This window comes from Altericroceibacterium xinjiangense (genome assembly GCF_003958635.1).
Lineage (GTDB): Bacteria > Pseudomonadota > Alphaproteobacteria > Sphingomonadales > Sphingomonadaceae > Altericroceibacterium_A > Altericroceibacterium_A xinjiangense.
In genome coordinates this window covers 54,789-108,158 of record NZ_RSEK01000001.1, presented here as the reverse complement: position 1 = coordinate 108,158, position 53,370 = coordinate 54,789, and the positions used below count along the sequence as shown (strand labels likewise).

The 53,370-nt window shown below is 65.2% G+C and carries 62 protein-coding genes and 1 tRNA gene (2 of these 63 running past the window's edge); 33 read left to right on the top strand and 30 right to left on the bottom strand.

The genetic code is table 11. The features are described from left to right. The 11 genes from ELY13_RS00600 to pal form a co-directional block, all read left to right on the top strand. Window positions 1-371, top strand: partial view of a glycoside hydrolase family 130 protein gene (locus ELY13_RS00600; RefSeq protein ID WP_126171949.1) — the end only. 766 nt of this gene lie to the left of the window's left edge; only the last 371 of its 1,137 coding nucleotides appear in the window; its start codon lies off the left edge, out of view; its stop codon occupies window positions 369-371. Window positions 372-391: 20 nt separating this feature from the next. Then, window positions 392-1,129, top strand: a complete 738-nt coding sequence (gene hisA, locus ELY13_RS00595) for a 1-(5-phosphoribosyl)-5-[(5-phosphoribosylamino)methylideneamino]imidazole-4-carboxamide isomerase (RefSeq protein WP_126171948.1) — start codon at window positions 392-394, stop codon at window positions 1,127-1,129. Further along, window positions 1,126-1,884, top strand: coding sequence for an imidazole glycerol phosphate synthase subunit HisF (gene hisF / locus ELY13_RS00590; protein WP_126171947.1), 759 nt, complete (start codon window positions 1,126-1,128; stop codon window positions 1,882-1,884). Before hisA ends, hisF begins: the two co-directional genes overlap by 4 nt. A 42-nt stretch (window positions 1,885-1,926) precedes the next feature. After that, entirely contained in the window at window positions 1,927-2,256 is a 330-nt protein-coding gene (locus tag ELY13_RS00585; protein WP_126171946.1) for a phosphoribosyl-ATP diphosphatase, read from the top strand. Then, window positions 2,256-2,633, top strand: a complete 378-nt coding sequence (locus ELY13_RS00580) for a histidine triad nucleotide-binding protein (RefSeq protein ID WP_126171945.1) — start codon at window positions 2,256-2,258, stop codon at window positions 2,631-2,633. Before ELY13_RS00585 ends, ELY13_RS00580 begins: the two co-directional genes overlap by 1 nt. A 91-nt stretch (window positions 2,634-2,724) precedes the next feature. Further along, window positions 2,725-3,186, top strand: a complete 462-nt coding sequence (locus tag ELY13_RS00575; RefSeq protein WP_126171944.1) for a YbgC/FadM family acyl-CoA thioesterase — start codon at window positions 2,725-2,727, stop codon at window positions 3,184-3,186. Next, the gene (tolQ, locus tag ELY13_RS00570) at window positions 3,183-3,884 is read left to right on the top strand and encodes a protein TolQ (protein ID WP_126171943.1); all 702 of its coding nucleotides are present in this window, start codon (window positions 3,183-3,185) and stop codon (window positions 3,882-3,884) included. Before ELY13_RS00575 ends, tolQ begins: the two co-directional genes overlap by 4 nt. Continuing rightward, window positions 3,884-4,327 (top strand): ExbD/TolR family protein, encoded by a 444-nt coding sequence (locus ELY13_RS00565; protein ID WP_126171942.1) that lies wholly within the window; start codon window positions 3,884-3,886, stop codon window positions 4,325-4,327. The genes tolQ and ELY13_RS00565 overlap by 1 nt, the downstream gene beginning before the upstream one ends. 9 nt (window positions 4,328-4,336) lie before the next feature. Then, complete coding sequence (locus ELY13_RS00560; protein WP_126171941.1) at window positions 4,337-5,239, top strand: TonB C-terminal domain-containing protein; 903 nt, start codon at window positions 4,337-4,339, stop codon at window positions 5,237-5,239. Further along, window positions 5,236-6,627 (top strand): Tol-Pal system beta propeller repeat protein TolB, encoded by a 1,392-nt coding sequence (gene tolB, locus ELY13_RS00555; RefSeq protein ID WP_126171940.1) that lies wholly within the window; start codon window positions 5,236-5,238, stop codon window positions 6,625-6,627. The genes ELY13_RS00560 and tolB overlap by 4 nt, the downstream gene beginning before the upstream one ends. A gap of 73 nt (window positions 6,628-6,700) precedes the next feature. Continuing rightward, window positions 6,701-7,219, top strand: coding sequence for a peptidoglycan-associated lipoprotein Pal (pal, locus tag ELY13_RS00550; RefSeq protein ID WP_126171939.1), 519 nt, complete (start codon window positions 6,701-6,703; stop codon window positions 7,217-7,219). Here pal and ELY13_RS00545 read toward each other — a convergent pair whose 3' ends face one another. Further along, on the bottom strand, window positions 7,220-7,402 hold the full coding sequence (locus ELY13_RS00545) for a hypothetical protein (RefSeq protein WP_126171938.1): 183 nt from the start codon (window positions 7,400-7,402) through the stop codon (window positions 7,220-7,222). It abuts the gene before it with no gap. Window positions 7,403-7,558: 156 nt separating this feature from the next. Between ELY13_RS00545 and ELY13_RS00540 the strand changes: the two genes are divergently transcribed. Further along, on the top strand, window positions 7,559-8,092 hold the full coding sequence (locus ELY13_RS00540) for a J domain-containing protein (RefSeq protein WP_126172219.1): 534 nt from the start codon (window positions 7,559-7,561) through the stop codon (window positions 8,090-8,092). A gap of 10 nt (window positions 8,093-8,102) precedes the next feature. Here the strand turns inward: ELY13_RS00540 and ELY13_RS00535 are convergent, their stop codons facing one another. Then, window positions 8,103-9,419: a cystathionine gamma-synthase family protein gene (locus tag ELY13_RS00535; RefSeq protein WP_126171937.1), complete on the bottom strand. Its 1,317-nt coding sequence runs from the start codon at window positions 9,417-9,419 to the stop codon at window positions 8,103-8,105. Here ELY13_RS00535 and ELY13_RS00530 point away from each other — a divergent pair. Then, window positions 9,418-10,848, top strand: a complete 1,431-nt coding sequence (locus ELY13_RS00530; RefSeq protein ID WP_126171936.1) for an HD domain-containing phosphohydrolase — start codon at window positions 9,418-9,420, stop codon at window positions 10,846-10,848. The genes ELY13_RS00535 and ELY13_RS00530 overlap by 2 nt on opposite strands. A gap of 389 nt (window positions 10,849-11,237) precedes the next feature. Here the strand turns inward: ELY13_RS00530 and ELY13_RS00525 are convergent, their stop codons facing one another. Beyond that, entirely contained in the window at window positions 11,238-11,459 is a 222-nt protein-coding gene (locus ELY13_RS00525) for a hypothetical protein (RefSeq protein WP_126171935.1), read from the bottom strand. 101 nt (window positions 11,460-11,560) lie between these two features. Between ELY13_RS00525 and ELY13_RS00520 the strand changes: the two genes are divergently transcribed. Genes ELY13_RS00520 through ELY13_RS00510 form a run of 3 tightly spaced genes read left to right on the top strand, consistent with a single transcriptional unit; the run spans window position 11,561 to window position 14,447 of the window. Next, window positions 11,561-12,868 (top strand): serine hydrolase domain-containing protein, encoded by a 1,308-nt coding sequence (locus ELY13_RS00520; protein WP_126171934.1) that lies wholly within the window; start codon window positions 11,561-11,563, stop codon window positions 12,866-12,868. Next, window positions 12,865-13,758: an NAD(+) diphosphatase gene (nudC, locus tag ELY13_RS00515; protein WP_126171933.1), complete on the top strand. Its 894-nt coding sequence runs from the start codon at window positions 12,865-12,867 to the stop codon at window positions 13,756-13,758. The genes ELY13_RS00520 and nudC overlap by 4 nt, the downstream gene beginning before the upstream one ends. Further along, on the top strand, window positions 13,758-14,447 hold the full coding sequence (locus tag ELY13_RS00510; RefSeq protein WP_126171932.1) for a DsbA family oxidoreductase: 690 nt from the start codon (window positions 13,758-13,760) through the stop codon (window positions 14,445-14,447). The genes nudC and ELY13_RS00510 overlap by 1 nt, the downstream gene beginning before the upstream one ends. Window positions 14,448-14,513: 66 nt before the next feature. Here the strand turns inward: ELY13_RS00510 and ELY13_RS00505 are convergent, their stop codons facing one another. The 3 genes from ELY13_RS00505 to mgtE are packed head-to-tail and all read right to left on the bottom strand — an operon-like array spanning window position 14,514 to window position 16,716. Continuing rightward, window positions 14,514-14,783, bottom strand: coding sequence for a hypothetical protein (locus tag ELY13_RS00505; RefSeq protein WP_126171931.1), 270 nt, complete (start codon window positions 14,781-14,783; stop codon window positions 14,514-14,516). A 59-nt stretch (window positions 14,784-14,842) separates the two neighbouring features. Beyond that, window positions 14,843-15,235: a DUF1489 family protein gene (locus ELY13_RS00500; RefSeq protein WP_126171930.1), complete on the bottom strand. Its 393-nt coding sequence runs from the start codon at window positions 15,233-15,235 to the stop codon at window positions 14,843-14,845. Window positions 15,236-15,258: 23 nt separating this feature from the next. Next, window positions 15,259-16,716, bottom strand: coding sequence for a magnesium transporter (mgtE, locus tag ELY13_RS00495; protein WP_126171929.1), 1,458 nt, complete (start codon window positions 16,714-16,716; stop codon window positions 15,259-15,261). A 112-nt stretch (window positions 16,717-16,828) separates the two neighbouring features. On the opposite strand from mgtE, the gene ELY13_RS00490 reads away from it, so the two are divergent. Further along, a complete protein-coding gene (locus ELY13_RS00490) occupies window positions 16,829-17,290 on the top strand; it encodes a peptidylprolyl isomerase (protein ID WP_126171928.1) in 462 nt (153 codons plus the stop codon). Window positions 17,291-17,379: 89 nt separating this feature from the next. Then, entirely contained in the window at window positions 17,380-17,628 is a 249-nt protein-coding gene (locus ELY13_RS00485; protein ID WP_164549663.1) for a glutaredoxin domain-containing protein, read from the top strand. Window positions 17,629-17,730: 102 nt separating this feature from the next. Here ELY13_RS00485 and ELY13_RS14880 read toward each other — a convergent pair whose 3' ends face one another. The 13 genes from ELY13_RS14880 to ELY13_RS00425 all read right to left on the bottom strand — a co-directional run bounded on the left by ELY13_RS14880 (window position 17,731) and on the right by ELY13_RS00425 (window position 27,157). Further along, window positions 17,731-17,892: a hypothetical protein gene (locus ELY13_RS14880; protein WP_164549662.1), complete on the bottom strand. Its 162-nt coding sequence runs from the start codon at window positions 17,890-17,892 to the stop codon at window positions 17,731-17,733. Between the two features lie 161 nt (window positions 17,893-18,053). Continuing rightward, complete coding sequence (locus ELY13_RS00480; RefSeq protein ID WP_126171927.1) at window positions 18,054-18,932, bottom strand: LysR family transcriptional regulator; 879 nt, start codon at window positions 18,930-18,932, stop codon at window positions 18,054-18,056. A 111-nt stretch (window positions 18,933-19,043) separates the two neighbouring features. Continuing rightward, window positions 19,044-19,976 (bottom strand): hemolysin family protein, encoded by a 933-nt coding sequence (locus ELY13_RS00475; protein ID WP_126171926.1) that lies wholly within the window; start codon window positions 19,974-19,976, stop codon window positions 19,044-19,046. A 29-nt stretch (window positions 19,977-20,005) separates the two neighbouring features. Then, on the bottom strand, window positions 20,006-20,497 hold the full coding sequence (gene ybeY / locus ELY13_RS00470) for an rRNA maturation RNase YbeY (RefSeq protein ID WP_126172217.1): 492 nt from the start codon (window positions 20,495-20,497) through the stop codon (window positions 20,006-20,008). 55 nt (window positions 20,498-20,552) lie between these two features. After that, entirely contained in the window at window positions 20,553-21,611 is a 1,059-nt protein-coding gene (locus ELY13_RS00465) for a PhoH family protein (RefSeq protein ID WP_126171925.1), read from the bottom strand. A gap of 86 nt (window positions 21,612-21,697) precedes the next feature. Further along, complete coding sequence (gene miaB / locus ELY13_RS00460; RefSeq protein WP_126171924.1) at window positions 21,698-23,035, bottom strand: tRNA (N6-isopentenyl adenosine(37)-C2)-methylthiotransferase MiaB; 1,338 nt, start codon at window positions 23,033-23,035, stop codon at window positions 21,698-21,700. 50 nt (window positions 23,036-23,085) lie between these two features. Continuing rightward, window positions 23,086-23,754 (bottom strand): lysophospholipid acyltransferase family protein, encoded by a 669-nt coding sequence (locus ELY13_RS00455; protein ID WP_241233498.1) that lies wholly within the window; start codon window positions 23,752-23,754, stop codon window positions 23,086-23,088. A 40-nt stretch (window positions 23,755-23,794) separates the two neighbouring features. Continuing rightward, complete coding sequence (locus ELY13_RS00450) at window positions 23,795-24,217, bottom strand: Fur family transcriptional regulator (RefSeq protein WP_126171923.1); 423 nt, start codon at window positions 24,215-24,217, stop codon at window positions 23,795-23,797. Between the two features lie 74 nt (window positions 24,218-24,291). After that, window positions 24,292-24,732 (bottom strand): Ros/MucR family transcriptional regulator, encoded by a 441-nt coding sequence (locus tag ELY13_RS00445; protein ID WP_126171922.1) that lies wholly within the window; start codon window positions 24,730-24,732, stop codon window positions 24,292-24,294. A 158-nt stretch (window positions 24,733-24,890) separates the two neighbouring features. Beyond that, complete coding sequence (locus ELY13_RS00440) at window positions 24,891-25,346, bottom strand: GNAT family N-acetyltransferase (protein WP_126171921.1); 456 nt, start codon at window positions 25,344-25,346, stop codon at window positions 24,891-24,893. Then, entirely contained in the window at window positions 25,343-25,957 is a 615-nt protein-coding gene (tsaB, locus tag ELY13_RS00435; RefSeq protein ID WP_126171920.1) for a tRNA (adenosine(37)-N6)-threonylcarbamoyltransferase complex dimerization subunit type 1 TsaB, read from the bottom strand. The genes ELY13_RS00440 and tsaB overlap by 4 nt, the downstream gene beginning before the upstream one ends. Window positions 25,958-25,965: 8 nt before the next feature. After that, window positions 25,966-26,559: a malonic semialdehyde reductase gene (locus ELY13_RS00430; protein WP_126171919.1), complete on the bottom strand. Its 594-nt coding sequence runs from the start codon at window positions 26,557-26,559 to the stop codon at window positions 25,966-25,968. A 25-nt stretch (window positions 26,560-26,584) separates the two neighbouring features. After that, entirely contained in the window at window positions 26,585-27,157 is a 573-nt protein-coding gene (locus tag ELY13_RS00425) for a NifU family protein (protein ID WP_126171918.1), read from the bottom strand. 122 nt (window positions 27,158-27,279) lie between these two features. Here ELY13_RS00425 and ELY13_RS00420 point away from each other — a divergent pair, with 122 nt between their 5' ends. The 5 genes from ELY13_RS00420 (at window position 27,280) to ELY13_RS00400 (ending at window position 34,714) form a co-directional block, all read left to right on the top strand. Beyond that, on the top strand, window positions 27,280-30,213 hold the full coding sequence (locus tag ELY13_RS00420; RefSeq protein WP_126171917.1) for a M16 family metallopeptidase: 2,934 nt from the start codon (window positions 27,280-27,282) through the stop codon (window positions 30,211-30,213). 84 nt (window positions 30,214-30,297) lie between these two features. Continuing rightward, on the top strand, window positions 30,298-31,671 hold the full coding sequence (locus tag ELY13_RS00415; protein WP_126171916.1) for a class II 3-deoxy-7-phosphoheptulonate synthase: 1,374 nt from the start codon (window positions 30,298-30,300) through the stop codon (window positions 31,669-31,671). A gap of 103 nt (window positions 31,672-31,774) precedes the next feature. After that, complete coding sequence (egtB, locus tag ELY13_RS00410) at window positions 31,775-33,016, top strand: ergothioneine biosynthesis protein EgtB (protein WP_126171915.1); 1,242 nt, start codon at window positions 31,775-31,777, stop codon at window positions 33,014-33,016. Beyond that, window positions 33,016-33,999, top strand: coding sequence for an L-histidine N(alpha)-methyltransferase (egtD, locus tag ELY13_RS00405; RefSeq protein ID WP_126171914.1), 984 nt, complete (start codon window positions 33,016-33,018; stop codon window positions 33,997-33,999). The genes egtB and egtD overlap by 1 nt, the downstream gene beginning before the upstream one ends. Before the next feature lie 49 nt (window positions 34,000-34,048). Then, window positions 34,049-34,714, top strand: a complete 666-nt coding sequence (locus ELY13_RS00400) for a retropepsin-like aspartic protease family protein (protein ID WP_126171913.1) — start codon at window positions 34,049-34,051, stop codon at window positions 34,712-34,714. Here the strand turns inward: ELY13_RS00400 and ELY13_RS00395 are convergent. The 3 genes from ELY13_RS00395 to ELY13_RS00385 form a co-directional block, all read right to left on the bottom strand. Beyond that, a complete protein-coding gene (locus ELY13_RS00395) occupies window positions 34,704-35,702 on the bottom strand; it encodes a glutathione S-transferase family protein (protein ID WP_126171912.1) in 999 nt (332 codons plus the stop codon). The genes ELY13_RS00400 and ELY13_RS00395 overlap by 11 nt on opposite strands. A 142-nt stretch (window positions 35,703-35,844) precedes the next feature. Next, window positions 35,845-36,267: an EF-hand domain-containing protein gene (locus tag ELY13_RS00390; protein ID WP_126171911.1), complete on the bottom strand. Its 423-nt coding sequence runs from the start codon at window positions 36,265-36,267 to the stop codon at window positions 35,845-35,847. 79 nt (window positions 36,268-36,346) lie between these two features. Then, window positions 36,347-37,372, bottom strand: a complete 1,026-nt coding sequence (locus ELY13_RS00385) for a DNA topoisomerase IB (RefSeq protein WP_206435948.1) — start codon at window positions 37,370-37,372, stop codon at window positions 36,347-36,349. A 91-nt stretch (window positions 37,373-37,463) separates the two neighbouring features. On the opposite strand from ELY13_RS00385, the gene yghU reads away from it, so the two are divergent. Both yghU and ELY13_RS00375 read left to right on the top strand, forming a co-directional pair. Further along, entirely contained in the window at window positions 37,464-38,333 is an 870-nt protein-coding gene (gene yghU / locus ELY13_RS00380) for a glutathione-dependent disulfide-bond oxidoreductase (protein ID WP_126171910.1), read from the top strand. A 60-nt stretch (window positions 38,334-38,393) separates the two neighbouring features. Then, a tRNA-Gln gene (locus ELY13_RS00375) sits at window positions 38,394-38,468 on the top strand. A 303-nt stretch (window positions 38,469-38,771) separates the two neighbouring features. Here the strand turns inward: ELY13_RS00375 and ELY13_RS00370 are convergent. After that, on the bottom strand, window positions 38,772-39,686 hold the full coding sequence (locus ELY13_RS00370; RefSeq protein WP_126171909.1) for a DUF808 domain-containing protein: 915 nt from the start codon (window positions 39,684-39,686) through the stop codon (window positions 38,772-38,774). A gap of 237 nt (window positions 39,687-39,923) precedes the next feature. Between ELY13_RS00370 and ELY13_RS00365 the strand changes: the two genes are divergently transcribed. The 4 genes from ELY13_RS00365 to ELY13_RS00350 all read left to right on the top strand — a co-directional run bounded on the left by ELY13_RS00365 (window position 39,924) and on the right by ELY13_RS00350 (window position 44,237). Next, window positions 39,924-40,787: an alpha/beta fold hydrolase gene (locus ELY13_RS00365; protein ID WP_126171908.1), complete on the top strand. Its 864-nt coding sequence runs from the start codon at window positions 39,924-39,926 to the stop codon at window positions 40,785-40,787. Beyond that, entirely contained in the window at window positions 40,784-41,941 is a 1,158-nt protein-coding gene (locus ELY13_RS00360; protein ID WP_126171907.1) for a glycosyltransferase family 4 protein, read from the top strand. The genes ELY13_RS00365 and ELY13_RS00360 overlap by 4 nt, the downstream gene beginning before the upstream one ends. Window positions 41,942-42,078: 137 nt before the next feature. Next, window positions 42,079-42,873: a tetratricopeptide repeat protein gene (locus ELY13_RS00355; protein ID WP_241233468.1), complete on the top strand. Its 795-nt coding sequence runs from the start codon at window positions 42,079-42,081 to the stop codon at window positions 42,871-42,873. A gap of 11 nt (window positions 42,874-42,884) precedes the next feature. Then, on the top strand, window positions 42,885-44,237 hold the full coding sequence (locus ELY13_RS00350) for an outer membrane protein assembly factor BamB family protein (RefSeq protein WP_241233467.1): 1,353 nt from the start codon (window positions 42,885-42,887) through the stop codon (window positions 44,235-44,237). 66 nt (window positions 44,238-44,303) lie between these two features. Here ELY13_RS00350 and ELY13_RS00345 read toward each other — a convergent pair whose 3' ends face one another. Together ELY13_RS00345 and ELY13_RS00340 are read right to left on the bottom strand one after the other, a co-directional pair. Continuing rightward, window positions 44,304-45,677, bottom strand: coding sequence for a glutamate--cysteine ligase (locus tag ELY13_RS00345; protein ID WP_126171905.1), 1,374 nt, complete (start codon window positions 45,675-45,677; stop codon window positions 44,304-44,306). Between the two features lie 75 nt (window positions 45,678-45,752). Continuing rightward, the gene (locus tag ELY13_RS00340) at window positions 45,753-46,496 is read right to left on the bottom strand and encodes a 16S rRNA (uracil(1498)-N(3))-methyltransferase (protein ID WP_126171904.1); all 744 of its coding nucleotides are present in this window, start codon (window positions 46,494-46,496) and stop codon (window positions 45,753-45,755) included. 38 nt (window positions 46,497-46,534) lie between these two features. Between ELY13_RS00340 and ubiA the strand changes: the two genes are divergently transcribed. Further along, window positions 46,535-47,440, top strand: coding sequence for a 4-hydroxybenzoate octaprenyltransferase (gene ubiA / locus ELY13_RS00335; protein ID WP_126171903.1), 906 nt, complete (start codon window positions 46,535-46,537; stop codon window positions 47,438-47,440). Between the two features lie 3 nt (window positions 47,441-47,443). Here ubiA and ELY13_RS00330 read toward each other — a convergent pair whose 3' ends face one another. Beyond that, complete coding sequence (locus ELY13_RS00330) at window positions 47,444-47,743, bottom strand: BolA family protein (RefSeq protein ID WP_126171902.1); 300 nt, start codon at window positions 47,741-47,743, stop codon at window positions 47,444-47,446. Window positions 47,744-47,793: 50 nt separating this feature from the next. On the opposite strand from ELY13_RS00330, the gene ELY13_RS00325 reads away from it, so the two are divergent. Together ELY13_RS00325 and cobS are read left to right on the top strand one after the other, a co-directional pair. Further along, complete coding sequence (locus ELY13_RS00325) at window positions 47,794-48,381, top strand: J domain-containing protein (RefSeq protein WP_126171901.1); 588 nt, start codon at window positions 47,794-47,796, stop codon at window positions 48,379-48,381. Between the two features lie 69 nt (window positions 48,382-48,450). Then, window positions 48,451-49,434 carry a cobaltochelatase subunit CobS gene (cobS, locus tag ELY13_RS00320; RefSeq protein WP_126171900.1) on the top strand — a complete coding sequence of 328 codons (984 nt, stop codon included), beginning with the start codon at window positions 48,451-48,453 and terminating at the stop codon, window positions 49,432-49,434. Window positions 49,435-49,543: 109 nt separating this feature from the next. Here cobS and ELY13_RS00315 read toward each other — a convergent pair whose 3' ends face one another. From ELY13_RS00315 to fmt, 4 genes are all read right to left on the bottom strand, one after another. Beyond that, complete coding sequence (locus ELY13_RS00315) at window positions 49,544-50,002, bottom strand: glycine zipper 2TM domain-containing protein (RefSeq protein WP_241233466.1); 459 nt, start codon at window positions 50,000-50,002, stop codon at window positions 49,544-49,546. 704 nt (window positions 50,003-50,706) lie between these two features. Further along, the gene (locus tag ELY13_RS00310) at window positions 50,707-50,958 is read right to left on the bottom strand and encodes a hypothetical protein (protein WP_126171899.1); all 252 of its coding nucleotides are present in this window, start codon (window positions 50,956-50,958) and stop codon (window positions 50,707-50,709) included. A 135-nt stretch (window positions 50,959-51,093) separates the two neighbouring features. After that, complete coding sequence (gene truA / locus ELY13_RS00305; RefSeq protein WP_126171898.1) at window positions 51,094-51,846, bottom strand: tRNA pseudouridine(38-40) synthase TruA; 753 nt, start codon at window positions 51,844-51,846, stop codon at window positions 51,094-51,096. Between the two features lie 7 nt (window positions 51,847-51,853). After that, complete coding sequence (gene fmt / locus ELY13_RS00300) at window positions 51,854-52,759, bottom strand: methionyl-tRNA formyltransferase (RefSeq protein WP_126171897.1); 906 nt, start codon at window positions 52,757-52,759, stop codon at window positions 51,854-51,856. A 113-nt stretch (window positions 52,760-52,872) separates the two neighbouring features. On the opposite strand from fmt, the gene recR reads away from it, so the two are divergent. Continuing rightward, on the top strand, window positions 52,873-53,370 hold the 5' portion of the coding sequence (gene recR / locus ELY13_RS00295) for a recombination mediator RecR (protein ID WP_126171896.1). The gene runs 99 nt beyond the window's last position; 498 of the gene's 597 nt are visible here — the first part of the coding sequence; it begins with the start codon at window positions 52,873-52,875; its stop codon lies beyond the right edge, outside the window.

Below are 53,370 nucleotides of genomic sequence, written 5' to 3'. Positions count from 1 at the left end.
ACGCCTTCACCAAGGATACGGCGCGGATCGGCGGCGGCACTCCGCCGATCATGACGGAGATCGCGGGCCAGCGCGGCTGGCTGACGCTGTGGCACGGGGCGGAGCCGCACGGGCTGGTCGGCATCTACCGCACGTACTGGTCGCTGCTCCATCCCGAACGGCCATGGGAATGCATCGCCACCCAGCATCCCCCGCTGATGGAGCCGAACCCGGACCTGACTCGCCCGCTGGACGACAGCGCGATCCTGTCCGGCATCGTCTTCACCACCGGTATCGTGGAGCGGGAGGATCACTTCATCGTCGCCAGCGGCGAAGCGGAGCTTGCCTGCCGGATCACGCACCTGCCGAAGGACGCTTTCAAGCCGGCCTGACCGCTGCTAGGCGCGGTGCCATGATCGTCTTTCCCGCCATCGACTTGAAAGCCGGCCAGGTGGTTCGCCTGGCCGAAGGGGACATGAACCGCGCCACCGTCTACGGGGATGACCCGGCGGCCCAGGCCGCGCTGTTTGCGCAGTCCGGGGCAAGCCATCTCCACGTGGTGGATCTCGACGGCGCGTTCGCTGGCGAAAGCCGCAACCGCGCCGCGGTGGAAGCAATCGTCGGCCGGTTCCCCGGCTCCATCCAGCTTGGCGGCGGGATTCGCGATGCCAAGGCGGTTGAAGGCTGGATCGCGCTGGGCGTCGCCCGGATCGTTATCGGCACTGCTGCGCTGACCGATCCGGAATTCGTCCGCGCCATGGCCCGCGCCTTTCCAAACCAGATCGTCGTTGCGGTCGATGCGCGCGATGGAATGGTCGCGACCGCGGGCTGGGCCGAAGTTTCCGACGTCCCCGTGGCGGAGATGGCCAAACGGTTCGAGGATGCAGGCGTTGCCGCGCTGCTGTTCACCGACATCGGCCGCGACGGGCTTCTGAAAGGCTGCAACGTCGAAGCGACGGTGGAGCTTGCCCGCAGCACCGACCTGCCGGTGATCGCCAGCGGCGGCGTGGCGTGGATCGCGGACATCGAACAGCTGGTGCCTCATGAGAAGGACGGCATCGAAGGAGTGATTACCGGCCGCGCGCTGTACGATGGACGGCTGGATCTGGCCGAAGCGCTGCAAGTCGCCGGGCGGGTCGCCCAGCCATGACCGTCCGCGTCCGCGTGATCCCCTGCCTCGATGTGGCCAACGGCCGCGTGGTGAAGGGCGTCAACTTCGTGGACCTGAAGGACGCAGGCGACCCGGTCGAACAAGCCCAGGCCTACGATGCCGCCGGGGCGGACGAATTGTGCTTCCTGGATATTTCCGCCAGCCATGAAGGGCGCGGGACCTTGCTCGACATCGTCCGGCGCACGGCGGCGGTGTGCTTCATGCCGCTGACGGTCGGCGGCGGGGTTCGCTCCGTGGGGGATGCCCGCGCGCTGCTTCTCGCGGGCGCGGACAAGGTCGCGGTCAACAGCGCGGCGGTTTCCCGGCCCGAAGTGGTGGCCGAAATCGCGGCGCGATTCGGCAACCAGTGCGTGGTCGCCTCGGTCGACGCGCGCCGCTCCGGCGAAGGATGGGAAATCTTCACCCACGGCGGCCGCCGCGCAACCGGGATCGACGCGGTCGAACATGCCGTGCGGCTGGCGGAACTGGGCGCGGGCGAATTGCTCGTCACCTCCATGGACGGCGACGGGACGAAAGCCGGATACGACCTGGCGCTCACCCGCGCGATTGCGGACCGGGTCAGCGTGCCCGTCGTCGCCAGCGGCGGGGTCGGCACCCTCGATCACCTGGTCGAAGGAGTGACGCAAGGCCATGCGAGCGCGGTGCTCGCTGCCTCGATCTTTCACTTCGGCACCCACAGCGTCGCCGAAGCCCACGCAGCCTTGAGAGCGGCCGGACTGCCCGCCCGAGGCTAATGACGGTTGAACGCGCCCGGGGCCCGGCGTACCGATACCCGCATGGACACGCTCTCCCGCCTCGAAACCACGATCGCCGAACGCCGCGCCGCCGCGCCGGAATCCAGCTACGTCGCCCAGCTTAACGCCCGCGGCCTGCCGGTAATCGCCCGCAAGCTGGGGGAGGAAGCGGTCGAAACGGTAATCGCCTCCCTTTCCGGCAACCGCGAGGAACTGATCGGTGAAGCGGCGGACGTCCTGTTCCACCTGATGGTCCTGCTGGGCGCGAAGGACATCCCGCTGGCCGATGTGCTGGCCGAACTCGACCGGCGCGAAGGTACATCCGGCCTCGCCGAAAAAGCCGCCCGGAAAAACACTTCAGGGGACGCATGATGGCAATCGACCCGGCTCAGCCCTACGATGACCAGAACATCTTCGCCAAGATCCTGCGCGGCGAAATACCGTGCAACAAGGCCTATGAGGATGAGTGGTCGCTCGCCTTCCACGACATTGCGCCGCAGGCGCCGCAGCACATCCTCGTGATCCCCAAGGGGTCTTACGTCAGCTGGGATGACTTCTCCCAGCGTGCCGGCGCGGATGAGATCGCCGGGTTTGTCCGCGCCGTCGGGAAGGTTGCGCGGGACAACGGGCTCGTCCAGCCCGGCTACCGCTTGCTGGCCAACGTCGGGAAGGACGCCGGGCAGGAAGTGCCGCACCTCCACGTGCACCTGTTTGGCGGAAAACCGCTCGGCCGGATGATCGCTGCCTGAGGACACTCCGGAGGCGTCCGTCGTTCGGGCGCCACCCGTCGGCCCGGCCGCGCTTGCCAGTGGTCTCTCCGCTCCGTTAAGAGTGCGCGCAATGACCACATCTCCCACGCCGCCGGGCGGATCGTTCGAAGGGCGGCTCCATCTCTTCCCGGTGCGCGTCTATTACGAAGACACCGATCTTTCGGGGATCGCTTATCACGCAGGCTATCTCCGCTGGTTTGAGCGGGGGCGGTCCGACATGCTGCGGCTGCTGGGCGTCGATCAGCGCGCCGCGATTGAAGACGGGGAAGGGCACTATGCGGTCGCGGACCTGGCGATCCGCTATCTTCGGCCCGCGCGGCTAGACGATGTGCTGATCGTGGAGACCTGCGCGCTCGAAATTCGCGCCGCCAGCATCCGCTTGCGGCAAACCGCCATGCGCGACGGGGAGCCAATTGCTTCTGCAGACGTGCGCGTCGGCTTCCTCGGACCGGACGGACGCCCGAAGCGGCAACCCGAAAGTTGGAGAAAGGCATTCCAGATACTCATTGCCCCGGATAAAGACTGCGCATGACTGTTCTTTCCTTGCTTGCCGCCGCAACCGCCACCCCGGGCCGGCTCGATCCCGTCGGACTGTTCCTCGATGCCGATATCGTCGTGCAGGTGGTCATGATCGGACTGCTTCTCGCCAGCATCTGGTCGTGGACGATCATCGTCAGCTTCTCGATGCGAATCGCCCAGCTTCGCCGCCGCTCGGGCGCGTTCGAAAAGGAATTCTGGCGGGCGGAGCACCCGGAAAAACTGATCGCGGGCAAGCGGCTCGACAATCCGTCTGCCCGAGTCGCCGCATCCGGCATCAGTGAGCTGGAGCGTTCGACCAAGGCAGTGAAGATCGACCGGGAGGCGACCCGGCACCGAGTCGCACTGGCGATGGAAGGGCAAGTCGCGATCGAGGCGGATACCTTGTCCGAACGGCTGAACTTCCTGGCGACGACCGGATCGGTCGCGCCGTTCGTCGGCTTGTTCGGCACCGTCTGGGGCATCATGAACAGCTTCTTCCAGATCGGGCAGCAGCAAAGCACGTCCCTTGCCGTGGTCGCGCCGGGCATTTCCGAAGCGCTGTTCGCCACCGCCATCGGCTTGTTCGCAGCCATTCCGGCGGTGATCGCCTACAACCGATTCAGCCACAGGGTGAACGCGTATGAGGCCCGTCTCCAGCGCTTCGCCGATCGGCTGAACGCGCAGATCAGCCGGGAACTGGAGGGGGCCTGATGGCCATGGGCCTGCACAATTCGTCGCGCCGGGGCCGCTCGTCCCGCCGCGCGCCGATGGCGGAAATCAACGTTACCCCGCTGGTCGATGTGATGCTGGTGCTGCTGATCATCTTCATGGTCGCAGCCCCGCTGCTCGCGTCGGGGGTTCCAGTGGAGCTGCCCGACAGCCGGGCAAACCCGATCGACCAGGAACCGGACCAGATCACCGTCTCGATCGATGCGGAAGGGTTCATCTTCATCGATGAGGATCAGGTCCCGGTCGGCGGATTTCCGCAAGCGCTCACCGCGATCCAGCCCGAAGGCGGCCAGATCCCGCTGGTTACGCTGCGCGCTGACCGCGCGCTCGATTACGGCCGCGTGATGGCGGTGATGGGTGAACTCAACCGCGCCGGGTTCAACAGCATAACGCTGGTCACAAACGGTTCATCGGAAGCCCCATAGCCCCTAGCCATGGCAGCGCTCGCAAATCTTCGCCGGGAAGAACGCTACGGGTTGGCCATCGCGGTTGCAGCGCATGTCGGCCTTGCGGGCGTGCTCCTGCTTCAGCCGTCGACGCCCGAACCGCCTGTTCCGCAGCAGGAACGGATGACCGTCAGCCTGGCGGACGAAGTCAGCCTCACTTCGACCGCGCCCGATCCGGTGGCAGAGCCTCCGGCGGCGGTCGCCCCGATCCTCGCGCCAGAACCCGCTCCGCCCGCTCCAGCGCCCGTTGCACAGCCGGAACCCGCCCCGGTGCCGGAAGTCAGCCCACCGACGCCGAGAGCGCCGCCTCCGCCGCCCCCTCCGAGGCCGCGCGCCAGTCCCAGACCCGCGCCGCGCCCCAGTCCCACGGCCGCACCCCGGCCGCAGCCGACCGCAAAGCCCAGCGCCGCGCCGCGCGCAGCGGCTCCGGCAAGGCAGACTCCCGCCCGCTCGCAAGCGCAGCCCGCTCCGAAACCGACGACGGGCGGCGGCAGTCGGATCGGGGATGATTTTCTGGCAGGCGTGGGCGCAAGTGAGCGAGCCGAGGCACAGGGCACTCCGGCTTCGGAAATCGGTCCTTCGGAGCGCGCATCGCTTGGCCAGGCGATCAGCCGTCAGTTGAAGCCGCACTGGGCGCCGCCAGACGGCGTGGACGTGGAAAAGCTGGTCACGGTGGTGCGGTTCCGGCTCAACCGGGATGGCAGCCTCAGCGGCGCGCCCCAGATCGTGCGGACCACCGGCGTCACCGATAGCAATCGGGCCCAGAAAGACCGGTACGAAGAACAGGCCGTTCGCGCCGTGCGCCTTGCCGCGCCGTTCAACTTGCCCGAACAGTATTACGACGGCTGGAAGGTCGTGAACTCAAATTTCGATTACAGGCTCTCCCAATGACCCGATCTCTCTTTCTCGCTTCCCTGCTTTCCACCGCGCTGCTGGCGGCCACGCCCGCCGCCGCGCAGCTGGCGCCGGAGGCTCCTCCACCGACCGCCCCGGCTGCCGAGCTTGAAGAGGAAGGGCTGTCGGTCACCGTCTCGGCGGAAGGCAACTGGCAGGATATCGGCATCGCGATCCCCGCCTTCGCCACCAACCGCGATCAGCCGACCCCAGCCAATGCGCAGGGAACCGCCGCGCTGGGCCAGGAAATCGCCCAGGTCATCTACAACGACTTGCGGTTCAACGGCTTGTTTCAACCGGTCGGGCCCGACAACCTGCCGCGCCCCGCCTATGACCAGATCACGTCGCCTGCGTGGGGATCGTGGGGTGCGCGTTCCGCTGAAATGCTGGTCCACGGCTATGTCCGTCCCGGGGCGAACGGCAACCTGACGGTCGGCTGCTATCTCTACGACGTTCGGCTGCAGGAAGAGCTGGTCCGGCAGGGCTGGGAGTTTGCCCCTACCGAGTGGCGCCGGGCCGCGCACAAGTGCGCCGACCTGGTCTATTCGCGCTTGTCCGGGGAAAGCCCGTTCTTCGACAGCAAGATCGCCTACATCGCGGAGACCGGCCCGAAAGACCGGCGCGTGAAGCGGCTGGCGATCATGGATTCGGACGGAGCCAACCACCGCTTCATCACCAACGGCCAGGCAACCGCGCTGACCCCGCGCTATTCGCCCGACTACAGCCAGATCGTCTATCTGAGCTATGTCGACGGCAATCCAAGCATCTACATCTACGATATCGGCACGGGCAAGCAGCAGCTCGTCACGCGGAGTGAGAACCCGACGCTCGCTCCCCGCTGGTCACCGGATGGGCGCTACATCCTCTATTCGATGGCGGTGGCGGGGAACACGGACATCTACCGCGTGCCGGTCGGCGGCGGGCGTAGCGTGCGGCTGACCGACAGTCCGGGGATCGACATCGGCGGGTCCTACTCCCCCGATGGATCGCAGATCGTGTTCGAAAGCGACCGGTCCGGCAGCCAGCAGATCTACGTGATGGGCGCCGATGGATCGGGCCAGCGGCGCTTGAGCTTCTTCGGCGGCCGCGCGGCTACTCCGGAATGGAGCCCGCGCGGAGACCAGATCGCCTTCACGCACGTCGCCGGAAACCTCCGAGTCGCGGTGATGAACCCGAACGGCCGCGGAATGCGTCACCTGACCGACGGCTGGCAGGACGAAGCGCCGACCTGGGCACCCAACGGCCGCATTGTCCAGTTCTTCCGGACCCAGCCCAATTCAGGTGAAACATCCCTGTGGCAAGTCGATCTGACCGGCAGCAACTTGCGCCGCCTGCCGACCCCGGTGGGCGCATCGGACCCGGCGTGGGGACCGGTTTTGCCCTGAATGCGTTGAGCATTGACTGGAAAGGTCACGGGACGGGAAGTCGGACCAGAACTTTGACGAGGAGGAGGAAGATATGAAAAGACTTGCTGTTACCGTTACGGCCGTGAGCCTGCTTGCCTTGGGCGCATGCTCCAAGAAAGCCCCGGAGCAACTGCCGCCGCCTCCCGCTGCTCCGGTTCAGACCGCTGCCCCGGTTGCCGCCGCGCCGCAGGCTCCCGGCATGGCTCCCGGCTCGCAGGGGCACTTCCGCCAGGCGATGAGCGGGCGGGACGTGATCTACTTCGACACCGACCAGTACAACGTCGATGCCGAAGACGCGGCCGCGCTGCGCCAGCAGGCGCAGTATTTGCTGCAGTACCCGAACGCCCGCGCCCGGCTGGAAGGCCACGCCGATGAACGCGGCACGCGCGAATACAACCTCGCTCTTGGGGAACGCCGGGCCAACGCGGCGAAGAACTACCTGATCGGGCTGGGCATTCCGGCGACCCGGCTGACCACGATCAGCTACGGCAAGGAACGCCCGGATGCGCTGGGCTCCAACGAATCGTCCTGGGCGCGCAACCGCCGCGCGGTGACGGTGGTCGTCGAGTAGTTACTGGAGCGTAAAGAACGCCGGGAACGCCGGCAGCTTGGCCGACACGATGGGTGCGGCGATCTCGGTCGCCGCGCCCGCTTCGTTCCATGCGGGGGTTGCCCCCTCGGTGCCGAAAACGGATACGAACGCCATCATCGCACAGACGGAGAGCACGGCGGAGAGAGTCAGCTGCTTGCTCATGGGAGTTCTCGATTTGCGTTGCGCGCCAGATAATCCCTTGGGCGGCGTTTGCAAAGCAGCCAATCTTTACCCGCTTGTCCGAATTGTATCGGAACTTCCCTTTTCAGCGCCGTGTGTGATCTCTACATCGGCACGAATGACCCGGATATTCCTGTCATGAGCCGCTCCGGCCGTTCCATGGACTGGGGCTTTCCCCGCTGGCGTGGATACGAATCCGGGCGCGAGGCAGCCAACGTGCGCCTGTGCGACCGGCACGGCTGCACCGATGTGGGCAATTGCCCCGCACCCAAGGCGCCGAACAGCCCGGAACGTTGGCATTTCTGCCAGAAGCACGCCGCCGAATACAATTCGAGGTGGGACTATTTCGCGGGCCTTGAAAAGGCCGAGGCGCAAGCTCGCGAAAAGGCGGAGCGGAACGAGAACGCCGGTTATGCCGAAGCATCGCACTATGGCTGGGCGGGGCCGGGCGACGGCAATCGCAGCGCCGATGAAATGCGCGCGCTTGGCGTGTTCGACCTGGAATCCGACGTGGACTTCGAAACGATCAAGAAGGCCTGGCGCGCCAAGGCGAAGGAACTCCACCCCGACGTGCGCCCGAACGATGCCGAAGCGGCCAAGGCGTTCCAGGCCTACCAGGTGGCCTACGAAGTCCTCCGCCAGGCTGAGGAACGGCGCACCTGGAAGGGCTGAAGCAGCCCGGCTAGACTGCCGCGAGAGCTTGATCGAAATCGGCGATCAGGTCACCCGCGTCCTCGATCCCGATGGAGATCCTCACGAGGTTGTCCGTAATCCCCAGCGCCCGCTTGCGCTCCGCCGGGACTGACAAGTGCGTCATTGCCGCCGGATGGCTGGCGAGCGTTTCGGTTCCGCCAAGGCTGACTGCCAGCTTGGCGACGCACAGCGAGTCGAGGAACCGGAACGACTCCGCCTCCCCGCCTTTCACGAACAGGGAGAACGTGCTGCCCGCTCCGGTGCAATGGCGGCGGAAGATGTCCTGCTGGTGCGAATCCTCGATCATCCCGAGATAGCCGAGCCCGTCCACCTTCGGGTGGTCCTTCAGGAAAGCGCAGACCGCCGCGGCGTTGCGCCCGGCCTTTTCCATCCGAATTTCCAGCGTTTCCAGGCTGCGCAGCAGCATCCACGCGGTGTTGGGATCGCAGATCGTGCCCATCGTGTTCCGCAAAGCGCGGATCGGGTCCATCATCGCCTTGCTGCCGGAAAGCCCGCCGGCGACGAGATCCGAATGCCCGCCGGCATACTTGGTCAGCGAATAGACCACGATGTCCGCCCCGTGCTTCAGCGGCCTTTGCCACAAGGGCCCAAGGAACGTATTGTCGATCGCGACCGGCGGCCTGGCTTCCTCGCCTTCGAAGGCGGCATCGCGCGCGGCGGCGACTGCCTCGATATCGACCAGCGCGTTGGTGGGATTGGCCGGGCTTTCCAGATAGACCAGCGCCAGCTTGCCGCCCTGCCGCGCCGCCTGCTCCTTCGCCCGGGCGATGACCGAGTCGATTTCCTCCCGCGAAGCCCCGGCCGGGAAATCGAGATAGGTGACGCCGTACTTGCCCAGAACCTTCCCGATGAACCCTTCGGTCGCCGCGTAAAGCGGACCGGAATGAACCACCACGTCGCCCGCGCTGCACCAGGCCAGCAGCAGCGTGGCGATGGCGGACATTCCGGATGAGAACACCAGCGCGTCCTCCGCGCCGTCCCAGATGCCGAGCCGGTCCTCGAGAATTTCCTGGTTGGGCCCGTTGAACCGGGAATAGACCAGCCCTTCGGCGCCGCCTTCGCGCACTCCCGTGATCCGCTCAAAATGCCGCTTGCCGGCTTCCGCGCTTTCGAAGGCGAAGGTGCTGGTCAGGAAGATCGGCGGCTTCAGCGATCCTTCCGACAAGGCAGGATCGTAGCCAAAGCCCATCATCAGTGTGGAGGGCTTCAGCTCCCGCCCGCCAAGCGTGGTCACTTCGGGCTTTGGCTTGCGCCGCGGAGTCGGCGTGTCGATCGGATCGGTCATGGTTGCGAGTGTAACCGCTGACCGCCTGCGAGGCGAGATGCTTCAGACAAGTGCCACCGATTGGCAGCGCCTGCCCGCTGGCGCGCGTGCCGTGTCCGGCGGCGGGGCTTGCCGCTCTCTTCCGTTTCTTCCAGATGGTCCTCTCACGTACGAAGGCGTCTATAATGACGTCATCGGTTTTGGGATGGAGCAGCGGATATTGGGCTCGCGCACAAATGGGGCGGCGGAAACAAGCGGCACGAGGCTCAGACGGATCCATCGCGATCAGCTCCGACTAGGCATGCATATCCACGCCTTCGACGGGTCGTGGTTCAGGCACCCGTTCTGGAAGCGCGGTTTTCTGCTCCAGCGGGAAAGCGATCTGGCGAAGGTGCTTGCCAGCAATGTCGAAACGCTCCTGATCGACACGTCGAAAGGCTGCGACTTGCCGCGCCCGGCGGAAGCGGAAGCGGTACCGGCGACCTTGCCCGACGGGGTGCGCGCGCAGGACGAGAAAACCGCCGCGGCGATGCAGGTCCTGGACCGTTCCAGGGAGGCAATGCGGGAAATTCTCGACCCGGCGCGGCTTGGGAAGGCGATCCAGTCCACCGCCGTCCTGTCCGTCGTCGAAGACGTCGCTACCTCGATCGAGGGCAATCGCGATGCTCTTCTCACGGTCCTGCGACTCAAGGCGAGGGACGAGTACACCTATCTTCATTCCGTTGCCGTCTGTGCGCTGATGATCAATCTCGCGCGTCAGCTTGGGCTCGACAGGCAAACGTCGGCAGATCTGGGGATGGCGGGCCTGCTGCATGACATCGGCAAGCTGCTGATCCCCACGGCCGTGCTCCACAAGCCGGGCCGGTTGACCGATGAGGAGTTCGCGCTGGCGCAAACCCATGTGATGGAGGGTTGTCGGCTGCTGCGCGGGATGGACAACCTTCCGGCGGTCGCGCTGGACGTGTGCCAGCACCACCACGAAAAGATTGACGGGACGGGCTATCCTTACGGGCTCCAGGCAGAGCAGATCAGCCGGGAGGCACGGATGGGAGCGATTTGCGACGTCTACGACGCCGTGACATCCATTCGCCCATACAAGGAAGCCTGGCCGCCGGTGGAAGCGATTACCCGCATGCGGCAATGGACCGGGCATTTCGACCCGCAGCTCCTGTTCGCGTTCATGCTGAGCATCGGCGTGTTCCCGGTCGGCCTCGTCGTTCAGCTGCGCAAGGACCGGCTCGGCGTCGTCATTGAGGGCGGCCGGTACGGAACAAGCCCGAAGGTCCTGGCCTTCTATTCAACCCGCGAGCGGACGTTTACCCGCACCGAACTCATCGTCGCGGGGGGCGGTCGCTCGGGCGATATCCTCGCCGAGGCTGACCCGGCTGCCTGGGGCATCGAGCAAGAGAAGATCGACAGCCTCGTGAAGATGGGAGCCCAGTGGGTATAGGATCGGCAGATCAGGCGGCCTCCGGCGCTCAATCTGCACGCCGCTGTTCGCCTCCTGCCCGGACCGTACGCAGGATCTGCCTGACGAGCGGCCCAGCGCGCAAGCAGCGTGTCGTAAACCTGTACCAGAGGCTGTTTCCTACAGCGCCCGACCACGCCAGACCGGGAAAGGCTCTTTTCCATCGTCGGTTTTCCGCCCCAACTGCTGCGCAATATTCATCCACTCACGCGAACGAACATTTCTTTTTCGCGGAAACGCCTCAGGTGTCGCGCTGAACGGGAAAACCCGCGGAAATCCGGGCTGAACAGGCTGCAGAACTCGTCAGTCCCGACTGTCAACCTGTGTCAGGTGTGTAAACCTCAGCCGCATTTTTCCGGCTCGGCAGGGTCCTAGAAAATCCCGCCGCCCAGCATCAGCCGGATCGTGGCAAGCACGAACACGATCAGGCAGAAGTTACGCCCCCCGTTGCGGGATGACATCGCGCCAATGACGGTGCCCACCAGCGCGATCGGCAGGACGAACCAGTTGCCCCAGCCCAGCAGAGGAAGGGTGGCTGGGATCGCCAGCAGCAGGGCGACCACGCCAATCACTATCGAAAGCAGGTTCAGCATGGCCGCGAATATGCAACGTGCGGTCCGCCGGGGCAACCGGCTGTCCGCTGGCATCCCCGGTGTAAACCGTCCATTCACGGCGCAAGGGAGAAACACGGGCCATGAACCACGACATTTCGCTTTCCCGCCGGGCGCTGCTGCGCAACGGAGCCGCGCTGGGCGCAGGCGCCGCCCTGACTGCGCTGCCGTTCGGCGCCCCGCTGCTCGCGCAAGGTACGGACGCGTGGCCTCGGGTCGAGGCGCTGATCGCGCAATATGTCGACACGCGCCGGGTGGCCAACATGGTCGCCGCGCTGGGGCAGGGGCAGCAGGACCCTGTGTTCCTTGCCCGCGGCACGGACGGATTGGGCTCGCAGCGCTTGTCGGACGCGGACAGCCTCTACCGCATCTATTCGATGACCAAGCCGATTACCGGAATGGCGGCGATGATGCTGGTGGACGAAGGCAAGCTCGGCCTCGACCAGCCGCTGGCCGAGATCCTGCCGCAGTTCGGCGCGATGCAGGTGCAGACGGTCTATGACGGGCCAATCACGCCGGACAATCTGGCGCCCGCCGTCCGCCCGATCACGATCCGCATGCTGCTGACCCACACTTCGGGCCTTGGTTACGGCATCGTGCAAAGCGGACCGATCGCGCAGGCCTATCTTCAGCGCGGCCTCGTGCCCGGCGTCGTCAGCCGGATCGAGGTGCCGGGCCTGTTCCGCGGCAAGCCGATCCGCAGCCTGTCCGCCTTCGTCGATGGACTGGCGCAGCTGCCGCTTGTTTATCAGCCGGGCACGCGCTGGTCCTATTCGGTCGGGTTGGACGTGATGGGCCGGGTGATCGAGGTCGTCTCCGGCCAGAGCTTCGACGCATTCCTGCAACAGCGCATATTCGATCCGGTCGGTATGCCCAGCACGTTCTTCCAGGTACCTGAACGCGAGGTCTACCGGCTGACCACCAACTACCTCGTCGCCGGGAAGCTGCTGCTGCCGATTGACTTGCCGCAGAACTCGATCTTCCTCGACCCGCCACCGTTTCCGTTCGGCGGATCGGGGCTGGTCAGCTCCCCGCGCGATTACGACCGCTTCCTGCAGATGCTCGCCGGGTACGGCGAAATCGAAGGACGCCGGGTGATGAGCGAGGCAGCGGTCCGGCTCGGCACGTCGAACCTCCTGCCGGATACGCTCGATCCGGCCGATCCGTTTGCGCGCGATTTCGCATTCGGCGCAGGCGGACGCGTCGGTCGGGGCGCGGCCGAAGGGATTTACGGCTGGTTCGGCGCGGCCGGAACGGCGGGGCTGGTCGATATGCGGAACGGCCTGCGCCACAGCCTGTTCACCCAATACATGCCCAGCACCGCTTATCCCGTGCCCGAACAGTTCACCGCCGCCGTCGCCGCTGACGCAGCTGCAAGGGCGAACGCATGAGCAGGCCGGTCCCGTTTACCGGCAGCCGGATCGACCGCGCGGACCACCTCCGCGCCGATCCCGAGGCGCTGGCCTTGTTGCTGAAGCAGGACGCGCTGCTGCTGAAACTGGACGGCCTGCTGCCAGAGCTGGATTCAGCGGGCGGGCTGGTCTGGGCGCCGCTGGATGAGGCTTCCCGCACAGCAGAACTCGTGTTTCTCGGCCTACGGGACGGCACGCCCGCGTTCGCGGCCGTACCGACTGTGGGCGATGCCGATCCGGCTTACGCCCGCAGCCGAACCTGGGAAGCAATCGCCCTTCTGCCGGACGAAGATCTCGCGGTGTTCGGCGGGGTCCGCAGCTTGCTCGATTGGCATGCCCGCTACCGCTTCTGCGCCGTGTGCGGCGGCGACACCGTACCCGCGAAAGGCGGCTGGCAGCGCAACTGCGCCAGCGCCGACTGCGGCGGACAGCATTTCCCGCGCGTGGACCCCGTGACCATCATGCTGGTCGAACACGAGGCCGACGGGGAGCGACGCTTGCTGCTGGGGCGCCAGCCACGCTTTCCGCCGCGCCGGTACTCCGCGCTCGCCGGGTTTGTCGAACCGGGCGAATCGATCGAGGAAGCCGTCGCGCGTGAGGTGGAGGAGGAAGCGGGCGTCCGCGTGGGCGATGTCACGTACATCGCCAGCCAGCCTTGGCCATTCCCCGCGCAGCTGATGATTGGCTGCTACGCCAAGGCCCGCAGCGATGCGCTGACGATCGACCGTACCGAACTGGAAGATGCGCGCTGGTTTACGCGCGCTGAAGTGGCGGATGCCTTGGCAAAGGGGGAGGAAAGCGACACCTTCATTCCCCCGCCGCGCCAGGCAATCGCTCGTCACTTGCTGGAATGGTGGATGGAGAACTGATGGATCAGGACGTAACTCAGCCGAAGACCCCGGTCGTCATCGACATCTGGTCGGACGTGATGTGCCCGTGGTGCGCCATCGGCTATGCGCAACTGGAAACGGCGCTGCGGCAGCTGGAAGGCGAGATCGACGCGAACATCCGCTGGATGCCGTTTGAGCTTAATCCCGATGCGCCGGCCGAAGGCAAGTCACAGGCAAAGCATGTGGCGGAGGTTTACGGCCGATCGCTTGACGAGGTCGCGCAGATGCGCGCCCAGATCGAAGAGTCCGCCAGGCGGGTCGGTTTTTCGATGGATTACGAAGGGGAGGGCGAACCGCCCGAGCCGATGATGTGGAACACCTTCGACGCGCACAAGCTGCTGCGCTGGGGCTTGGCGCAGGCCGGTCCGGAAGCGCAGACCAGACTGGAAAAGGCACTGTTCCGCGCCCACTTCAGCCAGCGGCGCAATGTCAGCGACCGCGGTGTACTGCTGGACATCGCGGCGAGTGAGGGATTGGATCGCGAGAGTGCGGCCGAAGCGCTGGACGATCCGGCGCTCGCGACGGCAGTAAGACTGGAGCAGAAACGCGGGGTGGACAGCGGCATTCGCTCAGTCCCGAGCTTTGTCGTCAACGGGCGCTACCTGATCCAGGGTGCACGCGAGCCGGAAGCCTACATTGCCGCCTTGCGGGAAGTCGCTGCCGCGTAAGCGGCCACGATCGCGCGATCAAGGAAAGCAAGCTCCTGCCGATCGGATCGGCAGGAGCCAAAGCATTTACTGGGAAGGGCTGGAACCCGCGCCCTTGTCGTTCAGGTGCGCGGCCGTTTTTGCACCCTTGCGTGCGTCTTCGGCGGGATTGTCGCCGCCGGTCGCGCGCTCGACCTCCTGGCCGGTCAGCGTGCCTTCGGCTCGCTTCTGCTCGGCACGAGTGCCGACATCGCGGCTGATTTGTCCCCCGGCGCGGCCTTGCTGCGAGACCATGCCGCCTTCGGTGAGTTCATCGATCAGTTCGTTGTCGGGATGGCGGGATTGACGTTCTGGCATGGAAATTCTCCTTTCCCCACCAACGGTTTGCCCCCGTCTCGCGTTCCGTCACACGTGCTTCAGACCAAGCCGAGACGGTGCAGCTTTGCGAGCAACAGGCCCGGCAGCGGTTCGTCGGCCATTTCTTCGGCAGTCAGATCGCGCGGGGCGTCGTGATCCTCAAGGTAACGCCAGCCCTGGTGGGCCCGCTTGGGCCGGGATTCGACCAACACCAGGCGCGGGGCAAGGCGAATGGTCCAGCGCCCATCATCCCGCTGATCGAATCCGAGGATCGGCGTGCGCGCGACCAGTGCATGGCTGACGATCCAGTAAAGCGATCCCCCGGCCATCTCCTCGTGTCGTTTCGGCAAATAGCGGGTGGAGGTGCTCGCCTCCTCCTGTCCTTCGATGCGCTGGCGCAGGGCTGCGACGCTGGAGGCGCGAAAGGCGATCTTGGTCATGTGCAGGGGCATGGAAGGAAGATAGGAACCTCTTCCTAGCCGACCAGTCCCGTCGCCACCGCCAGCCCCAGAAACGCAAGGAATCCCATCGAATCCGTCGTCATTGTGACAAAGATCGAGGAGGAGATCGCCGGATCGACGCGCAGCCGCTCCAGCGTCAGGGGGACCAGCACGCCCGCAATCCCGGCGATCAGGATGTTGGCCATCATCGCCAGCCCGATGACCATGCCGAGGTGCCAGGCAAGATCGACGGGACCGCCGTTCTGCCACACGCCAAAAATCAGGCTGACCGCGACGGCGATCACCACCGCGATACTGATCCCGTTGAGCAGCGCGATTGAAAGCTCGCGCCGCACTGCGCGCCAGGTGTTGCTGGCGGTCAGCTGGTTGGTGGCCAGCGCACGCACGGTGACCGCCAGCGTCTGGGTACCCGCGTTGCCGCCGATCCCGGCAACGATCGGCATCAGCACCGCCAGCGCCACCATCTGCGCGATCACGTCTTCGAACCGTGAGATGATGAACGAGGCGACCGAGGCAGTGGCGAGATTGGCGATCAGCCAGCGGACCCGCGCAGCATAAGCTTCGCGGATCGGCTCGTTGATATCGCCTTCGCCGGCACCGGACAGCAGCAGCGCGTCCTCGCCCGCTTCTTCGGAGATGATGTGGACGATGTCGTCCACCGTCAGCTGACCGACCAGCCGCCCGCTTCCGTCCACGACCGCAGCGGAAATGAGCGCGTACTTCTGGAAGCGAAGCGCCACTTCCTCCTGGTCCATGTTGACCGGGATCAGCGTCTGGTCGCGCTTCATCACGTCCGTCAGCTTCACATGGCGCGGCGCACGCAGGATCCAGGACAGCTGGCAGCTGCCCACTGGGCGGTGGGTGTGATCGACGATGAACACTTCCCAGAAATCGGTCGGCAGCTCATCGCGTTCGCGCATGTAGTCGATCAGGTCGCCAACCGTCATGTGTTCCGGTACCGCGACCAGCTCCCGCTGCATCAGGCGTCCGGCACTTTCTTCCGGGAAGGACAGCGCGTTTTCGATGACCGCGCGATCTTCGGGATCGAGCGCATCGAGCACGGCGCGCTGATCGGCCGGCTCCATGTCCTCGATCAGCTGGACGGCGTCGTCCGTGTCGAGTTGTTCGGCGATCTCCGCGACGGCCGAGGCGGGCAGGGCCTCAAGCATGTCGTCGCGAACGTAATCGTTCAGCTCGGCGATGACCTCGCCGCTCAGGAGGTCGGTAATGGCCCGGGCCAGCAGCTTTCGCCGCTCCGGATTGAGCAGCTCGAACAAGTCGGCGATGTCGGCCGGATGCAGCGGCTCGACCAACTCGTAGACCAGGGTGTCGTCGCCTTCGTCCAGCGCTGCGCGGACGCTGTCGACGTAATCGGCCTTCAGGCGGTTTTCCTCGTCGAACTCTGCCTGTTCGGCCGGTTCGGCGGGAGGCGCCACCAGCTCGGGCAGGTCTTTGAGTTCGGGATCGGCCATCGGCGGCTGTCCTATTCTGGTGCGCTGCAAAAGCAAGGCGTCAGCGCTGCCGTACGTGACTTTGCGCGCACGCTTCCTATATCGGCCGCTTGCAACCCGAAGGAGATGGCCGATGGCTGAAAAGCTCACCCTTACGCTCGACACCAACAACGAACAGGGCGGCGACGTCGTGATCCGGCTGCGGTCCGATCTCGCGCCGGAACACGTCCAGCGCATTACCGAATTGGCGCAGGAAGGTTTCTACGACGGCGTGGTGTTCCACCGCGTGATCCCCGGCTTCATGGCTCAGGGCGGCGATCCGACGGGAACCGGAATGGGCGGATCGCAAAAGCCGGACCTCAAGGCCGAATTCAACACAGCCCCGCACGTGCGCGGCGTCTGCTCGATGGCGCGGTCGCAGAACCCGAACAGCGCGAACAGCCAGTTCTTCATCTGCTTCGACGATGCCCGTTTCCTCGACCGGCAGTACACCGTCTGGGGCGAGGTGGAGAGCGGGATGGAGCATGTCGACGCGCTGCCCAAGGGTGAACCGCCGGCCAATCCCGGCAAGATCGTGAAGGCGACTGTCAGCTGATTTTTAGGGGCGCTTCGGCGCCCCTTTTTATGCCCGGTGCGGAACTCTTTGCGGCCGCTCACGCTCAAGGGAAAACAAGGAGTTTACCAATGGCTGAAGACCGCAAGGCGACATTGTACCGGATGATCCTGCCCGATCACACGTGCCCGTTCGGGGTGCGCGCCAAGAACATGCTGGAGCAGGCTGGCTACCAAGTGGACGACCGGATCCTGCACTCCCGCGAGGAGACGAACGCCTACCAGCAGAAGGAAGGGGTCTCGACCACGCCGCAAGTTTTCATCGGTGGAGAGCGGATCGGCGGAAGCGAAGAACTGGAGCGCTATCTGGCGAACCACTGAGCCTAGCCCCGCTGGCACGGTTCGGCCAGTAGTTCCGCCAGGAACAGTATGCCTGGTCCGGGTCCGCTTAGGCGGTGGCCCGAACCAGGCATGCTTGTGAGATCAGGGGCTTACGGGAACATTGTCGTCGTCATCGTCGATCTTGTCGGCGATGAAGATGCCTGCTGTGATCAGCACGAGACTGCCGACTACCAGCATGGCTCCCATTCCCTGCTCGGCGATTTCCTCAGCCGAGACGACCTGCGCCGCTGCGCTCTGCGTCATTACAGGCGCAATTGCCAGCGATGCGGCCGCGGCCGCGAGTCCAAGTTTCCTGGTCTTTTGCATCATACACTCCCTCATGTCCGTCTTATCGGCGCGTCTGCTTAGCTTTTAAGTTGCGAAGCGTGAAGTGCGGATGCGCAAGACAGGGAAGAATTGCAGCTCTACAGGTGTGCGCTGACCAACCAGTCATGGAACATCCGCACCGGCCGCTGCTCCAGGTCGACCGGGCGGCAGACGAACCAGTAGCTGTAAGGGCTGGCGATCTCGGTCCCGGCAAACAGCTTGGCCAGCCGGGGATCGTTGTTCCGCTTCAGGTGATCGTCGTGCATGACCGCGATACCGAGTCCTTGCGCCGCCGCTTCCAGGATGAGCTGGCCGGAATCGTAGTGGTCCAGCGGTGGCAGCAGCGCGGTGAAGCCCAAGGCCCTTTTCCACGCATCGAAACTCAGCGGCATGTCCGTGTGGGCCAGGAACGTTTGCCCCTCCAGGGCATCGAACGCCGGCTCCGTGCCGATTTCCGCCGCAATATCCCGGCTGCAGATCGCGTGCAGGGTATTTTCGTCAAGACGTACCGAGTGCAAGCCTTGGTTTGGCTCCGTCATCAGCAGGATAGCGGCATCAAGCGTATCGCCCACCCGATCGATCAGGTGCGGCCCGGTGTCGACATCGATATGAAGCCGGGGGTGCAGCTTGCGCAGTTCCGGCAAGCGCGGGAACAGGCGCTGGGTTCCAAACAGCGGCAGCACGCCAAGGCGCAGGCGCAGGAGCTGAAGATTTTCGGACTGGCCTTCCACCGCCACGGCCAAGGCTTCGAGATGCGGGGCCACCGCATCGTAGAAGGCGCGACCTTCATCGGTCAGCCGCATCGCCTGCTGGGAGCGGGAGAACAGCTTTTTTCCGGTGAAGTCTTCCAGATTCGCCACTCGGCGGGACAACGCCGACGGGCTTAGGCCGAGCTCCGCCGCCGCCGCCCGGGCAGAGCCGAGCCGGACGATCCGGACAAACGCTTCGAGCGCGCGGAGAGGTGGCAGACGACGCATGGTGGTAACTTCGAACTTGTTTACGGGGAACCTGCATTGAGGGATCGCGTCCCGCCTTCAGTGTCTCCCTGGGTGTTGCTGCGATGCAATATAGGAATTCCGACGGCGTTGTCAGTCCCGCTCTTCTAATTCCTCGGGGACAGGTGCGTGAAGCCGGAGCCGGGTGACATGAGTCTCGTCTCCGGCGGTCACTTCGATCCTCCAGCCGGTCGGGTGGTTCAGCATCGTACCGGGCTGCGGCACTTCCTCCGCCAGCACGAACGCGAGCCCGCCCAGCGTGTCGACGGCTTCCGCGATTTCCGCCAGCCGAGGGTCGCCGACAATCGTCGCCACGTCGTCCAGCTCAGCGCGTGCGTCCGCGTCCCACACGCCTTCGCTGACGCGAATCACCAGCTCGGCTGGAGCGTCGTCGTGTTCGTCCTCGATATTGCCGACGATTTCCTCGACCAGATCCTCGATCGTGATGATCCCGTCGGTGCCGGAATACTCGTCAACCACCACGGCCAGGTGCGTGCGGTGCGCGCGCATGTCGGCAAGAACGTCCAGCGCGCCGCGTGCCTGCGGGACATAGAGCGGCTGTCGCATCAGCAGGGTCCAGTCGGCCGGGGCCTTGCTGCCCCTGGCGAGGAACGGGAAGATGTCCTTGATGTGGACCATACCGACCACATGGTCGAGCGTTTCGCGGAAGACCGGGAGGCGCGAATGGCCATGCTCGGCAAAGGCACCCACCAGCTCGTCCCAGCTTGCGTCGTCGCGGATGGCGATGATCTGGCTGCGCGGGATTGCAATGTCGTCGGCATCGTGATCGCTGAAATGGAGCAGGTTACGGAGCATCGTCAGCTCGACCGGGGACAGATCGCCTTTGATCCCCTCGTCCGGTCGGGCAGGATGCTCCTCGTGCTCGTCGATCGCTTCCTCGATCTGCGCGCGCAGCGAAGTTTCACCCTCATCGCCGCCTACCAGGCGGCGAAGCGTCTTCCATAGACTGGGGCGACTGTCCGAATCTCCCGAGCCGGGATCGTCCGTCCTGGTACTGTCGGGCATTGCCCTCGTGCTCTCCCTGTTAACCTGTCTCAAGCGTCTCGGGGGCCATATGGGTCCCCGATCCCGAGAAGCGCAAGCGCCTTCGTCTCAAGTTCTTCCATCGCATCCGCATCACCGGGCGAAATCTCGTGATCGTGGCCCGCGAGGTGCAGCAGCCCGTGAACGATCAGGTGGGTCGCGTGCTCGTCCAGCGACACGCCCTTTTCAGCCGCTTCGCGCGCGCAGGTTTCCTGCGCGAGCGCGACATCGCCGAGCAGGATCGGCGGCCCGTCAGGCGCGATGCCAAGCAGATCGGCGCGGTCCAGCATCGGAAAGGACAAGACGTTGGTCGGCTTGTCCCGCTGGCGCCATTCGCGGTTCAGCTGGTGGATCTCCTCGTCAGACGTGAACAGCAGACTGGCCGAAAGCCGCGGGTTGGCAAGCTCTGGCGCAACCTGCGCGGCTGCATCCGCCGCACGTTCCGCCAGCACGTTCCACTCGCCTGCGGGCCAGGGGTGCTCAATGTCGATATCCAGTTCCACGCTCGTCCTCGTCATCCCGTGCAAGGGGAGACTCGCCCATCCTGCACGTGCGGATCTACTCCGCCTTGCCCTCGTACGCTTCGACGATCCGACCGACGATCGGGTGACGGACGACGTCGGCGGCGGTGAATCGGGCGACGCCGATGCCCTCCACCCCTTCAAGCCGGCCGACCGCATCGTGCAGGCCTGACTGCGTCATGCCGCCGGGGATATCGACCTGCTTCGGATCGCCGCAAACCACCATTCGGCTGTTCTGGCCGAACCGCGTGAGGAACATCTTCATCTGCTCACGCGTGGTGTTCTGCGCTTCGTCCAGGATCACGAAGGCATCAGCCAGCGTCCGCCCGCGCATGAAGGCGATCGGCGCGATCTCGATCTCCCCGCTGGCGAGCCGCCGGTCGACTTGTTCGGGCGGCATGCAATCGTACAGCGCGTCGTACAGCGGGCGCAGGTACGGATCGACCTTCTCCTTCATGTCACCGGGAAGGAAGCCCAGCCGCTCCCCCGCCTCGACCGCCGGGCGCGACAGAATCAGGCGCTGCACGCTGCCGGTGATCAGCTGGCTGACGGCCTGCGCCACCGCGAGGTAGGTCTTGCCCGTTCCCGCCGGACCAAGCGCGAAGATGATGTCCTTGCTCGTCAACTGGCGCATGTAATCGACTTGCGCGCCGGAACGGGGGGCAATTGTCTTGCGCCGCGTGCGGATCATGATCGGCGGCGAATCGGTGCGGCCGGAAATGATCCCCTCGAGCGTCGGCTCGCTGGACATCGCGATCAGCGCCTCGATGGCGCCGGCGTCGATCTCCTGGCCGGTCAGCAGCCGCTCGTGCATGGCTTTCAGCACTTCGCGGGTGCGGGCGACATCGTCTTCCGGGCCTTCGATCAGGATCTTGTTCCCGCGGGCGCCGATGTAGACGCCAAGCCGGTTTTCGATCTGGACCAGATTGGCGTCGAATTCCCCGAACAAGGCGCCGAGCACGGCTTGTTCAGCAAACTCTACCTCGGCCCGGGCGCGCCGGGAGGAGGATCGGCGATCCTCCGGGTGGTCCAGCGCATCGCGCCGGACATCGCGGGTCGCCGACTGGGGGTCGGCGCGGTCGGGTTTACGGGGCATGCGCTCCTTTCGAATAGGTCATCCGAAGATAAGCGCGAGGTGACGCGAGACAAGCGCAGGATGATCAACCGGCGGTGGAAAATGTCTCAGGCGTGCGCGAATTCGGCCAACCGGCCAGCCAGCGAATTTGGCCCCGCTTCGATCAGGTCCGTCCGGACCATGTCGCCGATCGCCGCTTCCCCTTCGAAATACACCGATTGCAGCCACGGCGATTTGCCGAGCCACTGGCCCGGCTTCTTGCCCTTCCGCTCAACCAGCACATCGCAAGTCCGGCCGACGCTCGCGCGGTTGAACGCGAGCGAGTGGCGGCCCAGTGCGGCCTGCAGGCGCTGCAGACGGTCTTCCATCATGTCGCGCGGCACGTGCCCGTCCATCGCCGCCGCCGGGGTGCCGGGGCGGGGGGAGTACATGAAGCTGTACGCCTGCGCGTAACCGACCGCATCGACCAGCATGAGCGTCTGGGTGAATTCCTCTTCGGTCTCACCCGGAAATCCGACGATGAAATCGCCCGACAGCGCGATGTCTGGCCGTGCGGCGCGGAACCGGTCGAGCAGCTTGAGATAGCTTTCCGCCGTGTGGCTGCGGTTCATGGCCTTCAGCACCCGGTCCGATCCGCTCTGCACCGGCAGGTGGAGATAGGGCATCAGCTTCTCGATTTCGCCATGCGCGGCAATCAGGCCGTCGGTCACGTCATTCGGATGGCTGGTGGTGTAACGGATGCGCTGCAAGTCGGGCAGCTTGGCGAGATCGCGGATCAATCCATCCAGCCCGACGCGGCGGCCGCGTGCGTCCTCACCTTCCCAGGCGTTGACGTTCTGGCCCAGCAGGGTGATTTCCCGGGCACCGCTTTCCACCAGTCGTTCCGCCTCGCTGACCAGATCGGCGAACGGGCGGGAGATTTCCGCGCCCCGCGTGTAGGGGACCACGCAATAGGTGCAGAACTTGTCGCACCCTTCCTGCACCGTGAGGAACGCGCTCGGCCCCACTTTGCGCCGAGCCGGCAGTGCGGCAAACTTTGCGTCCGCAGGCATATCGGTGTCGGTCGCGCGTTGCCCCTGCGTCGCGCGCTCGATCATGTCCGGCAGCCGGTGGTAGGCCTGCGGGCCGACGACGATGCCGACGCCGGGGGCACGAGCCATGATCTCCTCGCCTTCGGCCTGCGCGACGCAGCCGGCAACCGCGATCATCGGCGGAGTGTCCCCGCCTGCCTTCATCAGGCGCCCGATGTCGGAATAGACCTTTTCGGCTGCCTTCTCACGGATGTGGCACGTGTTCAGCACGACCAGGTCCGCGTCCTCGCCTTCCGGCGCTGCGGACAAGCCCTTGTCGGCGAGCAGTTCACCGATCCGCTCTCCGTCATAGACGTTCATCTGGCAGCCGAAGCTCTTGACCCGAAAGGTCCTGGGGGAACCGCTTTGTCGCATGGCGCGCCTTTACGGGATTTGCTCCGCGGAATCAAAGACCCCGCTCGCGGTCAGGCCAGCGCGTGCTCGATCGCCTCGCGCGCAGCGGCGGCGATCGTCTTGCGGCTCGCCAGCGCCGGACCCGACAAGGGTTCAAGGAAGTGTACCGTCAGCCGAACAGGGCGTCTGCGGGAGAGGATCCGGCGCGCATTGGCGATCCCGGGTTCCCCGTCAACCCAGGCGATCTCCTGCACGTCCTCATAAGCGAGCAGGACCGGCTGGACCGAAGTTCCCTGCGGCAGTGGATCGATCGCGGCCAGCAGGGAACTGCGGAATGGCAGCAGTGCATCCCCTGTCGTGCCTTCGGGAAAGATTACCAGCGGACGCGTGCCGAATGCTGCGCGGACTTGCTCCACTTGCTCCCCCACGGTGCCCCGGCGGCTGCGGGCGATGAACACCGTCCGGTTCTGTTCGCACAGCCACTTGAGAACCGGCTGCCCGGCCAGGCCTTCGTGCGCGATGAACACGGCGCGGACCGTCGCGGCCAGTGCGGGAATGTCCAGCCAGCTGACGTGGTTGGCGAGTAGCAACGATCGGGGGCAGGGGGTGCCTTCCACGCGCAGCCGCAAACCCGCGATCCGCCCCAGCCCGGCGAGGAACACCGGCGGCACCAGATCGGGTTTCCTGAATGCGCGCGCGACGAGGTGCGCCGAAACGCAAAGCGCCAGCCATCCCCCCATTGCGATCACGCGCGAGGACAGCCGGACAGCGGGGGACAGTTCAGTCCTCCCGGTCGATGCGGACGCCGTAGAGCTCCATCCGGTGGTCGACGAGGCGGTAGCCGAGCTTCTCCGCGATCTGCCGCTGGAGTGCTTCCAGTTCCGGATCGACGAACTCAACCACCTTGCCGCTTTCCACGTCGATCAGGTGATCGTGGTGTGCCTCCGGCGCGGCTTCGTAGCGGGAACGGCCGTCGCCGAAATCGTGGCGGTCGAGAATGCCTGCTTCCTCGAACAAGCGGACGGTGCGGTAGACAGTAGCAATCGAGATCTTGGGGTCGATGGCGGACGCCCGCTCATGCAGGGCTTCCACATCGGGATGGTCGTCGCTCTCCGACAGGACGCGGGCAATTACCCGACGCTGGTCGGTTATCCGAAGGCCCCGCTCGGCGCAGAGCGCTTCGAGATCGATGGCTTGATGCAATGGTCACCCCGAAATAGCAAAACGCCCCGCCACTATGGGCGGGGCGCTACATCTTTTCAACTCCGGGAGAAGGATCAGGCGACGGCCTTTTTCGGACGTCCGCGCTTTTGGCCGGGTTTGCGGCCCAGTCCGATCTTCTTGGCCAGATCGCGGCGCTTCTCGGCGTAGTCCGGCGCGACCATCGGATAATCCGCAGGCAGGTTCCAGCGCGCACGGTATTCGGCCGGGGTCATGCCGTGGTCCGTCATGATGTGACGCTTCAGCATCTTCATCTTCTTGCCGTCTTCAAGGCAAACGAGATGATCGTTCTTGACCGAAGACCGAACGGACACGGCGGGTTCCGGTCGTTCTTCTTCTGGTTCATTCGTTCCGAGGCCTGAAAGAGCGCCGTAGACGTTGCTGATCAGTGAAGGCACATCTTCCACCGCGACATTGTTATTGCTCACGTGTGCAGCAACGATATCCGAGGTGAGGGTAATGAGCGTTTCGGTCATATCCGCTTCTATAGTTGTCATGGGAAGCTCTTCTTATCTTTCCGTAACAGAGTAGGGTGGGGGGGTATTCTTTCGCTCTTAAAGGCGATGTGGCCCCTTGGGGCACTTTTACAAGGAGCACAAGCCGCATGTGGGAAATAAAGACGATCCGAATCGGAAATTTCCGATGCTGCAGCGGTTTACGCGCGACGGGAAAAGGTGATTGCGTCGATGCGGGGGGCCATACCATTCCGATAGTAACCACGACGTCTGCCTACAGGCATGAATCGTGCGTTGCGGTATAAAGCTTCCGCTCGATTGCCTTCCCGCATTTCAAGGAACAACTTTGTCGCCCCGCGCGCGTGGGCGCTGGCAATGAAGCGGTTGAGAAGGGCCGATCCAATTCCGCGGCCCCGATACTCCGGGTGGACGGCCAGCAGGAGCAGTTCTTCTTCATCCGCCGCCCCGCGCGACAGCGCAAAGCCCACGGTTGTCTCACCGCGTTTCGGGGCATTCCCATCAAACCCGCCAAGCAGGTAGAAGGTGTTGGGCATGATCAACGCATCGGCCACCTGGGGACGCGTCCATGCCTCGCCATAGGTGGGGTCAAAGGCGGTTTCCATTACCCCCATAATCCGGTCGACGTCGCCGTTCATGAGGCGGCCGGAAGCTTTGCGTCGGGCGCGCGTCCGTAAAGCGGCGCCGGGTTCTGAAGCAGAACGGAAGAAGAAAGCAGGGGGACGTACCGCGCGTCGGGCAGCAGGGGTACTGCGCTGCCCGATCCGCGACGGGCGACAAGCGCTTCGGCCTCGCTTCCGGCAACCCGATGGTGGCGGGCAACGTCGGCGGCGGCCTGCGGCGGGAGGGAAGCAAGCTCGCCTTGCGGCAGGCCGTCCGGTCCGAAGTCCTGCAGAAACCATTCGCCATGCCCGCCGGTCATTGCGACGCTGACCGCTTCCGGATGAGCTTCCCGCGCCATGGCGGCGATCAGGGCAAGGGTCGGGTAGCCGAGCGTTTCGGCCTTCCAGACAAGTGCCAGCGCCCGCGCGGCGGCCAGTCCGATCCGAACTCCGGTAAAGCTGCCGGGGCCAAGCGAGACGATTACCCGGTCCGCACGGCCCTTGTCCGGCAGTTCGGCAATCATCGGCACCAGCCGTTCCGCATGGCCGCGGCCCAGCCGTTCACACCGGCCATCGATCAGCTCACCATTGCTGAACAAGGCGGCCGAACAGTTCTCTGTCGCGCAGTCGATCGCCAGAACGCGCATCGGGGGCCCTACAGAATGCGGTTGAAGGCGTCGAAGTCAGGTCGGGGACTGCGGGCGAACAGGCTTTCCGGATCGCCGTAGCCGATCGAACAGATGAAGTTCGATTTCCACTTCGGCTCGTCGGCAAAGAAGTCCTTGTCCAGTGCCGCGTTGTCGAAGCCCGACATCGGGCCGCAGTCGAGTCCGACGGCGCGCGCAGCCATGATCAGGTACGCGCCCTGCAGCGTCGAGTTGCGGAAGGCGGAAACTTCTCGCAAGTCGGCGTTTCCTGCAAACCAGCTCTTTGCGTCGGCGTGGGGGAACAGCCACGGAAGCTGTTCGTGAAAGTCTGTGTCCATTGCCACGATCACGCAGACGGGCGCACCCGTGATCTTGGGCCGGTTCGCTTCCGATGCATGGGCGGCCAGCCGTTCCTTCGCCTGCGCGCTCTTGCACCAGATCAGCCGGGCGGGAAGCTGGTTGGCCGAAGTCGGCGCCATCTTCACAAGATCCCAGATCTGCCGGACCTGTTCGTCGCTTACATCCTTGTCGAGCCAGGCATTGTACGTGCGCGCTTCGTGAAACAACTGGTCGAGCGCAGTCGGGGGCAAGGTATCGGACAAGGAAGACTCCGGGGCTCGGGTTAGGTCAGGCAGCGCGGACTTCGGTCACTTCGGGCACGTAATGCTTCAGCAGCCCTTCGATCCCGTGCTTGAGCGTCGCGGACGAACTGGGGCAGCCGGAACACGCGCCCTGCATCGTCAGGTAGACTACACCATCACGAAAACCCCGATAGCGGATGTCGCCGCCGTCGCCGGCCACTGCCGGACGGACGCGGGTTTCGATCAGATCCTTGATCTGATCGACGATTTCGGCGTCGGCCGGGTCGTCTCCCATCTCTTCATCCTCCGGCGGGACGGCGATGCCTCCGGCGCTGGCGGTGAACAGCGGCGCTTGGCTGACGAAATGATCGAGCAGCACCGCGACGACTTGCGGCTTCAGCATGGACCAGTCGACCCCAGGCGCGGCGGTGACCGAGACGAAGTCGCGGCCGAAGAACACGCCGGTCACTCCACCGGTATCGAACAGCGCCTCCGCCAGGGGAGAAGCTTCGGCGTCTTCGGGCGAAGTGAATTCGCGCGTGCCGGCAGCCATGACTTCCTGCCCGGGCAGGAATTTCAGTGTCGCCGGGTTCGGCGTCGTTTCGGTTTCTATGAACATGGTGCCGATCTAGTGAGCTTGTGCCGTCTGGACAAGGCGGGGGACGACAAGGCGTGGGGCTACAAGGCCCGGGCCCTAAACCATTCACTCCTCCTTCATGGCATGTCGGTTTATGAGACGGCATGAACCGATATTCGCGCATTGCCCGCGCTCTGGCTCCGCTTGTCCTGATAGCTCCGCTGCCGCTGCAGGCCCAGCCGGCGCCGCCAGCCTCCACCGCCCCGGTCGCGATCCCGCTGTCTGCGGCCCGCTATCTCCAGCCGAACGATCCCTGGATCTATCGCGGGACGGATATCCCCGTGGATCGGGAATGGCTGTTCGGGGAGATGCCCAACGGCTTGCGTTACGCCGTGCGCCACGCCGAAGTACCGCCGGGCCAGGTCTCGATCCGCATCCGCGTCGATGCCGGGTCGCTGCACGAAAGGGATACCGAGCGCGGCTTTGCTCATTTGATCGAGCATCTGACCTTCCGGGAATCGAAGTACCTGGAGAACGGGCAGGCAATTCCGGTCTGGCAAAGGCTGGGCGCGAGCTTCGGCAGCGACACCAATGCCGAGACGAGCCCGACGCACACGGTCTACAAGCTCGATTTGCCGAACGCCCGGCCGGAGGCGCTGGAAGAAAGCGTCAAGCTTCTGTCCGGCATGGTCCGCGAACCGGCGCTGAGCACGGGCAATCTTGCGCTGGACGTGCCGATCGTCCTGGCCGAACGGCGGGAAAGCGCCGGGCCCGGCGCGCGCGTTTCCGAAGCCTCGCGCGAATTGTTCTATGAGGGGCAGCGCCTCGCCGACCGGTCTCCGATCGGGGACGTCGAGACGCTGCAGAACGCCACCGCAAAGGCCGTGCGCGCCTTTCATGACCGCTGGTACCGGCCCGAAAACACCGTGATCGTCGCCGCGGGCGATGCCGATCCGCAGGTGCTGGCCGCGCTGGTCGAAAAGTACTTCGCCGACTGGAAGGGCGAGGGCAAGCGTACGCCGGAGCCGGACTTCGGGGCCCCCAAGGCGCCGCCGGGCGCCGATCCCGCGAACCCGGTAGGCCGCAGCGCAGTGGTGGTGGAACCGAGCCTGCCGCGCGGGGTCACCTATGCGATCCTGCGCCCGTGGGCGCAAGTGGATGACAACCTGGAATACAACCGCGGCTTGCTGATCGATGCCGTGGCCGAGGCGATCGTCAACCGGCGGCTGGAAAACCAGGCGCGGAACGGCGCCAGCTATCTTTTCGCTGGGGTGGAGGGGAACAAGATCAGCCGCTCGGCCGATGCGACCTACGTCGCCGTCACGCCGCTGACCGATGACTGGGAATCGGCGCTGAAGGACGTGCGCGGCGTGATTGCCGATGCGCTCGCCAAGCCGCCAAGTCAGGAGGAGATCGACCGGCAGCTGGCCGAGTTCGACGTCGTGTTCGCCAATAACGTTGAGCAGCAGGCGATCCAGGCGGGTGCGCGGCTGGCGGACGATATCGTCAACGCGGTCGATATTCGTGAAGCCGTGGCTGCGCCCGAGACGATCCTGCAGGTGTTCCGCGAAATGCGCGGGCGCTTCACCCCGAATGAAGTCTTCGCTCACACCAAGCGCCTGTTTTCCGGCACCGTGATCCGTACGCTGCTGCTGACGCCGAACGAAGGCGAGGCAACTGCGGCGCAAGTGACCCAGGCGATGCAGGCTCCGGTCGCGGCGAGCACCGACGTCCGCCAGCAGAACGCCGCGCTGACCTTTGATCAACTGCCGCCCATCGGCGAGGCTGCACCCCCCGCTCAGCGCACGCCGCTGGGCGTGTTGGGCGTCGAGCAGCTGACCTTCGCCAACGGGGTGAAGGCGCTGGTGTGGAAGACGGACAACGAACCGGGCAGGGCCACGGTGCGAGTCCGGTTCGGCAGCGGTTTCCGCGGCTTTTCGGATACCGAGGCCCCGTACATCCAGCTTGGCCAGGCCGCACTTGCCAGCCAGGGCTTTGGCCCGGTGGGGCAGAACGATCTCGACCAGCTCGCCTCCGGGCGCAAGCTGGGGTTCGATTTCCAGGTCGAGGACGGCGCCTTCACCCTCACCGGCCGCACCCGGCCCGAGGACGTGGCCGACCAGCTTTACCTGTTCGCGGCCAAGCTGGCGATGCCCCGCTGGGACGCAGCCCCGGTCGAACGGGCGAAGGCGGCGGCGCTGATGTCGTATGGCACGTTCGGCGCCAGTCCCAACGGCATCCTGTCGCGCGACCTGCAATGGCTGCTGCGCGACCGGGACCCGCGCTACCAGACCCCCGGGCCCGATGACCTGCAGGCCGTCACGGCCGAGGGTTTTCGCGAAGTGTGGGAGCCGCTGCTGAAGCAGGGGCCGCTGGAAGTAACCGTCTTCGGCGATATTGATCGCGAAGCGACGGTCGCCGCCTTGTCGCGCACCTTCGGCGCGCTTTCCCCGCGCGATCCGATCCCGGCCTCCGCCCTAGCGCGCGGCATGATGTCGCCCGAGCCGAACCGGGATCCCGTGGTCATCACTCACCAGGGTGAGGCGGATCAGGCCGCCGCTGTCATGGCCTGGCCGACCGGCGGCGGGTCGCAGAACCTGCCCGAATCCCGCAAGCTGGAGGTCCTGAGCCAGGTGTTCGCCAATCGTCTGCTGGACGCGATGCGGGAACAAGCCGGCGCCAGCTATGCGCCGCAAGTCGCCTCCAACTGGCCGCTGGATGTTGATACCGGCGGATCGATCATGGCGGTCGCGCAGCTGCCCCCCGCGGCAGTGCCCGCGTTCTTCAAGCAAGCGGAAGCGATTGCCGCCGATCTTGCCGCCAACGGACCGACGGAAGACGAACTGGCTCGAGTGACCGAACCGTTCAAGCAGCTGATCAGCCGCCTGGCGACCGGGCACACGTACTGGATGAACCAGCTCGACGGGGCGACGATCGACCCCAACCGGGTAACGATGCTGCCAAGCCTGATGCGGGACTACACGCAGACGACCCCGCAGGAGATGCAGGCGCTGGCCGCGAAGTACCTCGGCTCGCATCCCGGGTTCCACCTCGCGATACTGCCGGAGAATGCCCCCCAAGCGGCGGCAAAGCGTTAACGGATGTAACCTTTGCATTGGCTGCGGGGCGGGCGTAGAGGCCCCGACTTCTCATGAATTGGCAATTGGTTGTTGGAATTCGACGTGGCACAGAACTGGACGGTTGAGAGCTGGAAGACTTGCGAAGCCAGGCACCTGCCGCAGTACGAGGACGCAGCGACGCTGAGCGAGGCCGAGGCGACCCTCACCTCGTTCCCGCCGCTGGTGTTCGCGGGTGAAGCGCGGGAGCTGAAGGCACAGCTGGCGGAAGTGTCCGCCGGCCGCGGTTTTCTGCTGCAGGGCGGCGATTGCGCGGAAAGCTTCGCCGAGTTCCACCCGAACAACATTCGCGATACCTTCCGCGTGCTGCTGCAGATGGCGGTCGTGCTGACCTTCGCCAGCAAGCAGCCGGTGATCAAGCTGGGCCGCATGGCGGGCCAGTTTGCCAAGCCGCGCAGCGCGCCCACGGAAACGCAAGGCAGCACCACGTTGCCAAGCTACCTTGGCGATATCGTCAACGGGATCGACTTCGCGGAAGGATCGCGGACCAACGATCCCATGCGGATGATCCGCGCATACAGCCAGTCGGCTGCAACGCTGAACCTGCTGCGCGCGTTCGCCAGCGGCGGCTATGCGAACCTGCGGCAAGTCCACCAGTGGACGCTCGATTTCATGGGCCGCAGCCCATGGGCCGACAAGTTCAAGGACGTGGCCGACCGGATTGGCGAGTCGCTCGACTTCATGCAGGCGTGCGGGATTGATCCGTCCACCGTGCCGCAGCTGAAGACCACCAACTTCTACACCAGCCACGAAGCGCTGCTGCTGCCTTACGAACAGGCGCTGACCCGGCAGGATTCCCTGACCGGTGACTGGTACGATACCAGCGCCCACTTCCTTTGGGTGGGCGACCGCACCCGCTTCGATGGCAGCGCGCACATTGAATTCCTCCGCGGCCTCGGCAACCCGCTGGGGATGAAATGCGGGCCGAGCCTTGAGCCCGACGCCCTGCTGCGCCTGCTCGACACGCTCAATCCGGGACGCGAGCCCGGGCGGATCACGCTGATCAGCCGCTTCGGCCACGACAAGGTCGAAGCCGGCCTGCCGCGGCTGGTCCGGGCGGTGAAGCGGGAAGGGCACCCGGTCGTCTGGTCATGCGATCCGATGCACGGCAACGTCGTGAAGTCGGAAAGCGGCTACAAGACTCGTCCGTTCGACCGGATCCTGAACGAGGTGCGCGGCTTCTTTGCGGTGCACCGTGCGGAAGGAACCCACGCGGGCGGCATTCACATCGAAATGACCGGGCAGGACGTAACCGAATGCGTCGGCGGTGCGGTGGCGATCACCGATGAAGCGCTGGCGGACCGGTACCACACGCATTGCGATCCCCGGCTCAACGCTGCGCAGTCGCTGGAGCTCGCCTTCCTGCTGGCCGAGATGCTGAACCTTGAGGCGAACGGGCGGCAGAAGAACGCCGCCTGATCGGGTGCGACTGATATTTGTCAGGTTCCGGGGATAAACCGGGACTGCCGAACGTTTCTTCTCGCGCCCCTTCCGCTTCAGGGAAGGGCGCGAGGAGGTGACCTTGCCCAAAGCCCAGGCCCGGCAGCGCGCGACCGGCGCATCGCCACTAGCCCGCCAGTACGCCGATACCCGGCGCCTGACCGTATCGCTTGTTGCGCCGCTTTCCGAAGCCGACGCCACCCTCCAGTCGATGGAGGATGCCTCACCGGCGAAGTGGCACCTGGCGCACACCACCTGGTTTTTCGAGACCTTCCTGCTGCGCGATCACAAGGCGGGCTATTCGCTGTATCGTGAAGACTGGCCCTTCCTGTTCAATTCCTATTACGAAGCCGAGGGGGCGCGGCTGGCCCGAAGCCGCCGCGGCATGCTGTCACGGCCCACGCTGGCCGAGATCCTGGACTGGCGGGCCCATGTCGATGCCGCGATGGAGCCGCTGCTGGACGATCCCGATCACGCCGACCTGATCGCGCTCGGCCTCGCGCATGAGCAGCAGCATTGCGAATTGCTGCTGACCGACATCAAGCACGCGCTGTTCCAGAACCCACTCGGGCCGGCGATGTGGGCGAAACCGACGTGCCGCGGGATGGGCTGCCCGCCCAAGGAGCGCGGCTGGCTGACTTACCCCGGCGGAATTGCGAAAGTCGGCCATTCCGGTGAAGGTTTCGCGTTCGACAACGAAGGCCCCGAACACCGCGTCCTGCTGGAACCCTTCGCGCTGGCGGACACGCTGATGACCAACCGGGAGTGGGGCGATTTCATCGCCGACGGAGGCTACCGGGACCCTTCACTGTGGCTTTCCGATGGCTGGGCCTGGGTGCAGCAGGATGGGGTCGAAGCCCCCCTGTATTGGCGGGAAGGCGAACAATTCAGCCACTCCGGGTGGGAAACCCGCGTGGATCATGAGCCGGTGTGCCACATCTCGTACTATGAGGCCGATGCCTTCGCCACGTGGGCCGGGGCGCGGCTGCCGACCGAATTCGAGTGGGAAGTCATTGCCCGAAGCCATGATCCCGAAGAAGGCAACCAGCTCGACGAGGAAAGCGATCTCATGCCGGTCGGCGGAAGCGATGTGTTCGGCGATTGCTGGCAATTCACTCGCTCGGCCTATTTGCCGTACCCCCGCTACAGCCCGCCTGAAGGCGCGGTGGGGGAATACAACGGGAAGTTCATGTCCGGCCAGTGCGTGCTGCGCGGGGCGAGCTGCGCCACGATGCGCGGCCATTCGCGCGCCAGCTACCGCAATTTCTTCTACCCCCACCAGCGCTGGCAATTCACCGGCCTGCGGCTGGCGAAGGATCTGTGATGGTGCGGGAAGGAATTGCGCTGGTCGACCGGGACGAAGACGGCGTGGACCGCGCCTTTCGGGCTGACGTGCTCGCCGGTCTGGCCCAGCCGCAGAAGGCCGTGCCAGCGCGCTGGTTCTATGACGAACAGGGATCGGAGCTGTTCGAACAGATCACCGACCTGCCCGAATACTACCCCACCCGTGCCGAGACGGAGATCCTGGACGAGCGGGGGGAGGAGCTTTCCGCCCTGATCGGGCAGGGGCGGGCAGTGGTCGAATTCGGCTCAGGCTCCTCTACCAAGACCCCGCTGCTGCTGCAGGCGATCGCTCCTGCGGCTTATGTTCCGCTGGATATCTCGGGCGATTTCCTGCGTGCGTCCGCCGCGGATCTTGCCTGCAAGTTTCCCGGCTTGCCGGTTCACCCGCTGGAGGCCGACTTCATGAAGCCGGTCGAATTGCCGCAAGCCGTGGCCGGCGTGCCCAAGCTGGGGTTCTTCCCGGGATCGACCATCGGCAACATGGTCGCCCGCACGGCGATCGACTTGCTGCGCTCCATGCGGCAGACGCTGGGCAGCGACGCGATGCTGCTGATCGGGATGGACCTGATCAAGGATGTCGCGGTGCTGGAAGCCGCGTATGATGACGCGCAAGGCGTCACCGCCGAATTCAACTTCAACCTCATTCACCGGATCAACCGGGAGCTTGGCGGGACCGTTCCGCTGGAAGCGTTCCGGCACGAAGCGCGCTGGAACGATATCCATGCCCGGATCGAAATGCACCTCGTCGCCCGTGAGCCAGTGTCCTTCACGGTTTCGGACCAGCGTTTCACGATGGATGCGGGCGAATCGATCCACACGGAAAACAGCCACAAGTTCGATTTGCGCAGCAGTTTCCTTCTGCTGCTGGCGGGGGGCTGGACTCCACGCCAGCGCTGGACGGACCGCGCGGGACGGTTTTCCCTGATCCTCGCAGAAGCGAGCACCCCCCGGACCGCACCTTAAGTCGCGCGCGGTCATCGCAAAGCAGCCGTCGGGGGACTATATAGCCGCCATGGATTTCTCCCCGGTTTGGGATCAGCTAGGCCAGAGCGTGGCCGCAGTGCCGCAATCGACCCTGCTGATGGCAGCGGTCGCCGCGATGCTGCTTGGCATGCTCGGCTCGTTCGTGCTGCGACAAATACCGTCCCTTGGCCGATTGATGCGAACGACGAGCACGCTCGGGCTGATGGGCATTCTGGTGTTGGTGGTCTTGCAGCTTTCCCGAATGGACCCGCGCTTCGACATGGCGGTGCCCGCCCTCGGCTTGCCGGAACAAGTGGTGGAAGGGGACGAAACCCGCGTGCCGCTGGCCCGGGACGGCCATTTCTGGCTTCAGGCGGAAGTGAACGGGCACCCGGCCAATTTCCTAGTCGATACCGGCGCAACGCTGACTGCAATCTCCAACGAAACTGCGTTTCAGGCAGGGGTGGAGCCGCGCCGCGCGGGCCTCCCGATCCGGATGCAGACGGCCAACGGGCCCGTCAGCGCGGAACTTGCCACGATCGACGACCTGCGGTTCGGCAACGTTACCGCGCACGGGCTGGACGCAATCATCGCGCCGGGCCTTGGCCCTACGAACGTGCTGGGAATGAACCTGTTGTCCCGCCTCGCATCGTGGCGCGTGGAAAACAACGTGCTGATCCTGGTCCCGCACGATCCGCAGGCAGTCACGTCCTGAAGAAGATTCCCTTGCCGGGCAGCCTTTCCCGGTCGTGGGGAAGCGACAAGTCGATCTCCGGTCCTGCGGCTACAATCCGATGCTTGTCCGCCAGCGCGTAGTAGCCGGACTTGATCTGGTCGAACTTCACCGTGCCGGCGATCCCCGGCCACTGGTACAATTCCCGCAAGTAGTTCGAAAGCGCAGGGTAATCCGCAATGCGCCGGATGTTGCACTTGAAGGCGCCGTAATAAGCCACGTCGAACCGCACCAGGGTGGTGAACAGCCGCCAATCGGCTTCGGTGCAGTATCCCCCGGCAAGATAGCGGCTGGATGTGAGGTGCGCCTCTATCCGGTCCAGCATCGCGAACAGGCCGTGCACCGCTTCGTCGTACGCGTCTTGTGTCGTGGCGAACCCGGCACGGTAGACCCCGTTGTTGACCGCCGGGTAAATCCGCTCGTTCCAGCGGTCGATCTCAGGCCGCAACGGTTCCGGGTAGAGGTCCAGCCGGTTTCCGGTAATCCCGTCGAACGCGGTGTTCAGGATGCGGATGATCTCGGCGGATTCGTTGTTGACGATTTTCCGCTGCTGCTTGTCCCACAATGTGGGGACGGTAACCTTGCCGGTGTAGCCGGGGTTGTTTTCTACGTAGAGCCGGTACAGCGGATAGCCGCTATCGCCAGCAGTATCGGATGATCCATCTGACGGGCCATCGGGGCCTTCATCGAACACCCAGCCTTCGGGCGGCTGGCCCGGCCTTGCGGCGGAGACGGAGATGACGTCCTCCAGCCCTTTCAACGCCCGGACTGCCAGCGCGCGCGAGGCCCAAGGGCAGACATACGCCACCCACAAGTGGTAACGCCCCGGCTCGGCAGGAAACTCGGAGGAGGAATCGGGGGAGATCGTGCCGTGGAAGGCACTGTCGATCCGGCGGAAGCGTCCGTCGGGGCCGATTTCCTCGGCAGCGGGGAGGGTATCGACCCACTTGCCGTCAACCAGTCCGGCCATGTCGAGCATCTCCCTATGCGCAACGAAGCCCTGAGGCTTCCCCCAAGGCTGTCAGGCCGTCACTGGGCCACGCGGATTGTTGGAAGCTGGCCAGCCGGAAGGCCGGGGTAAAGGGCGACGCCGCGGCGCCGCCCTTCGTTCATCAGTAGTAGCCGAATTCTTCGCGCTCAAGGATGCCGCTGTTGTTGGCGTCCCAGGTGCTCCATTCGTCGTCGCTGAACCACTCATTGGAATCGACGAAACCATCGGTGTTATCGTCCCAATCGCCGAACAGGCCCGCGCCGTTCTGGAAGCCGGCGTTCGTCCAGCCGGTGTTGAATTCGTTCTCGTTCAGCTGGCCATCAGCGTCCGTGTCCCACTCGGTCATGCCGCGTTCGCGCCAGGCGGTGTATTCGGTCTGATTGAACATGCCGTCGTTATCGGTATCCCACGCCGTCGCCCCGACGGGCGTCACGGCCGGAGCTACCGGTTCAACGACTTCCGTTTCGGCGACTTCGGGTTCGGATCCGCACGCCGAGAGAAGCAAGGCACTTGCGGCTGCAGTGGCGGTCAATAGTAGTTTCAAGAATTCCTCCTGTCGCATCCTGAGATCAGTCAACGTTGGAAAAACCAACGCGTTCCACAGTCCAATAGGCGAACTGCGGCTAAGTTCCCGAACCGCTATCCCCCAACAGTTCTTCAGCGCATGGGCATGTCTCCAACAGTCGGATCAGACCACGCTCTTCGCGGCTGAGCCACTTTGTCTTGCGCGGCAGTTTCAGGGCGGCGCGCCACTCCTCCTGCCCCTGCACCAGTCCGACCACGGATGGATGGACATAGCTTTTGCGGGCAATCGCGGGCGTGTTGCCAAGATGGGCGCTTACTTCCTCCATCAGGGCCTTGATCGTGACCGGCTCATCCGCCTCCGCCAGGATACAGAAGGCCAGCGCGCTGGCGTGCCAGGTGCGGAAGTTCTTGGCCGTGAAATGCTCCCCCATCGTCTCGCCCAGGTAGGCGTTGACCTCGCTGGAGCCGATCGGATGCACTTCGCCATCGTCGCCGATGTATTGGAACAAGTGCTGTCCGGGCAGGTCCTCCATCTTGCGAACGAAGTGGATCAGCCGCTGATCGGTGATTGCGACCTCGCGCAGCTTGCCCGATTTCGCCTTGAACCGCAGGCTCAGCGTCTTGCCGGAAATGCTGACATGCCGCCGCCGCAGCGTGGTCGCGCCGAAGCTCTTGTTCTTCCGTGCGTAGCTTTCATTCCCGATGCGAATGGCGCCGAGATCCAGCAAGCGGACCACGTTGGCGATGGCCCTTTCACGGGTAAGCTTGCGGGAGGCGAGGTCCTGCTCCACCCGCTTGCGGATCCTCGGCAGGCGCTTGCCGAATTCGACGCATGCATCGAACTTCTCGCATTCCTTCAGAATGCGGAATTCAGGATGATAGCGGTATTGCTTGCGCCCCCGGTCGTCGATCCCGGTGGCAAGCAGGTGGCCATTGGGATCGGGGCAGTACCAGGCGCCGGTGTAGGCCGGCGGCAAGGCGACCGCGTTCAGCCGGGCGACCTCGTCCGCGTCCTTGATCCTCGCGCCTTGGGCGTCGTAATAGACCCAACCCTTGCCGGACTTTTTACGGGTGATGCCCGGGTCGTGATCATGAACGAACACGAGGCTGGAGGACTTGATCATGGGCCCGCTGAACGGTCGCGAGTGCTTGCGGTTCCTGCGTCGAGCAGTCATGAAACCGGCAATCTTGTTACCCTTGCGAAGGAGAGCGCCGATGTCCGATGTCTACACCCCGCCCGAAGTCTGGGATTTCGATCCGGAAAACGGCGGGCAGTTCGCCGGCATCAACCGCCCGACCGCCGGCGCACGCCAGCAGCACGATTTGCCCGTGGGGGATCATCCCTTTCAGCTCTACTCGCTCGGTACGCCGAATGGGGTGAAGGCGACGATCCTGTTTGAGGAACTGCTTGAAGCCGGTTATTCGGACGCGGAATACGACGCGTGGATGATCAAGATCTTCGAAGGCGACCAGTTCGGGTCCGGCTTCGTGGATCTCAATCCCAATTCCAAGATTCCTGCGCTGCTGGACCGTTCGGGCGACAAACCGTTCCGCGTCTTCGAAAGCGGAGCGATCCTGATCCATCTGGCGGAAAAGTTCGATTACCTGCTGCCAAAGGAGAATCAAGCCCGCGCCGAAACGCTCAGCTGGCTGATGTGGCAGATGGGCAGCGCGCCTTCGATCGGCGGCGGGTTCGGTCACTTCTACGTCTACGCGCCGGAACGGTACAAGTACCCGATCGATCGCTACTCGATGGAAACGAAGCGATTGTACTCGGTCGCCGACATGCAACTCGGCAAGACCCGGTTTTTGGCCGGGGATGACTACACCATCGCCGATATTGCTGCCTACACCTGGCTCGGCAATCTCTACCACGGCGCCTACAACGGATCGGACAAGTTCCTGTCCCTGCAGGAATATGAGAACGTCGGACGCTGGGTAAGGGAAATCGACGCGCGCCCCGGCGTGATCCGCGGCCGCCTGGTGAACACGAAGGCGATGCCGGAACGGCATTCCGCGGCGGATTTCGAGAAAGTCCAGGAAAAGGACCTGTTCAACCCGGTCCGCAAACGCGCCGACGTTTGAATGCCTTGCACGCAGGGGAGTGCCCGGTTAAGGGCGCCCCTGCGTCGCACAGCGCACTGCTGGGGTGTAGCCAAGCGGTAAGGCACCGGTTTTTGGTACCGGCATGCGCAGGTTCGAATCCTGCCACCCCAGCCAGTTCCTTCTTCATCACTATTCGTAACCGCCCGGATGCTCGAAGAGCGCCTTTGCAGGGCAGGGATGCGGGCAGTTTCGCGCCCTCTTGTGTGGCGGCTTGGGGCAAGATGCTTTACCGCTCTGCGTAGGGGAGGGGAGAAGCAGACGTTGCTCGTCAGGCGACGAATGGAATGGCTTGAACTGGTCGCTTCTCGATCGGCAAGCGGCCTGTTGGCCCGGGGGCGATCGGTTCGGCGGCGAGACGTTCCCGCGCCGGGACCGCGATCTGAACCTACCTGCCAGCCTAAGACAGCCGAGCCGCCCTCAGTGTTTTGCTCCCGGCTTCAGGTGGAGCAACCCGGCAATGATCGAACCTGCCACAAAACCGGCTATCCCGGAGCATATGGCCGTCACGAGCCACTCCCAGGTCGCACCGCCGCCGATCGCAGCGGCGGCGCGGTGAATCGCCTCTTCGGGGCCGTGCAGACCAAAGACAGCAAGGCCGTGGATCAGAATGCCGCCGCCGACCCAGAGCATGGCAGCCGTCCCGACCAGCGTCAGTACCTTGAGCAGCACAGGCATGGACTGGACCACGGCGCGGCCCACCGCTGCGCTCGATCCGCCTCTCCCCACCATGTGCAGCCCGACGTCATCCATCTTCACGATGACGCCGACCACGCCATAAACCGCTATCGTGACGGCCAGGCCCACCAGCGCCAAGGCGCTGGCTTGCTCCACGATGCCGCTACCCGTCAGTTCATTGAGCGTGATGACCATGATCTCGGCAGACAGGATGAAGTCTGTGCGGATCGCACTGCTGACCTGACGTGCTTCCAGTTCGGCCGGGTCGCTGATCTGTGCGACTTCCTTGATGTTCGACTTGCCCTTCAGCGACTTGATGATCTTCTCCGCACCTTCAAAACTGAGATACAGGCCGCCCAGCATCAGGATCGGCGTCAGCGCCCAGGGCGCGAAGGCACTCAGCAGAAGAGCCACGGGCAGAATGAAAAGCAGCTTGTTGCGGAGCGAGCCGACCGCGATCTTCGCGATGATCGGCAGCTCCCGCTCCGGCGGTAAACCGACGACATAGCCGGGGGTTACCGCCGCGTCGTCGATCACGACTCCGGCAGTTTTGGCGCCAGCCTTGCCGGCCGCAGCAGCGACATCATCTGCCGAAGCCGCCGCAAGGCGGGCGATCGCTGCCACGTCATCCAGTAATGCAACCAAGCCGCCGGCCATCTGAAACTCCTGAGTTCGATTGCCGCTCCCTACTGAATGGGCTGGTCGCGTCCAGCAGGTCAGTTCATCTATTATCGTCCAAGCGCCGGCCCAGGCCGACATCGCGACCTCACTATCGTGCTTCCATGCGAAACCGGCTGGTCGACAAACGCCAGCTTGCGGTTCGGCGCGCATCTGGCATTAGGTCCGCTGGCAGGGCGCCTGACAGGCGCTGGACGAGGCTTTGCACCGGATCAAATGAGCGACAGCGCGTTCAGTAAAGGCGAGTGGACCAGCGCGGACGGGCTGACGCTGCACTACCGGGATTACGCGGGACGCGACGACCGTCCGCCGATCCTGTGCATCCCTGGCCTTACGCGCAACGCGCGCGACTTCGAGCCGGTGGCCGAGGCATTCGGCGGGGAATGGCGCGTGATCGCTCCCGATCTGCGGGGGCGGGGGCAAAGCGATTATGCCCGCGATCCGTCAAGCTACAGCCCGGAACACTACGTTGCCGACCTTGAAGCGTTGTTCGAGCAGGCCGAACTGGGGCCGGTGGTCGCGATCGGCACCTCGCTTGGCGGGATCGTCGCGATGCTGCTGGCGCAAAGGGCGCCTGACCGTTTTGCCGGCGTGGCGCTGAACGATATCGGTCCGCAGGTCGAATCGGCGGGACTGCGCCGCGTGCGGGAGCATGTGGGGCAGGGCGGCAGCTTCCCCACATGGATGCACGCCGCGCGCGCCTTGCGCGAACAAGCGGGCGCGGCCTATCCCGGGTATGAGATTTCCGACTGGCTGCGCTTGTCCAAGCGGCTGATGTGCGTCGGCGGAAACGGGCGCATCGCGTTCGATTACGACATGAAGATCGCGGAACCTTTCGCGCTGACCGGCGCGGAGGCTCCGGGCGACATGTGGGCGGCCTATCGCTTCCTCGCCGGGCGCCCGGTGCTGGTCATGCGGGGCGAGCTGTCCGACATCCTTTCGGCCGAAACGCTTGCGCGGATGGGCCGTGAACTTCCCGAGGCGGAGGTCGTCACGATCCCGGCGACCGGCCACGTGCCGACGCTGGAGGAGCCGGAGGCACAGACGGCAATCGCGCGATTACTGGCGAAAGTGGCATGAGCAAACGCGTACAACTGCCGGGTCTCCCGCGCATTCTCCACGTCCATTCCTCGCTGGACAGTGACGCCTACCGGCGCACCGTCCGGCTGATCCGCGCCTTCGGGAACGCAGCCCGGCACGCCGTCGTGGTGGCAGAGCGCGGAGACCCGGCAGAGGATGAGCGGCTGACCGCGCTGGCGAACGCGGACTTTCCTCCGTTCCCGCGGCTGACGGGCTGGCCCGCTCCCGCCCGGCTGAAGAGCCTGGCCGCCGCGATGCAGCGTTACGATCTCGTGTGCACGTATGGGTGGGGCGCGATGGACGCGGCGATGGCGCACACCCTGTTTGCCGACGTGTTCCAGCTTTCCCCGCTGATCCACCATGAAGACGGCTTCGATGAGGACGAGGCCCGGCGGCTGAAGCGGCGGCGCAACATCTATCGCCGGATCGCGCTGGGGCGCACGGCTGCGCTGGTCGTCCCTTCGCACGATCTGGAGCGGATTGCGCTCGACGTCTGGCAGCAGCCGCGCAGCCGCGTGCAGCGGATCGCGCCCGGGGTGCCGGTGGCCGCGTTCGGCAAGAAACCGCGCCGCGACACGCTGCCGATGCTGGTCAAGCACAAGGACGAGTTCTGGATCGGCACGCACGGACCGCTGAAACCCTCGGCCAACATCCCCGCGCTGGTCCGCCTGACCGCCGCGCTGCCGGAGGAATGGAACGGCGTCGCCTTTGGCGAAGGATCGGCCAGGTCCGCGATCCTGGCGGAGGCCGAGCGGCTGGAAGTGGAGCACCGGGTCCACCTTCCCGGCCCTGCCGAGCCGGAGCGGACGCTGGGCTTGCTGGATATTTTCGCGGTCACGTCAGACAGCGGGCAAGCGCCGGTATCCGTGCTGCAGGCAATGGCAGCCGGATTGCCGATCGTCGCGCCCGCCCGCGGCGATATCGCGGACTTCGTGGCCGAGGAGAACGCGCCGTTCATCGTGCCTGCCGGGGATGAAGCCGCGCTGACGGATGCCGCGACCCGGCTTTCGGTGGATTCTGCGCTGCGCCAGCGGGTCGGGGAAGCCAACCGGGCAAAAGCGCGCGAACACTACGACGAATCCCGGATGATTGCCCGCTACAAGGCGCTCTACTGGGGCGTGATGAATCGGCGCAAGGCGGGCCCGGCGGGATAGGCGCACCGCGGCCGGTCCTTCACTGCGCGTTCACGTGGCAGGCTTCACTTGCTCACGTTGAACCCAAGACGGATTGAATTGACCGGGCCATACGCTAAACAGCCGCCCGCATCAGCCCCTATCGAGAAAGCGCCCGAGTGGCCCTGACACCCACGTCTTCCCAGACCCGCACCGAAAAGCTGGCCCAGCGCAACGCGGCCGAGCAGGACATGCTCCTGCGCGAGGTGGACGACGCCGTCCGCCAGGATCACTACGCCCACGCTGCCAAGCGGTACGGCATCATCATCATCGCGGTGGTGGTCCTGGCCCTGCTGGCGTTCGGCGGGTGGCTGTGGTGGCGGTCCCACCAGAACGCAGAACTGGAAGCCAGTTCGGAACAGCTGGTGCTGGCGATGGACCAGCTCCAGGCCGGCAACGGCCAGGCCGCGCTTGAGCGGCTGGAGCCGGTGGCGGAGGACGGTTCCCCCGGAGCGCAGGCCGCGGCGACGATGCTGCGCGCCGGTGTCCTGCTGGGTCAGGACAACCGGGACGAGGCGGTCCAATTGTTCGAATCGGTCGCGGCCGATGACGATGCACCCGAAGCGTTCCGCAACATCGCGACCATCCGCGCGGTCTCGGCCAGCTACGACACGCTTGAGCCGGAACAAGTGATCGAACGGCTCAAGCCGCTCGCCACCCCGGGCAATCCATGGTTCGGCAGCGCGGGCGAACTCGTTGCGCTGGCATACCTGCAGCAAGGCAAGGAAGAACTTGCCGGACCGCTGCTGGTGGAAATTGCGCGGGACGATGAGCTGCCCCAGTCGCTGCGTTCGCGCACTCGCCAGCTGGCGGGCGTGCTCGGCTACGATGCGGTCGAGGATGTCGATGAAACCCTGCGCGAGTTGCGCAACGAAGACGGTGCGGCCGTTCCCGGGGCCGCAGCCGCACAGTAATGGACCGTTCGATGATACCAGCTTCCCGTAACCGGCGCGTGGCGCGCCGCTTGCTCCTTCCCGTGATGCTGGCCGCGCTGACCGCTTCCGGTTGCGCGGGGCTGGGCAAGAAGGACAAGCCGCAGACCCCTACGGTGGGCGAGCGGACGCCGATCCTGTCGCACATCGCCACCAAAGTGACGGTGGACCCGGCGCTGGCGAACGTCGCCGTGACGCTTCCGGCCGCCCAGCTGAACGAAGAATGGGCACAGGCTGGCGGCAACGCGGCCAAGAACCCGGGACACGTTGCGCTGTCCTCCGCACCTTCGCAGGTGTGGAGCGCGCAGATCGCCGGCACCAGCAAGAAGCGCCGCCTCGCCGCGGCTCCCGTCGTCGGCGGGGGCAAGCTGTTCGCGGTCGGGACCGACGGCGTGGTCCATGCTTTCGATGCCGCCACCGGAGCGGTGACCTGGACGCACCGGATGGATGTATCGGGCGATCTTCAATCGGCGGTGTTCGGCGGCGGGGCAAGCTACTTCGATGGGCGCGTCTACGTCACCAACGGCGCGGGCGAAGTTGCCGCCCTCGATGCCCAGACGGGTAGCGAGATCTGGAAAGTCACGCCCGCCGGTCCGCTGCGCGGCGCGCCGACGGTCGCGTTCAACACGGTGTTCGTGATGACGCAGGACAACCAGATCCACGCGCTGAACATTACCAATGGCGCGCCCGTATGGCAGGATTTCGCGTCCACCGGACAGGCCGGCGTGTTTGGCGTTGCCGCTCCGGCGGCGGGGCAAGGCACGGTGATTGCGGGCTACAGCACCGGGGAACTGGTCGCCTACCGGTACGAGAACGGCCGCAACTTGTGGTCGGACGCGCTGGCGCGGACCTCCATCTCCACGGCGGTCGGCACGTTGACCGATGTCGATGCCGATCCGATCATCGACAACGGCAAGGTTTACGCACTGGGCCAGGGCGGCCGCATGGCGGCGTATGACCTGACCACCGGACAGCGGGTGTGGGAACTGACGCTGGCAGGGATCTCGACCCCGACCATTGCCGGGAACTGGATCTTCACCTTGACCGATGAGGCGAAGCTCTACGCGATTGACCGGAACACCGGCCGGGTCCGCTGGGAAACCCAACTGCCGCGCTATCGCAACGAGAAGAAGAAGAGCGATCCGATCTTCTGGAGCGGGCCCCTGCTGGCGGGCAACCGCCTGTGGATGGCGAACACCGATGGCCAACTCTACCTTGCCGATGCCGGCACTGGCTCGGCCAGCCCCTACACCGATATCAAGGCCGGTGTTTCTCTGCCGCCGCTGGCTGCCAACCAGATGCTCTACATCCTCGACGACAGCGGCCGGATCACCGCCTGGCGGTGATCTTCGGCCGAAAGCCGTCGCTCGGCCAAGACGATCCCGCAGCCGGCAGGCACCGGCTGCGGACTCTCAGAAGCTGTCTTCGTAAGCCCGCGTGACGTCGCCGTTCCATTCCCCGTGGAACTTGTCGAGCAGGCGCTGCGCGGGAACCTTGCCGCTGTCGATGATCTCTTCCAGCGGGGCAAGATAGCCGGTTTCGTTGTCTCCGCTGGCGCCCAGCCGGGCGCGGGCGGACAAGCCGGACCGGGCAATGGAAAGCACCTCGCGGGCAATGTCGCGCAAGGTTCCGCCGCCGGGGATCGGCGCGTCGAGCGCGAGGCGGGGCACCGCGGTGCGCAAGCTTTCCCGCTCTTCCATCGTCCAGTGCTTCACCAGATCCCACGCGCCATCGAGCGCGGCCTGATCGTACAGCAAGCCGACCCAGAAGGCGGGCAGAGCGCAGATCCGGTTCCACGGACCGCCATCGGCGCCGCGCATTTCCAGAAAGCTTTTCAGCCGCACTTCGGGAAACGCGGTGGACAAGTGGTCCACCCAGTCGCTTTCGCGCGGAAGCTCACCCGGCAGGACCGACAACTCGCCTTTGAGGAAGTCGCGGAAGCTCAGCCCGGCGGCGTCGATGTAATTCCCGTCGCGGAAGACGAAGTACATCGGCACGTCGAGCATATAGTCGACGTAGCGTTCGTACCCGAAGCCGTCCTCGAACACGAACGGCAGCATTCCGGTGCGATGCGGGTCGGTGTCCGACCAGATATGGCTGCGATAGGACAGGAATCCGTTCGGCTTGCCTTCGGTGAACGGTGAATTGGCGAACAGCGCAGTTGCCAGCGGCTGGAGCGCGAGGCTGGTGCGGAACTTGTGCGCCATGTCGGCCTCGGACGCGTAATCGAGGTTCACCTGGATCGTGCAGGTCCGCAGCATCATGTCGAGGCCAAGCGTCCCGACCCGGGGCATGTGCCGCAGCATGATGCCATAGCGCCCCTTGGGCATGATCGGCAGGTCTTCGCGGGTCTTGTCGGGCCACATGCCCAGACCCAGGAAGCCGACGCCGCAGCTTTCCCCGATCGCCTTCACCTGATCGAGGTGGCGCCCGGTTTCCGCGCACGTCTCGTGCAGCGTTTCCAGCGGTGCGCCGGACAATTCCAGCTGGCCGGCAGGCTCAAGACTGACGGTGCCGTCCTGCCCGCTCATCGCGATGACCTTGCCGCCTTCCTCGACCGGCTCCCAGCCGAATTCCTTCAGCTGCAGCAGCAGGTCGCGGATTCCGCCGGGTTCGTCATAGGAGGGGGCGTGGAAATCGCGCCGCGCGAAGACGAGCTTTTCGTGCTCGGTGCCGATCCGCCATGCCTCTCGCGGCTTTTCGCCGCGCTGCATGACGGCCGCCAGCTGATCGCGGCTTTCGATGAACGGATCGTCCTCTTGCCCCGAGGCCTTGCGCGTGCTCATGTTCGCGCCGTTAGGAGAGTCAGGGGCCGGGCGCCAGTGCAAAGTGCGCCAGTCCCTGTCAGGCCACCAGTCGCGTCACCAGTCGCCGCCCGTCGCCATCCACACCGCGATCCCCGCAATCGTCGCCGTCTCCCCGCGCAGGATTCGGGGTCCAAGCGAGATCGGATGGGCGGAAGAAAGCGCGCGGATCGATTCCCGCTCCGCATCGTCGAACCCGCCTTCCGGTCCGGTCAGCAGCGCGGCGGGGCCGGGATGGGCGGCAAACGAGCGGGAGGCCGGTTCCCCGCCTGTCTCGTCGGCGAAGAACAAGGCGCGCGATGCCTCCCAGTCGCGCAGCAACGCGTCCAGCTTCACCGGCGGGGTGAGTTCGGGCAGCGCCGTGCGGGCGCATTGCTCGGCCGCTTCGGTCACGAGAGTCCGCGCCCGGTCCAGGTTCAGCTTGTCGGCCACGCAGCGGCGGGTCAGCACGGGCTGAATACGGCGGACCCCCAGTTCGGTCGCCTTTTCCAGCACCAGGTCGAACCGGTCCTTTTTCAGCAGCGCGGCGCAGAGGGTGAAATCGGGCACTTGTTCCCGCTCGCGCAACTGCGCGCGGACGTGCAGCGTCAGGTCGCGCTTGCCGGTTTCGGCCACTTCGGCCGCCCATTCCCCGGTCATGTCGTCGCACAAGACCACGGCAAAACCGGCGCTCGCCCGCATGACCTTCAGCAGATAGTGCGCCTGCGTCCCCTCGATCGGCACGGCGGCATCCGGGGCAAGCGGACCGGGGACGAACAGGCGCGGCGCGCTGCGCGGGGGCCAGGCGGGAGTGGCGGGCATGGCTAGGCAGTAGGCCCGCAGCGGGTTAGGACGCAAGCATGTCCGCCGATAGCATCGTCCCCGACAGCCAGCACCGCGGGCTGATCGCCCGCCTGCCGCAAGGCATCCGCGACTACGCGCTGCTCGCCCGGTTCGATCGGCCGATCGGCTGGTGGCTGCTGTTCTGGCCCTGCGCCTGGGGCGTGTGGCTGACCGGAGCGGGCCTGCAGATCGAGCTTGTCCTGTGGCTGCTGATCGGCGCGGTCGCGATGCGCGGCGCCGGCTGCGTCTACAACGACATCGTCGATGCCGATCTTGACCGGCAAGTCGCCCGCACGGCCCAGCGCCCGGTGGCGAGCGGGCGAGTGAGCAAGAAAGCTGCGTGGGCCTGGCTGCTGGTGCTGTGCGCCGTCGGCCTGATCGTCCTGCTGCAACTGCGCTGGCAGGCGCAGTTCGTCGCGCTGGGGAGCCTCGGCCTCGTTGCCGCCTATCCGTTCATGAAACGGATTACGTGGTGGCCGCAGGCATGGCTGGGGCTCGTGTTCACTTGGGGAGCGCCGGTCGGCTGGGTCGCCTTGCGATCGGACCGGCTTGAGGTAATGGCCGCACTGTATGCGGGCGCGTTCTTCTGGTGCGTCGGGTATGACACGATCTACGCGCTGCAGGACCGGGAAGACGACGCACTGGTCGGCATCCGTTCCAGCGCCTTGCGGCTAGGCAGCCGCGTGAAGCACGGGGTAATCGCGTTCTACGCGCTGGCGCTTGGCTGCTGGGCGCTTGCCTTCTGGCTGATGCGCGGAGACTTGCTGGCCGTGCTGGCGCTGATCCCGGCGGCAATTCACCTCGGCTGGCAGGTCTTCACCCTCGATCCCGCCGATCCGGCCAATCCGCTCGACCGGTTCCGCTCCAACCGCCTTGCCGGGCTGCTGGTCGCCGCCGCCTGCCTGGTAGTCGGGAACGCCTGACCCTCAGACCGGGTGCGACAAGTCCGACGGGGCATCCTCGGGCGCAAAGGCCCGGATGGCGAGCGCGTGGACTCGCTGGCCGGGAATATCGCCCAGCGCCGCGTTGACCATCCGCTGGCGGGCAAGGCGGCTCTGCCCCGAAAAGTGCGGGCTCACGATCTCTACCGTGAAATGCGATTCGCCGGTGCCGTCATCCCCGGAATGGCCGTGGTGCCGCGCGCTGTCGTTGATCACGTTGAGGTGGCTCGGTTCGAAGTTCTTTTGCAACAGGTCGCGCATTTCGCGTTCGAGTTCTCCAGCCATCGTCTTCTCCGGGGTTTTCAAAGGGCGCTATCGACCCCATCCTAATGGCGGTGAAGCAACAGAAGTTCCACGGACGATTTGAGAACACGGGGCGGGAGTGCGAGGCGCCGCGTTGCGAAGGGGCAGGAGAGTTCCGCGCCCCCGGCCGGCGCTCGCCCGGATTCGACGGACCGGGGGAGTGGCGCTGGTTCTGCCTCGACCATGTGCGCGAATTCAACGCCGGCTACGACTGGTTCGAAGGGATGAGCGCGGAAGAAATTCTCGACGCGCAATCGCCGGTCTCCGGCTGGCGCACCGACACCCGCGCCTTTCGCCCCGATGCCGGGGTGGACGGAGCGCCGCGCTGGGCCGACTTCGACGATCCGCTCGATGCGATCGGCGCGCGGGCGGGCGATATCCGCCGGCAGGCGAGGGGGCAGAACGAGCACTATGCCCGCTTCACCCCGAAAGAGCGTGAGGCGCTGAACGTGATGGGCTTGCCCGCTAACGCCGACCGGGCAGGGCTGCGCCGCCGCTATTCGGAACTGGTGCGCCAGTATCACCCGGATCGCAACGGGGGCGACCGCAGCCAGGAAGGGCGGCTGCAGCGCGTGGTCGAAGCCTACCAGTTGCTGCGCCGCGCCGGGGCTTTTGCCTGACGGACCGGCGGGACACGAAGCGCCCATTGCCGGTTGCAGGCCTTGGCCCGTGCGTCTAGGCAAGGCCCGATGAACGAGATGACTGCCAACCCCGCCGCCTCCGGCACCGTTCTGTCCGCGCCCGACATCCAGCTCGATGTGCGCGAGACTTTCGGGATCGACATCGACATGAAGGTCCCGGCCTTCTCGCAAGGCGATGAACGGGTGCCCGATACGGATCCCAACTACGTGTTCGATCCGGACACAACGCTCGCGATCCTCGCCGGGTTCGCCTTCAACCGCCGCGTCATGGTGCAGGGCTACCACGGCACCGGCAAGTCCACGCATATCGAACAAGTCGCCGCGCGGCTGAACTGGCCGACGATTCGCATCAACCTCGATGCGCATATCAGCCGGATCGATCTGGTCGGGCGCGATGCGATCGTGCTGCGCGACGGGTTGCAGGTGACGGAATTTCGCGAAGGCTTGCTGCCTTGGGCGCTGCAGCACCCGGTGGCGCTGGTGTTCGACGAATACGACGCCGGCCGTCCGGACGTGATGTTCGTGATTCAGCGCGTGCTGGAAGCCGAAGGCAAGCTGACCCTGCTGGATCAGAACCGGGTGATTCGCCCGAACCCGTTCTTCCGCTTGTTCGCCACCGCCAACACGGTCGGGCTGGGGGACACCAGCGGATTGTATCACGGTACGCAGGCGATCAACCAGGGCCAGATGGACCGCTGGAACGTCGTGGTCGGCCTCAACTACCTGCCCGCAAAAACGGAACAGGAAATCGTCGCGGCCAAGACGAAGATCGACAAGAAGACCGTGGCCGACATGATCCGCGTGGCCGACTTGTCGCGCCAGGGCTTCATGAACGGGGACGTGTCGACGGTGATGAGTCCGCGCACGGTCATCACCTGGGCCCAGAACACCGAGATCTTCGGGGACAAGGGCTTCGCCTTCCGCCTCAGCTTCCTCAACAAGTGCGATGAGGCTGAGCGGATGCTGGTGGCCGAATACTACCAGCGCGTGTTCGGTGAAGAATTGCCCGAAAGCGTCGTCGCGAAAGCCTGACGCCGCGCCGCTCCCGAACCTAGGAGCCGCCTAGACCAGCCGATATTGAAGCCAGACAAAAAAGAAGCCCCGCGCAAGCGGGGCTTCCTTTCACGTCGGCATCGCCGGTTTAGCGGCAGTTGTTCTGGCCCTGGGCCACCTTCTTGCCCAGCAGCGCGCCGCCTGCCGCACCGAGCACGGTGCCAAGAGTGCGGTCGCCCCGCGTGTCGACTTCGCGGCCGAGAAGGGCGCCAGCGGCTCCGCCGATGATCAAGCCGGTGGTGCCATCCTTCCGGCGGCAATTGTACCGCTGGTTCTGGCCGTTCCAGTTGCGGGCGCCGCGATAGTCGCGGTCCTCATAGGACGACCTGGAGTAACGGTCCCGATCACGGTAATCCCGGTCGCGGTAATCACGATCGCGGCGGTCGCGCCAGCGGTTGTCGCGGTCGCCGTATCCGAGGACATTCGACTGCTGAGCTGCGACGTGAGCCGGCGTTCCGTGCCCGGTGTCGAAAGCGACCGCCGGAGTGGCAATGCCTGCCCCGGACACTGCGGCAGCCAGAAAAATTCCCTTCATCATGGTCTTCATGTTTCGTCTCCACCAACCCTGTTGCATTCATGTGTAGGGCGGGAAAACTGAACCATCGGCAACCGAAACGTCAGTGTCGAAAAAATTTTGCAGCATCGGGTGCAGGCTCCTCTCCCACGTCGACAGGCCGCCGCACGTGGCGCCATCCTGCCCGCGTTCGCCTGCCGCTGATCGCCGACCGCCGGTGTCCGCAGCGAAGATCGGAACAATCCTTTTCCTCTCAGCCGCTTAGATGAAGCCGACGGCGAAATGGAAACCATGCCCCACCTGGCAAACACCGGCGCGTTGCGCATCCAGGTGCAGGCAAGCGCCTCCGATCCTTGAACTCCACCCATGGGATGAACAGAAAAATTTTTGTCGCCGCTCTTCCCGCACAGCTTCAGGGTGCGGATCGCGGTGTCAGGTCTTGCGGTTTGTCACCGCGCAAGACATCGACAACCAAGCTTCTTGCGAATGGGGAGTTCGGCACCGGGAATCAGTATCCCGGCCACTTCCTGCTCGTTGAGGGATGGATTGGGGCCCGAACCGGAAGGGGGCCGCGTCAGTGACGCCGCCTTCCCGAGATGGCCGGCACTGCCTCAATGCCACTGCACCCTTCGCGCCCGACCAAGGAACGCGGCCCAAATGCGTTGCGCCGGCCGCTGGGCGGCCGGCGCAAGCAGGCAATTCTTCAGATCTGGTTCTTCAACCGGGCGTGGGCTTGGTTACTCAGAAGGAGGGGTGACCGGCTCCCCTTCCGCATCGGGGATATTGGCATCGACATCCATCGTCGGAACTTCGACTGTCCTCGTGCCGGAGGAGACATCGACATCGACCGGCTCCACGTCGTATTCAGGCATTGAGCCTGCATCCACGTCAATCTCGGGCGCAGCGCCTTCTTCCGTCTGGTCCACATCGCAAGCCGAAAGCCCAAGCGCGAGGCCACCTGCAGCCAGCAGGGCAAACATGTTTCTCATCATAGTCTCCAGCAGTTCTGCCGATACTCTCCGGCATGTGGGAACGTGTCATCAACAACAACGATGATGCTTTGACGCTGTTCCCTTCGTCGGAGACACGCCGAACCGGCGCATCGGTTTGCCGGGTAACCAGCCTCAGCCTGGGTCGTCCGGGTACAGGGCCCGGACGAAATACAGCCCTTCCGGCGGCGCGTTGAGGCCCAGTGCCTGCCGGTCTCGTGCCGCCAGCGCTTCGCCCACCTGCTCCTCCCGCCAGCGCCCAAGCCCCACCAGCGCAAGGCAGCCGACCATCGAGCGGACCTGGTGGTGCAGGAAACTGCGCGCTTCGGCCTCGATCGCTACGACGTCTCCTTCGCGCCGCACGGACAGCCGGTCCAGCGTCTTGACCGGATCGTTGGCCTGACAGTGGGCCGATCGGAAGGTGGTGAAATCGTGACGCCCGACCAGCGCCTGCGCGGCGCGGTGCATCGCGTCCGCATCCAGCGGCCGGGCCACCTGCCACGCGCGTCCGCGTTCCAGCGTCAGCGGGGCGCGGCGGTTGGCGATGCGGTATTCGTAAGCCCGGCCGATGCAGGAAAACCGGGCGTGCCAGTTATCCGGCTTCTCCTCGCAAGCGAGCACCGCGACCGGGGCGGGGCGCAAGTGCGCATTGATCGCTTCCATAAGGCGGAATGGAGCAATGGATTTCGCGGTCTCCAGATGGCTGCGCATCGCCAGCGCATGAACCCCGGCATCGGTACGCCCGGCGCTGTGCAGCGTGATGCGTTCCCCCGTCACCGCCCCGGCCGCTTCCTCGACAGCCTGCTGTATGCTGGGCCCGTGCGCCTGCCGCTGCAGCCCCATGAACGGGCCGCCATCGAATTCCAGCGTCAGGGCGAAGCGAGTCACTAGCGCATCACCGCAGGACCGTGCCCACGGCCACGCTTTTCCCTCGCAGGAACGCATCGGTTTCCATCGCGGGTTTTCCGGCGCGCTGGATGCGGGTCGGCCGGATCGCGGCGTTGCCGCAGCCGATGGTCAGCTTGTCGTCGAGCACGCAGCCCGGCGCGCCGTTCATCCCGATGACATGGGCTTCCAGCACCTTGATCCGTTCCCCCTCAAGATCGAACCATGCACCGGGGAAGGGGGCAAAGGCCCGCACCTCCCGCTCGATCAGCAAGGCAGGCCTGGCAAAGTCGATCCGCGCTTCCTTCTTGTCGAGCTTGGCGGCGTAGGTGGCGGCAAGATCGTTCTGGGCAGTTGGGCGAACCCGGTCGAGATCGGCCAGCGTCTCGACCATCAGCCTTGCGCCAAGCTGCGCCAGTTCCTGCGTCAGTTCGCCGGCCGTCTTCTGCTCGATCGGCACGCGCGCGCTCGCCAGCATCGGTCCGGTGTCGAGCCCTTGCTCCATCTGCATGATCGTGACGCCCGTCACCGGAACGCCGGCCAGGATCGCTCGCTGGATCGGCGCGGCGCCGCGCCACTGGGGCAGCAGCGAAGCATGGACGTTGAGGCACCCGTGCTTCGGTGCTTCCAGTACCGCTTTCGGCAGGATCAGGCCGTACGCGGCGACCACCGCTACATCCGCCCCAAAGGCGCGGAATTCCGCCTGCGCGGCTTCGTCCTTCAACGACACCGGACAGCGCACTTCGATCCCGCGCTTTTCCGCCTCGACCTGCACAGGGGAGGGCTGCAACTTCTTGCCCCGCCCGGCGGGCCGCGGCGGCTGCGAGTAGGCGGCGACCACATCGTGCCCCGCGTCCGCCAGCGCCTTGAGAACCGGCACGGCGAAATCCGGCGTGCCCATGAAAACCACCCGCATCGTTGCTATATTCCCCACAGGCCTGAGCATTCTGGCCTGCCTTACTTCAGCCGGCCGGAAAGAAAAGGACGCAGGGCTTCGACAGGCCCGGCGCGGATGGATAGGAAACCTCCATGTCATCGCAGGAAATCGACACCTTGAGCTCGGCTTTGGCGCGTCTGCCCGGGCTTGGCCCCCGCTCCGCCCGGCGGGCGGTGCTGTGGCTCGTCAAGCGGCGCGAAACCGCGCTCGTCCAGTTGCTCGAGGCGCTGGATTCGGTGCGGGAAAAGCTGGTCGAATGCCCGTCCTGCGGCAACGTCGACACGCAGACACCGTGCAGCATCTGCGCCGATCCGCGCCGCGAATCGCGGCAGCTGTGCGTGGTGGAGGATGTCGCCGACTTGTGGGCACTTGACCGCGCGCGGCTGTTCGCCGGGCGCTACCACGTGCTGGGCGGGCACTTGTCCGCGCTCGAAGGCATCCGGCCGGAAGACCTCTCCATCGCTTCGCTGATCGATCGGGTGGCAGCGGGCGGGATCGACGAGGTGGTGCTGGCGATGAACGCCACCCTCGAAGGCCAGACGACCGCTCACTACATCGCGGAACGGCTGGAGGGATACCCCATCCGCATC

Excerpts from the sequence above, each read along its gene's own strand:
- ELY13_RS00520 (WP_126171934.1), top strand. The coding sequence starts at position 11,561 with ATGAACCACGACATTTCGCTTTCCCGCCGGGCGCTGCTGCGCAACGGA.
- ELY13_RS00350 (WP_241233467.1), top strand. The coding sequence starts at position 42,885 with ATGATACCAGCTTCCCGTAACCGGCGCGTGGCGCGCCGCTTGCTCCTT.
- ELY13_RS00310 (WP_126171899.1), bottom strand. The coding sequence starts at position 50,958 with ATGAGAAACATGTTTGCCCTGCTGGCTGCAGGTGGCCTCGCGCTTGGG.
- ELY13_RS00565 (WP_126171942.1), top strand. The coding sequence starts at position 3,884 with ATGGCCATGGGCCTGCACAATTCGTCGCGCCGGGGCCGCTCGTCCCGC.
- ELY13_RS00585 (WP_126171946.1), top strand. The coding sequence starts at position 1,927 with ATGGACACGCTCTCCCGCCTCGAAACCACGATCGCCGAACGCCGCGCC.
- ELY13_RS00465 (WP_126171925.1), bottom strand. The coding sequence starts at position 21,611 with ATGCCCCGTAAACCCGACCGCGCCGACCCCCAGTCGGCGACCCGCGAT.
- ELY13_RS00525 (WP_126171935.1), bottom strand. The coding sequence starts at position 11,459 with ATGCTGAACCTGCTTTCGATAGTGATTGGCGTGGTCGCCCTGCTGCTG.
- ELY13_RS00425 (WP_126171918.1), bottom strand. The coding sequence starts at position 27,157 with ATGTTCATAGAAACCGAAACGACGCCGAACCCGGCGACACTGAAATTC.
- ELY13_RS00420 (WP_126171917.1), top strand. The coding sequence starts at position 27,280 with ATGAACCGATATTCGCGCATTGCCCGCGCTCTGGCTCCGCTTGTCCTG.
- miaB (WP_126171924.1), bottom strand. The coding sequence starts at position 23,035 with ATGCGACAAAGCGGTTCCCCCAGGACCTTTCGGGTCAAGAGCTTCGGC.
- ELY13_RS00540 (WP_126172219.1), top strand. The coding sequence starts at position 7,559 with ATGAGCCGCTCCGGCCGTTCCATGGACTGGGGCTTTCCCCGCTGGCGT.
- ELY13_RS14880 (WP_164549662.1), bottom strand. The coding sequence starts at position 17,892 with ATGACGCAGAGCGCAGCGGCGCAGGTCGTCTCGGCTGAGGAAATCGCC.
- ELY13_RS00315 (WP_241233466.1), bottom strand. The coding sequence starts at position 50,002 with ATGAAGACCATGATGAAGGGAATTTTTCTGGCTGCCGCAGTGTCCGGG.
- ELY13_RS00455 (WP_241233498.1), bottom strand. The coding sequence starts at position 23,754 with ATGGGGGGATGGCTGGCGCTTTGCGTTTCGGCGCACCTCGTCGCGCGC.
- ELY13_RS00345 (WP_126171905.1), bottom strand. The coding sequence starts at position 45,677 with ATGAGCACGCGCAAGGCCTCGGGGCAAGAGGACGATCCGTTCATCGAA.
- cobS (WP_126171900.1), top strand. The coding sequence starts at position 48,451 with ATGAACGAGATGACTGCCAACCCCGCCGCCTCCGGCACCGTTCTGTCC.
- tsaB (WP_126171920.1), bottom strand. The coding sequence starts at position 25,957 with ATGCGCGTTCTGGCGATCGACTGCGCGACAGAGAACTGTTCGGCCGCC.
- ELY13_RS00340 (WP_126171904.1), bottom strand. The coding sequence starts at position 46,496 with ATGCCCGCCACTCCCGCCTGGCCCCCGCGCAGCGCGCCGCGCCTGTTC.
- ELY13_RS00575 (WP_126171944.1), top strand. The coding sequence starts at position 2,725 with ATGACCACATCTCCCACGCCGCCGGGCGGATCGTTCGAAGGGCGGCTC.
- mgtE (WP_126171929.1), bottom strand. The coding sequence starts at position 16,716 with ATGGCCGATCCCGAACTCAAAGACCTGCCCGAGCTGGTGGCGCCTCCC.
- ELY13_RS00385 (WP_206435948.1), bottom strand. The coding sequence starts at position 37,372 with ATGATCAAGTCCTCCAGCCTCGTGTTCGTTCATGATCACGACCCGGGC.
- ELY13_RS00490 (WP_126171928.1), top strand. The coding sequence starts at position 16,829 with ATGGCTGAAAAGCTCACCCTTACGCTCGACACCAACAACGAACAGGGC.
- ELY13_RS00480 (WP_126171927.1), bottom strand. The coding sequence starts at position 18,932 with ATGCGTCGTCTGCCACCTCTCCGCGCGCTCGAAGCGTTTGTCCGGATC.
- ELY13_RS00505 (WP_126171931.1), bottom strand. The coding sequence starts at position 14,783 with ATGCCAGAACGTCAATCCCGCCATCCCGACAACGAACTGATCGATGAA.
- ELY13_RS00360 (WP_126171907.1), top strand. The coding sequence starts at position 40,784 with ATGAGCAAACGCGTACAACTGCCGGGTCTCCCGCGCATTCTCCACGTC.
- ELY13_RS00445 (WP_126171922.1), bottom strand. The coding sequence starts at position 24,732 with ATGACAACTATAGAAGCGGATATGACCGAAACGCTCATTACCCTCACC.
- ELY13_RS00535 (WP_126171937.1), bottom strand. The coding sequence starts at position 9,419 with ATGACCGATCCGATCGACACGCCGACTCCGCGGCGCAAGCCAAAGCCC.
- yghU (WP_126171910.1), top strand. The coding sequence starts at position 37,464 with ATGTCCGATGTCTACACCCCGCCCGAAGTCTGGGATTTCGATCCGGAA.
- tolQ (WP_126171943.1), top strand. The coding sequence starts at position 3,183 with ATGACTGTTCTTTCCTTGCTTGCCGCCGCAACCGCCACCCCGGGCCGG.
- ELY13_RS00500 (WP_126171930.1), bottom strand. The coding sequence starts at position 15,235 with ATGCCCCTGCACATGACCAAGATCGCCTTTCGCGCCTCCAGCGTCGCA.
- ELY13_RS00545 (WP_126171938.1), bottom strand. The coding sequence starts at position 7,402 with ATGAGCAAGCAGCTGACTCTCTCCGCCGTGCTCTCCGTCTGTGCGATG.
- tolB (WP_126171940.1), top strand. The coding sequence starts at position 5,236 with ATGACCCGATCTCTCTTTCTCGCTTCCCTGCTTTCCACCGCGCTGCTG.
- fmt (WP_126171897.1), bottom strand. The coding sequence starts at position 52,759 with ATGCGGGTGGTTTTCATGGGCACGCCGGATTTCGCCGTGCCGGTTCTC.
- ELY13_RS00560 (WP_126171941.1), top strand. The coding sequence starts at position 4,337 with ATGGCAGCGCTCGCAAATCTTCGCCGGGAAGAACGCTACGGGTTGGCC.
- ELY13_RS00370 (WP_126171909.1), bottom strand. The coding sequence starts at position 39,686 with ATGGCCGGCGGCTTGGTTGCATTACTGGATGACGTGGCAGCGATCGCC.
- hisA (WP_126171948.1), top strand. The coding sequence starts at position 392 with ATGATCGTCTTTCCCGCCATCGACTTGAAAGCCGGCCAGGTGGTTCGC.
- nudC (WP_126171933.1), top strand. The coding sequence starts at position 12,865 with ATGAGCAGGCCGGTCCCGTTTACCGGCAGCCGGATCGACCGCGCGGAC.
- pal (WP_126171939.1), top strand. The coding sequence starts at position 6,701 with ATGAAAAGACTTGCTGTTACCGTTACGGCCGTGAGCCTGCTTGCCTTG.
- ELY13_RS00330 (WP_126171902.1), bottom strand. The coding sequence starts at position 47,743 with ATGGCTGGAGAACTCGAACGCGAAATGCGCGACCTGTTGCAAAAGAAC.
- hisF (WP_126171947.1), top strand. The coding sequence starts at position 1,126 with ATGACCGTCCGCGTCCGCGTGATCCCCTGCCTCGATGTGGCCAACGGC.
- ELY13_RS00485 (WP_164549663.1), top strand. The coding sequence starts at position 17,380 with ATGGCTGAAGACCGCAAGGCGACATTGTACCGGATGATCCTGCCCGAT.
- ELY13_RS00365 (WP_126171908.1), top strand. The coding sequence starts at position 39,924 with ATGAGCGACAGCGCGTTCAGTAAAGGCGAGTGGACCAGCGCGGACGGG.
- ELY13_RS00395 (WP_126171912.1), bottom strand. The coding sequence starts at position 35,702 with ATGGCCGGACTGGTTGACGGCAAGTGGGTCGATACCCTCCCCGCTGCC.
- ELY13_RS00475 (WP_126171926.1), bottom strand. The coding sequence starts at position 19,976 with ATGCCCGACAGTACCAGGACGGACGATCCCGGCTCGGGAGATTCGGAC.
- ELY13_RS00580 (WP_126171945.1), top strand. The coding sequence starts at position 2,256 with ATGGCAATCGACCCGGCTCAGCCCTACGATGACCAGAACATCTTCGCC.
- ELY13_RS00530 (WP_126171936.1), top strand. The coding sequence starts at position 9,418 with ATGGTTGCGAGTGTAACCGCTGACCGCCTGCGAGGCGAGATGCTTCAG.
- ubiA (WP_126171903.1), top strand. The coding sequence starts at position 46,535 with ATGTCCGCCGATAGCATCGTCCCCGACAGCCAGCACCGCGGGCTGATC.
- egtD (WP_126171914.1), top strand. The coding sequence starts at position 33,016 with ATGGTGCGGGAAGGAATTGCGCTGGTCGACCGGGACGAAGACGGCGTG.
- ELY13_RS00400 (WP_126171913.1), top strand. The coding sequence starts at position 34,049 with ATGGATTTCTCCCCGGTTTGGGATCAGCTAGGCCAGAGCGTGGCCGCA.
- ELY13_RS00510 (WP_126171932.1), top strand. The coding sequence starts at position 13,758 with ATGGATCAGGACGTAACTCAGCCGAAGACCCCGGTCGTCATCGACATC.
- ELY13_RS00440 (WP_126171921.1), bottom strand. The coding sequence starts at position 25,346 with ATGAACGGCGACGTCGACCGGATTATGGGGGTAATGGAAACCGCCTTT.